Consider the following 57,671-nt stretch of genomic DNA (forward strand, 5'->3'; position numbering starts at 1 on the left):
GCCCTCATCTGCCGGCGGAAGGCAGCTCTTGTAGGTCGAAACCTATACCCGCGTGCCGTATGCGCGCGGTGCGGTTTCGACATCTGCGTACCACCGGTACCCCACCCAACGGGTGGGTTCTTCATTCCCCGCAGTCAAACCGCACTTTTCGTGCTGTCGGGCGACTCTGCCCGACAGACGTTCCTGCGAGGGGCATCTCGATCCCACCCAAAGGGTGGGCACCGAGGACATCTTCATGCGAGAATTATCTCCCTCCCACCGCAAGCGGTGGGGCACCCGAGGTTATCTTCATGGGAGAATCATCTCCATCCCACCCACAAGCGGGTGGGCTACCTGGATTCGTGTAGCGTGGGGGACGTGGTGAACGAGGACGTCCACCACGCACAGGTCACGGTCTTCGATCGGCAGGGTTCCATCCCTGCCGCGTCGTCCGGCGGCAGGCACGGAGGCTTGCTGTTCAGGATAAGCGTCAGCCCTCGATCATCTCCACATTGGCGCGCGGAATGATCGCCTCCTCGCCGCTTTCAAACCTAACCCCGAGTATTCTCGCTTTGGATTCCGATTCGAGTTTGTGCAGCGGCGAAGGCAGATCGACTACCATGCCGAGCCGTCCAAAATGAGGGTGGCGAATAACTCTGATAGGGGAACCAACCGACAGTCCCGCTACGTCCTGATCCACGGCGTCGGTGCGGATGGCTGCCTTTGGTGTCGGTATGACAACCTCAGGCCGGATTACTCCGGCGCGAATCTGCGTGGCGCCGTTAATACAGGCCACCTCGCCCTCGTGGCGCCTGAGCAGTTCAAACGTCTTTGCGGCCATGTTGATCTGGCCGAAGCCTTCGGTCACGACCAAAGTCGTCGCCGTATCTTCCGAACCAGTGATCGCGACTCCGATATCATAACCCAGGAAGTCGCGGAGATCTTTGTCATCGAACCCGCCAACCACAATTCCCCGCACGTTAAGTTGAATCGCCTTGCGCAGCGCCGCCGCGGTCACAAGTGAGCCGCCGACTATGACCTTGCCGGTCATTGAATCGTTTATCAGATCCTGGTCGAGGACGACAGTGGGGTCCGTTACGGCAACGTGGATGGGGCCGTTCTTCTCGCCCCCGATTCCGAAAATCCCCTGTACGAAACTGGCCATGCACTGGACCTCGACACCCTCTCTCGGATATACTTGCGTGATCTGTCCGTGCACGTACGCTTTCACCTCGACCGGGCTGGGCAGGCCGCGTTGGAGCACCTGGCCGGTGATCGAGGAAATCGACTCTATGCTGCCGTCGATTGTGGCATGGCATGGGTTCTTGAAGATAAACAGTGTTTTCGAGAGCGCGATCAACTCGCCGCTCTTGATCGGATCGCCCACTTTCTTAAGCATCACCATCTCGATATCTTCCGGCGGGATGCCGAGCTTGTTGGCGACATTTATAGGCACCACATTGCCGGGTAGCTCGGTGCGGGCCACGACATCGTCGGGGCCGACTTTGTCGCCCACCTTGACGAGCACGTCGCCCTTCAGCGGCAGGATGCGCTGTTTCTTTACCAGCAGTTCTTCTTTGACTTTGAGTCCGGGAGTATATGCGTGGCCCATGAATGACTCTCTGATTTACAATTTTCGCTGTGCCTTCTTTTTTCTCAGGCGGACGATCACTATCACAAAGATTATGAACAGCGGGCCGCCGAAATACAGCCCGTAGTTGCGCGCCTTCTTTCCGTCGGTTCCGATATCAGCTACTTTGACTGGTTCGGCCGATACCGCGGGTGGTGTCTCACCTATCGACAATGACATTACCATATGACGCAAAATCGGGAGGCCGCCCGCGTATTCCGCCGACGGCGCGTAGAAATAGAAATTGGCGATACCATGTTCGTAGAACTTCATCGCCAGGAGATTGGTCCGGGGGCCGGAGCGATCGCCCGGCACCTCCGACTCAATAGAGACACGTCCGCCCTCACGATCAAACACGATCGAGTCGCGGCAGGGAGCCGCCAGGAAGGCGTCCGGCGTGACCTCTTTGATCGGTCGCCGGAACTCCCTGGTCAGCGTGTTTACAACAGAATCGATCTGTTCCGGCAAGAGTTGCCCGACCGTGTCAACAGTAAGAATCAGATACAAACCCTGAAAGAGAGCGTAGGTTTTCGTTTCCGAAAAGACCGCCTCGAAATCGACCTCTTTCTCCGGGTCTCCTCGGGTCAGGTAAACCTCGGCAGTCGTGTAATCGACCTGGATCCAGGACTCCGGATAAACGAAATGGAATTTCCCGTTGTAACTGACAAACGTCCCCGCACCTGCCGGAACATACGACCCCACAACTGCGAGGATGGTGCAGCCTATCACCAGAACAATGCGAACCGGATTCATCGTGAACATTTCTCAAATCCTAAAGTGACTTTTCCAGCGCTTCTGCCGGGTATATATCCAGGTCGGTCATCCACTTCTTGAGGAAGGCGACCCGGTCCTTATCCGCCAGCGACGAAAGATCGAACGGTCGCCCTCTGCCGTCCAGAATGATCCCCACCACGCCGCCGTGGAGGTCGCGCTCGACCTTGTTGCCCGGACCGGCGCCAATATCGAACCCACGCTCCGGCTCCAGCACGGCGCGCGCAGTTTGCGGAAGGCCGTTCTCCTGAAGGCCCAGCCTGAACAGCTTCATCTCGAGATAATCGAGCGTGCCGCTGACCGCGCCGTCGGGCAGGGCGATGTGATATTTCAGGATCGGGCCCGGTTTCTTGGCGACACCCACCGGCGCCACACAAGTACCCAGATGGATAAGGCAGTCCTTTTCGAAAACTTCGGTGGCGGCGCGCGGCTGAACTTCCGTGAGCACGCCCAGCTGCGGCATCATGAAGATCGAATCGACCGCCAGCCGCGTAACGCCCTCGGGCAGGAACGCGTCAATCAGCATCAGTCCGGCCTGCTGGCGGCGCGGCGCGTGCGAGAGCACCCCCCCCGACCCGATCAGCATGTCGAGAGTCATCATGTTCACGATAGTCTGTCCGGATGTGGACTGCTCAAACGCATCGGCGATCGTACGCTGCTGCTGCACGCCTTTCAGAACGGTCGCGAAATTCTTGTGCTGGATGAACGCCAGCCGCAGGGCCTCTTTGGCAATCGCCTGCTCGAAAATCAGCTCCTGCATCGATTGTGGGATGGTCGTGGGGCGGATCATCTTGTTCTTGACCCGGTTGCGCAGGTCGCGCTCGTTCATTTCGAACGGCACCCAACGCATGACCATCGGCAAAGTCGCCTCCGCGAACACATTTGAAATCGAGTAGGACATGCCCAGGTTGGCGGAGACTGTCCGGTTGAAAATGCCGGTCTTGCCGTCGGGGCGGAAAACCGAAAAGACGTCGGTCGTGGCGCCGCCAATATCGACTCCGACCGCCTCGATATTGTACTGGTCGGCTATCGTCTTGATAATCAGCCCGACCGCGCCGGGTGTGGGCATGATAGGGGCATCAGTCCACTCCATCAATTTGCGGTAGCCCGGAGCTTGCGCCATAACATGCTCCATGAAGAGCTCATGGATTTCCTCGCGAGCGGGGCCGAGGTTTTCCGTTTCCAGTACCGGACGCAGATTCGCAACTGTACGAAGGTCCACCTTGCTTGAGAGCGTCTTTTGTACCGCATCGGTGGCGTCTCTATTGCCTGCATAAATGATAGGCAGCTTATAACCGGTACCAAGACGCGGTCTCGGATCGGCGGCGGAGACCAGCTCTGCAATCTCAACCACATGGGTGGTTGTGCCACCGTCGATCCCGCCCGAAAGCAGGATCATATCCGGGCGCAAGTGCCGGATGCGTTCGATCTGCTGGTGGGGGAGACGCTTGTCGTTGGAGGCGATTACGTCCATGACAATCGCGCCCGCGCCAAGCGCCGCACGCTCGGCCGATTCGGCGGTCATGGACCGCACCACTCCGGCGACCATCATTTGAAGTCCGCCGCCGGCCGACGATGTCGATATGTAGACGTCGGTGCCGACCCCACCCTGGGCCGGAGAAATAAACCGGTTGTTCTCGTCCAGCAGTTTCCGGCCGGACAACTCCTCGAGCTCGGCCACCGCATTCAGAACGCCCATAGTGACATCCTCGAAAGGGGCCTCGACCGTCGTGGGCGCTTCCCCCCGCGAAAGGAGGCGGTACTCGCCGTTCACATATTCTATCAGAATCGCCTTGGTGGTGGTGGAGCCGCAGTCGGTGGCGACGATTACCTTGATATCATCGGGGTTTTCGAATCTGGCCATCTTCTACTCAAAAACTCTTTCCGCATTTCGGCGTTTCCAGTGCGACATCTCCCATGCGGGTAGCATTGTTGCCCAGGCCACTGGAGGGCGCCTGTCAAGTCAAGTCGACTACTATACAACCCGGTCTCCTGGTTGTAAAGGTCGATTTTGGTTTCGGAATCGCACTGGCGCCCAGTTACTCAACTGGCTCACCGTTCCTTTTCGCTTGACTTGGCTTATTGGCCCGGATAGATTGCCGCCTTTGAAGTTCCGCAGCCTTGCCCAGACCCTCCCGAACGAACCGGGCCGCCGCGGCTGCAAGGCAGTGTTTGACAAGCGCGGGGTTCGTTCGTCGTGCTTCTGTAAGCCCGGCACCAAAAAACTTAGCAGACCGTGGGCTGAAGAAAGAGATTGGATTTGCCAGGATTGACCGACCGTTACCGACCGCTCCTGACCCCGCCGGTAGCTCTCTTTCTCTTTGCCCTGGCCATATCGCCCGCAACTTTCGCCCAAAATCCGGAACCGAATCCGTCTGACTCCGCTCTGATCTCGGCGGTCGGCTCCTCGCTCATGACCGGGCCGCGTCCTGCCGTGATCCTGTCCGGCGGCGACCGCGACAACGATGACGGAGGCGAAATCCGCCTCACCTGGCAGCTTTCGCCCGATGACATCAAAGGCGGCATCGTTACCGGCTACAAAGTGCTCAAGGCCTCGGAGCCGGGCGGCCCGTTTGTAGAGGTCGGCGATATGGCGCCCGGCACAAGTCAGCTCGAGGGTGGGGAAACCGACGACGGTCGGCCGTATTACTTCAAAGTGATCACGCTGTCGATGGTTCCGTCGGGCAACGGTGCTCTGGTCGAGGTTTCGAGCGAATCAGAGATCTACGGTCCGATCGTCTCATCGGCGCAATGGTTCCACATGGGGCGGCTGAACGTCTTTGTCGGTAGTGTCCTGGTCGTCTTTCTCATTCTCTTTATGATCCGGAAGGCCAGATCCGGCCGCGAGCTCTACGTCCGCAAGATCGCCGGTCTGGATGCGGTCGACGAGGCCATCGGGCGCGCCACCGAGATGGGCAAGAAAGTCATCTATGTACCGGGGATCGACGACATGGACAACGTGATGACCATCGCGTCGATGATCATCCTCGGCTATGTTGCCGAGATGACCGCTACATATGATACCTATCTCGAGGTGCCGGTATCCAAGTCCATGGTGATGGTTACGGCAAAAGAAGTGGTCAAGGAGGCCTATACCAAAGTCGGGCGCGCCGACTCGTACAAGATGGACCAGGTGCATTATCTCACCGATGATCAATTTGGGTATGCGGCGGCAATCGACGGTATCGTGGTGCGTGAAAAGCCCGCGACCATGTTCTACATCGGTTCGTTCTTCGCTGAATCTCTCATTCTTGCTGAAATTGGAAACGCGGCCGGAGCTATTCAGATTGCCGGTACGGCTCAGCCGACCCAGTTGCCGTTCTTCGTGACCGCGTGTGACTATACGCTGCTCGGCGAGGAGATGTTCGCGGCCTCGGCGTATCTCTCGAAAGAGCCCAGACTGCTCGGTTCGCTTAAGGGACAGGATTACGTTAAGGCGGTAATCCTCGTCCTCGTGGTCATCGGCATTATACTCGAAACTTTCGGTGTCTGGGACTTCTCCCGACTCTTCACGGTGGTATAGCCATGCGCAGAACTGTCCCACTGTTGATTACCGGAATTGTAGGCGTCGTGTTTGTCGTCTCGTATTTCATTCCCCATAAGCCGTTCAGTAATCTCAATGACTGGTTTTCTGACTGGTTTTCGATCGTGGCCGCCTGTGCGATTGTGCTAGGCTCGCTTAATCTGATTCTGATTTCTTCGCAGAAAGTCGCCCGTCGCAAGGAAGACTGGGGCTACGCAGTAGTAATAATCGTTTGCTTTCTTATAACGGTGATCGCCGGGATCGCCGGCGGGCGCGGCTACCAGAACACCGGTACGGCGTTCGAGTGGTTGTACCGCTACCTGTACGTTTCGTTGTCTTCTACGATGTATGCGATTCTGGCGTTTTATGTAGCGTCGGCGTCGTATCGCGCCTTCCGGGCGCGGAATATCGAGGCCACCATGCTGCTGGTGGCGGCTTTTCTCGTCATGTTGGGGCGAGTGCCGATCGGCGATGTCATTACCCAGTTTCTGCCCGAGGGCGCCCGCATATCCGACTTTCAGCAGTGGATCATGGACTTTCCGCAGACCGCCGGACAGCGTGCTATCATGATCGGCATCGCGCTCGGCCTGACCTCGACCTCGCTGCGGGTGATTCTCGGTATCGAGCGTTCGCATCTCGGGGGAGGCGACTGAGCCATGTCGCGTCGGACCATTGAAATCGCGCTTGTGGTGGTCGGTCTCGCATTGTGCACGCTGGCTTACCTGGGGAAGAAGAACGTGCAGGGTTGGCACAGCGGTTTTGAGTTCTCCCCAACTACATCCCAGATCGTGATAGGATTAATCGGCCTGTCCCTGGTCTGGATCTTAGTTCGCACACTTCAGGACAAGGCGGTCGGCCGGCGAACGGTGTTTTTGTACGTGGGAATCGCTATTGCGCTTCCTCTATTCATGTCGATCGATCAGGATATCGTTATCTCGGAAAACACCCGCCATGTATATGAATCGCTCGGGGAACTGCCGCCCGGTTCTAAAGTGCTGGTATCATTCGATTACGATCCGGCCTCCTCGCCGGAGCTCCAGCCGATGGCCGAGGCGTTTCTGGCCGAGTGCTTCCGGCGCGATCTGAAAGTCATTATGGTCGCGCTTTGGGCCCCGGGCGCAATTCAGGCCAATATCGCTCTTGACACCGTTCGGGCGCGATTGGGATTGGACACTACCGAGCTCGTCTACGGCGAGGACTACTGCAATCTCGGATACCAGGCGGGACGGGAGTTTGTCATCCAGCGTATGGGCACCAGTTTCGAGGCCATGTTCGGCACCGATGTGCGTGGCACGCCGTATCGACAGATTCCGCTGGTCAGAAACGTCAGGAACTTCTCTGACATCAACTATGCCTTCAATATTTCCGCCGGTTTCCCCGGCACGGTGGAATGGGTACAGGTGGCAGTTAGCCGGTTCGGTTTGAAACTGGGCGCGGGCAACACGGCAGTACAGGCGCCACAAGTGTATCCCTATTTGCGGGCAGGACAACTGCAGGGGCTCCTGGCCGGTATCAACGGGGCGGCGGAATTCGAGAAGTTGATTGGCCTCAAGGCAGTCGCCACGACATACATGCTGGCTCAGACGTTTGCTCACTTGATTGTGATCGCATTCATCATAATCGGCAACATTGCCTATTTCCGAGGTGAGCGCGAAACGAAACTCCGCGGGAGGACACAGTAGGCGTATGGATCACCTCGGACTCTGGCTGGCGGGATTGCTGACACTAGGCATCTACTCGTTTCTCTACCGTGACAATCCCTGGTACAAAGTCAGCGAGGCGATATTCGTGGGCGTGTCAGCCGGCTACTGGGTGGTGTACGAGTACTGGCAGAATTTCGTGGGCAAATTCTGGGATCAGAAAGGGGATCAGCCCTGGCTCTGGATCGGCGCGGCGCTGGGCCTGATGATGCTCATGCGCCTGATACCAAAAATCGGATGGATCTCGCGCTGGCCGCTTTCGTTTATCATCGGCGCAACATCCGGTCTGTGGCTAATGCTCTACCTGACGACCAATTGTATCGCTCAGGTCGAGGCGACGATCTTCCCCCTTTTCGGCGCCGACTTTGACGCCTCCGCAATCGCCATCTTCAGCAACTTTGTGCTGGTCGCCGGGACGATCTGCGGTGTCGTCTACTTCTTCTTTTCCAAAGCGCACACTGGCGCTTTCGGCGCGACCGCGCGGGTGGGCATCTGGACGATTATGATTACGTTCGGGGCGATGTTCGCGCTGACCATCATGAACCGGATGTCGCTTCTGATCGGGCGCACGTCGTTCATCTTCGGCGAATGGCTGGGGTTACTCAGGTAATGATCGCCCGCCGCTCGACACCCGATTCGGGGACCTGCGGCTCACTCAGGATATCCACATTCTGTCTATTCCTGCTGCTCGGAGTGGCTGCACAATTGTCGGCCCAGGAGGGGGCTGTGGATACAACGACCAGATCGAATCCGCAGATCCCGCCCGCACCGGTGACTTCGCTTATCGCAGAGGATTTCAACTACGACGATGGCGAGAACATCATGCTCACCTGGGTGCCGTCGATTGATGACCAGCCCGCGATCGGTGGTGTAACCGGTTACCAGGTCTTCCAGATCAGGAATGATGGCGTTCCGGAGAAGCTGGCGGATCTCCTGCCCGGAGCCAACAGCTTCCGCGCACAGGACCTCCAAATTGACAGTACCTACCGGTTCTATGTTGTGGCATTGGCTGACGGGGTGTCGTCGGAGTCAATTCGCACCGCGCCGATACGCACTGAGCGGGAGTGGATCGACTGGAACCTGTGGAACCTGATGCTGATCACGCTGATAATCGGCGGCGCCATAATCGTTTTCATCGAGACCGCCAAGCGGGGGAAGAAGCTGTTTGTGCGGAAGATCGCCGGCCTGGAGGCGGTTGATGAGGCCATCGGCCGCGCCACCGAAATGGGTCGGCCGATTTTGTATATTCCCGGCATTCAGGACATGGACGACGTTCAGACGCTGGCGGCGCTGACCATCCTGGGACGGGTGGCCGAACATGTCGCTACCTATGACATAAAAATCCGAATGCCGGTTTCGCGTTCTCTGGTGATGACCGCAGCACGCGAAACTATCAAAGCCAGCTACCAAGCGGCCGGTCGACCCGACGCCTACAGCGAGGATATGGTGTCTTACGTGACCGACGAGCAATTCGGTTATGTGGCGGCGGTCAGCGGCATTATGGTGCGCGAGAAACCGGCTACCGTGTTTCTGCTTGGCGCGTTCATGGCGGAGTCACTGATACTTGCTGAAACCGGAAACTCGGTGGGGGCGATTCAAATCGCGGGTACGGCGCGCCCGGCGCAATTGCCTTTCTTTGTTGCCGCCTGCGATTTCACTTTGATTGGAGAAGAGCTGTTCGCCGCTTCCGCCTATCTCTCGGGCGAGCCCAGAGCGCTGGGTTCGCTCAAAGGACAAGACGTGGGCAAAGCGATAGCTATGGTTGCGGTGGTGCTTGGCATGGCGGCCGTAACTCTTTACAGCCTGACCGAGGGCGGCGCATTCAAATCGGTCGCCGACTGGCTGCATACTATGTTCACCATCGCATCGGACTAGACGATGAGACGCGAGATCCCGCTTGGCATAACGATATTCGTGGGCTTCCTGGCGATAGTCTCGTTCTTTAGTCCGCCGCTTGAAGCGCTGGGCGAGGACTTTACGCTCTTTTTCGACATAATTGCAGTGTTTGCGTTTTTCCTTGGTGGCGGCAACCTGGTGCGCATCCATGCCAACAAGCTGATCAAGAAGAAGCCTGATTGGATCTATTCGATTGTGGCGTTGCTGGGCTTCTTCGTCATGCTGGCCGCGGGGCTGTTTAAGATTGGCAATCCGGGGGATATATCCACGTCGGTTACCGCCCCCGGTTCGCTCTTCGCTATGCTTTACTACAATCTCAACCTGCCGCTCGGCTCCACCATGTATGCACTGCTGGCGTTCTATGTGGCCTCGGCGTCATATAGGGCGTTCCGCGCGAAGAATCGCGAGGCGACCGTCCTGCTTCTAGCCGCGTTTGTAATTCTCCTTGGGAGTACCCCGTTCGGGACGGTGCTTACTTCATGGATTCCCGACTCGTTCGATTTCCTGGAAATCCCTAACCTGGCCGTCTGGATCATGAGTTCCCCCAATCTCGCCGGGCAGCGGGCGATCCTGATCGGTATCGGCCTTGGTGTGGTGTCAATGTCACTGCGGCTGATTCTCGGTATTGAGCGTACCTACCTGGGAGAGGATCGTGGGTAATATCGGGGTCATAATCGTCTTATTGCTGATCGGCGGAGGACTGGTCTGGCTTTTCGTGCGGGCGCTGCGGGGCAAGGAAGTGGACCGCAGGGTGGTTTTCGCGTTCATCCTTATCTCGGTGGCCGCGCCGCTGCTGCTCACGATCACGTTTGAGATGAAGCCGACCCACATCGTGCAGGAGTTGTATGACAAGATCGACAATCTGCCTGCGGGGTCGAGGATATTGTTGTCGTTTGATTTCGATCCGCCGATGGCACCGGAAGTGCAGCCGATGGCCGACGTGGTTTCGCGGCACGTTCTGACCAGAGGACACAAGGCAGTTTTCATGACCCTGTGGGCCACCGGCCAGGCGCAGTTCAACATTACGCTTGAAGATGTCATTCGCAGGCAGTTCCCCAACGCTGTATACGGTGAGCATTACGTGGATCTCGGCTACAAGGCCGGAAATGAGGGTGTGCTGAATGTCATCCGCACTGACTTCAAAAAGATGTTTCCGACTGATGTCAACACCGTCCCCTGGGACAGCCTGCCCATACTCGAGGGCATACGATCGTGCTCTGACTTCGACTTGATTATCTCTCTGGGAGGAGGCAAACCCGGAGTTAAAGAGTGGGTGCTTTTTGTCGGCGACCCGACCGGCGTGCCTGTCGCCGGCGGCGTAGCGGCCGTCGTGGCGCCCATGCTCTACCCGTACTTTCCGAGCCAGATGTGCGGACTCCTGGGCGGAATCAAAGGCGCGGCCGAGTACGAGAATTACTTTCGCGATAATCACCCTGACCATACCGATATGGAAACACCGGCGATGATCATGATGGGGCCGCAGACTGTCGCCCACGTGGTTATCCTGGCGTTTATCGTCATCGGCAACGTGCTGTTCTTCGTCAATCGCCGCAAAGAGGTGAAGCGATGAGCCGGCTGGCGGTGGTTGTGTTCGTGATTGTCTGCGCCGCTTTTGCACTGAGCTGGGTGCTTCGAGCGGGCGCCACCGAGGGCGACCACGCCGTGCGCGACGCATTCCTGGTAACGCTGTCAGCCTTTATGACGCTGGCGATCATGTCGTTTATGTACCGCGACAATCCCTACTACAAATTCGCGGAGCACCTGTTTGTCGGAATTTCCGCGGCCTACTGGATGTGTGTCGGGTTTTGGTCTACAATTGTCGGCAACCTGGTGCCGCGCATTTCGGAGGGCCTGTCTGATTTCTTCAAGGTGCCGTATTCGGGAGGCGGGCTCGATTTCGATCTGTTCTTCCTGCCTTACCGAGTCTTCTACCTGATACCGATTATCCTGGGCATACTCCTTCTGATGCGCCTCATTCCGAAAACGGGCTGGATTTCGCGCTGGCCGCTGGCGTTTATCGTCGGCACATTCGCGGGGCTCAATCTAATTCGCTACCTTCAGTCCGACTTCATTATTCAGATCTCCGCAACGTTCGTGCCGCTGTTTGTCGAGTGGCAGGGCTTCGGAGATTTCGTCAGTCGGCTGTCGTTGGCGGCGGACGGACAGTTCATTGCCATGCTCAGCAATCTCGTGATTTTTCTTGGCGTTTTCTGTGGCCTGGTGTATTTCTTCTTTTCCAAGGAACATACCGGCTGGTTCGGAGGCGCGTCGCGGCTCGGCATCTGGATTCTGATGATCACCTTCGGCGCATCCTTCGGCTATACCGTAATGGGACGAATTTCACTTCTGGTCGGGCGGCTGACGTTCCTGTTTCGTGACTGGTTAGGAATCATAAGTTCATAATAGTTCATTGGTGAAAGGTCGCCATGTGAGACACAAACTGAAACTTGCTGTCGTCCTGATGCTGGGCATCAGTGGTGCAGCGGCAGCGCAGGGCGATACGGTTACGCCGGATACTTCCGCGGCCGCGGTGTCGATCTCGCCGCCGGGGCCGGTTTCGAACCTCCGCGCTGCGGACGCTAAGAACGATCACGGCCACGCCATATCGTTGACCTGGGACAAGTCGCCCGATGATGGCGCCGGGCGGAACTCCGTCATAGCCTATGAGATATTCCGCTGGTTTCCCCACCAGATGAACGAGGCCGACTCGCTTCGTCGGGAGCTATCCACGGCTCGAGAGGCTATCAGGGCTTTCCGCTCCGACCTGCCGCGTGCGGAGCACGCCCTTATCGAGTTGAAGGAAGACCAGACCAGGTTGAGGACGATCCGCTTCAGTGTAGCTCGCCCCGATGATCCGACATTCCAGTTGACAGTCGATTTCGCCATGCGCGCCCTTGAGGACACGATTGCTTACATGATCGAGCATGGCCCGGCTTTCAAGCGCAGCATCAAGCCCCTCCAGCGAGAGCTCGAGCAGGTGCTGGACCAGCTTCCCCAGGCGCACGCGCAGTACCCGGAAGGCGGGGAGTGGCGGTCGCTCGGCAAGGCGATAGCGGGAAGTGTCTCCTATGACAACACCGGCTCCAAGGAGGCAACTCAGTCGGATTTCTTTCCGGACCACACCGACCTGTACTACCGGGTGGAGGCGGTTACCGCCGACGAAACCATCAGGTCGGTAGCCGTCACAGCCGGTCCGGTTCAGAGCCATGGCCAGTGGTTTCACACCGGCAAGATCCCGGTGTTCGGATTCATCATGGTGTTCTTTGTTTTGACCGTTGTCTTCGTGCACTTTGCCAGGCGGGGAGCGGCGCTCTATGTCCGGCCTCTGTCCGGGATTGAAGCCGTGGACGACGCCATCGGCCGCGCCACGGAGATGGGCCGCCCGATTCTGTATGTCCTCGGTCTGGGCACCGCGACCGAGGTTTCGACAATAGCTTCGTTCTCCGTCCTGGGCCGCGTGGCCAAGCGGGTGGCTGAGTACCAGACGCCGATTATCGTGCCGTGCTACGACGCGATCGTTATGGCAGTAGCCCAGGAAGTGGTCAAGTCGTCGTATCTCGACGCCGGTCGCCCCGATGACTACAAAGAAGACTCGGTCTTCTTCGTAACCAATTATCAGTTTGCCTACGTTGCGGCGGTCAACGGTATCATGCTTCGCGAACGCCCGGCCACCAACGTCTATATGGGCAAGTTCTTCGCCGAGTCTCTGATACTCGCCGAAACCGGCACGCTGGCCGGTTCCATTCAGATCGCAGGCACTGACGAAACCAACCAGATTCCGTTCTTCATCGTATCATGCGACTTTACGCTGATCGGCGAAGAACTCTACGCGGCGTCGGCGTATCTCAGCCGCGAACCGATTCTGCTCGGTTCACTCAAGGCCCAGGACTGGGCCAAGCTGGCGGTGATGGTGATTGCCCTGATTGGCATGATTTGCACCACCCTGGGCTATCCGGAATTCGCGCAACTCTTCCACGTGGCAGGGTAGGAGGTAACAAAGATGAAACAACAGATGCCGCGACTTATCGTACTGGTGTTCGGCGCATTCCTGCTCTTTCAGTTCTTCGTTCCCCACGAATCCTCGGAGCGCGCCTACGAGTTCCTGCTCGACTGGATTCTCATCATCGGCGTTTTCGCCCTCGCCGTAGGAATATGGTCGCTCTTCCACGTGCATGTCGACAAGATCAGAACCCGCAAGGTCGGCTGGAAATACTCCTATGTCACTCTGGTCGGCTTTGTCAGCATGATCATGTTCGGCTTGACGGCTCAGAACGGCCAGGAGTGGGGCTGGTTCTTCCCGTTTCTGGTGTCGGTAATTCTGACGGTCCTGATGGTGGTGCAGGCTCTGTCTTCAAAAGGGCGCGCTCCGACCTATCTGGGCCTGGCCGGACTATTCACGCTGGTCGCAATTCTGATCGCCAACTTTGATAACGATTGGAGCTTCTATTTCCAGACCGCCGTGCCGCTGCGGGCATACCTGTTTCGAAGTACATTCGATAATGTGCTGGTCTCGCTGCACGCTACCATGTTCTCGCTGCTTGCGTTCTTTATAGCCTCGGCGGCCTATCGCGCGTTCCGGGCGCGCAACGTGATGGCCACGCTGCTTTTGCTGGCGGCGTTGATTGTCATGTCGCGCTTTAATCCGTACCTGGCGCCTGTTTTCGGCGAGTACGTGGCCAAGCTGTCCAACTGGCTGATGAATGTCCCCAACATGGCCGCCCAGCGGGCGATCATAATGGGAGTCGGACTGGGAATGGTGGCGACCGCGCTCAAAGTGATTCTTGGCATCGAACGCAACTATATGGGCAGAGGGTAGGGAGATCAATCATGAACATATTTGATCGTCTGATGTTGATCGACCGCCGCTGGGTCTTCCTCTTCCTGGTAATCGTCTCGGTATTTGCCTACGTGGCGGATTTCCAGGTGCCCATCATGGTAGAGCCGGAAGTGCGCAATATCTACAGGTTCATTGATACGCTGCCCATAGGTTCGGTGGTCTTTCTTCCCCTGGATTATGATCCCGGCTCCATGGCCGAGCTGCATCCGATGACCTTCGCTATTGTAGAGCAATGCTGGCGCAAGGAGCTCAAGGTGCTGATTACGGCGCTGTCCCAGAACGGTCCGGGGATGGCCGACGAAGCCCTGCGTAAGCTCGTTGACTCCATGAAAGTGCCGAGGACCTACCACGGCATAACCTACCCGGCTCGCGAAATCGTCAACGGCGTAGATTACGTTTTTCTCGGATACAAGCCCTATCCGGCGATGGTGATACTCGGCATGGGACAGAACTTCCGGCTGCCGTTCCCGCTCGATTATTATGGTACGCCGCTGGATTCGCTACCGATGATGCGCGGGCTTTTCAATTATGATGATATTGCCTGCGCCATCAATATTTCAGGCACCAACGCTACGGACTTCTGGATTTCGTACGGCCAGGGGCGCTACGGTTTTCCGCTGGCGATCGGCGTAACCGGGGTATCCACCGCACAGTACTACCCCTACTACGGTTCCGGACAGCTTTTCGGAATCATGGGCGGAATGCTCGGAGCGGCGCAATATGAAGAGCTGGCCGACAATGCCGGCAATGCTAAAGGGGCCATGCGGGTGCAACTATCCGCGCACCTGGTGATAATCGCCTTTGTCATCATGGGCAATATCGGCTTTTTCGCCACTATGCGAAAACGCAAACGCGAAAAGATAGAAGGAAGGAGGTAGCGTCATGGATTTCACGACCTTTCTATGGACCACATTCGGGGCATTCCTGACGCTCTGCATTTTCTCGTTCCTTTACAAAGACAACCCCTTCTACAAGTTTGCCGAGCACTTATTCGTCGGGCTTTCAGCCGGCTATTTCGCCATGATCCTCTGGCACAACGGGCTGATTCCCAAGCTGATGTTCGAGCGTCTGGATGATGGTAACTGGTATTTCCTCTGGGTGGACTCCTCCAAGTGGTGGTATCTGGTTCCGGCGCTGCTGGGGATCCTGATGTGGACCCGCTTCTCCAAAAAATACCAGTGGGTGTCGCGCTGGCCGCTGGCCATGTACATCGGCATCGGCGCCGGTACCGCAATCCCCGCTGAGATGCGTGCCAGAGTCAATGAACAGCTTTCGGCGATGATGCGCGAAATCAACTGGTCGCATTTCTTCGGGACGGACGGTGTCAATCTTCTGGATACCGCCTCGGGGTTGTCCCAGTTGATTGTATTTGTCGGGGCGCTCTGCGCGCTAATCTACTTCTTCTTCTCGAAAGCGCACACCGGCGTGATCGGCGGCATGGCCAAGTTCGGAATCTGGATTCTAATGATAGGTTTTGGCGCGTCGTTCGGCTTCACGGTCATGGCGCGAATATCGCTGTTCATTAACCGAATGCAGTTTCTCGATCAGCAGTGGATCACCACGGCGCACAACACCGCGCAGACCCCCAACCCCAATTATCATTGGGGCTACCCGGCGCTGTTCTATTCCCTGTTGGTACTGGCGCTGGCGTACATCCTGTGGGAACTCATCTCGTTCCTGCGGCGCCGCGCGGGATCGGAGACTAAACAGGCCATGTAGACAACCACACCGCAGCTTGCGGCTGTTGCGCCAGGTTCGGCTCCGCGCCCGACTCGCTCCTCGGGTCAGGCCGGAAGAGGGCCTGGCGCCGCTTTTTCCAGTACGCAATGCGCCGACAGCGTTCTTTCGGGCGACCCTGCCCGATAGCTTCAGTCGTCCGTCTATGCAACGGCCCCAGGGGATTTGAGGTTTTTCTTCAGGCGCCGGAATTTCCCTTGACGAAAAACGAGGATCGTGCGTATAATAAGTCGGAACCAGGGGCTGCCTCCTCACTTTACAGCTGTGATTTTCAATGAGTTGGTGAAAATCTACCGTAGAGGACATTTTTGTCCGCCCGAACTTTCAGCGGGCCAAGGGGTTGAAATTTGTCAAGAATGACGTCAATCTTAACCCGTTACTGAACAGGCGGATACTCGAAAAAAAATCGGGCGACGCCGAAGATTTCACTTGACATACAGGCAAATCTTTCCTAAGGTGGCCCAGGTGGATCAAAAAGGCGCACGCGCCAAGGAAATGCTATAGGGTAGTAGAACTTACACAGGGAAAGTGAGGTGGCTCGATGGCTCGGACTAATGCCCAAGCCCCAGCCGGAAACACCAGGGAAGTTGCCGAGAAGAAGGAGGATCATGACAGGGCGAGAGCCAAACTGTCAACCGCGGAAGCCCGCCGCGAGTACCAGCGCCGTTACTACCAGATGCACAAGGAGAAGGCTAAGGAGTACCAGCGCCAGTACAACCTCACCCACAAGAAGAAGGCCCGGGTGGGGCGCGGAAAATCCAACATGTTGGCGTCGCGCGAGGTAGTCCGGTCGACGTTCAACACGGCCGACATTATGCACTCGCCGGTCGAGAAGACACTTAAAATTCTCGAGAAGATTATTCGCGGTGAGCGTATGTTTACCATGTAGTTAGGAGCAATCGCAGAGACATTGGGCGGCGTCTGGGAGCTTTGGCTCCGGCCGCCCTTTTTTATTGCGCGACGGTCGTCTCGACCTTTATATAGCTGGGCTAAATGATGATTATAGCATGAGTTACTGATGAATACCGAGGGCCAGATGACAGCACCTAAAATGACAGCGACTAAAGAGAAAACCAACCGAAAAACGAAATCCGAAAACGCCGCCAAAGAAAAAGGCGGGACCCCGGCCTCTGGCAAGAAATACTACTACTTCTTCGGTGGAGGAAAAGCCGAAGGGAACGCCCAGATGCGGGATACGCTCGGCGGCAAGGGAGCCGGTTTGGCCGAGATGACCAACGCCGGCATCCCGGTTCCGCCCGGATTTACCATTACTACCAATGTCTGCGGACTATTTTATGACCATGGCATGACCGTGCCCAAAGAGGTCGACGCCGAGATGAAGGCGTATCTGGCAAAGGTCGAGGCGTCTACCGGCAAGAAATTCGGGGACCCGTCCAATCCGCTCCTCGTATCGGTGCGCTCCGGCGCGAAATTCTCAATGCCAGGCATGATGGATACAATCCTGAATCTCGGCTTGAACGAGGAAACGGTCGAGGGCCTGGCGCGCAAGACCGGCAACGAGCGCTTCGCCCTGGACAACTACCGCCGCTTCATCCAGATGTTCGGCCACGTGGTGCTCGGAATCGACAAAGACCTGTTCGAAGAGGTTATCGAGAAGAAAAAGAAAGATAAGCGCATCCGCCAGGATAGCTCGCTCCAGCCGGCCGACCTGAGGGATATCATCAGAAAGTACAAGGCGATCGTGAAGCGCAAATCGGGTGAGTCGTTCCCTGATGATCCCCACAAGCAACTGCGCATGGCCCGGGATGCCGTCTTTCGCTCCTGGAATAACCCGCGGGCCATCACTTATCGCCGGCTGCACGGCATTCCGGCCAATCTCGGCACGGCGGTCAACGTGCAGGCGATGGTTTTCGGCAACATGGGAAAGGACTCCGGAACCGGAGTAGGTTTCACGCGTAACCCCGCGACCGGGGCGAAGGAATTCTACGGGGAGTTTTTGATCAACGCCCAAGGAGAGGATGTAGTCGCCGGGGTGCGCACCCCCCAGCCGATCGCCGAGCTCAAAAACGAGATGCCCAAGGTCTACAAGCAGCTCCGCGAGATCACCGACCGCCTCGAAAAGCATTATCGCGATATTCAGGACTTTGAGTTCACTATCGAAGACGGCACCCTGTACATGCTTCAGACCCGCACGGGGAAGCGGACCGCCCAGGCGGCGATCAAAGCGGCCGTGGACATGGTCAAGGAGAAGCTGATCACCAAGGAAGAGGCGCTGATGCGGATCGAGCCGAACCAGCTCGATCACCTGCTTCATCCGCGTCTCGACCCCAATGCCAAGTACGAAGTGATCGCCACCGGCCTGGCGGCGTCGCCGGGCGCCTGCTCCGGCCATGTCGTGTTCTCGGCCGAGGATGCAGTCCGGCTCGGCGCCAAGCAGGCGACTATTCTTGTGCGGCAGGAAACCAGCCCGGATGATATTGAGGGCATGAATGTCGCGGTTGGGATTCTCACCTCGCGGGGCGGGATGACCTCCCACGCTGCGGTCGTGGCTCGGGGCATGGGCAAGTGTTGTGTCAGCGGAGCAGAGGCGCTGCGGGTCAATGCCGCCAAGAAGGTCTTCCACGTCGGCCGTCTCACTATCAAAGAGGGTGAGGTTATCACGCTCAACGGTTCTACCGGAGAGGTCATCATTGGTAAGGTCGACACCATCGAACCGGAGCTCTCGGGCGAATTTGCCGAGCTGATGCAGTGGGCCGATGAAATTCGCACGTTGGGCGTGCGCGCCAACGCTGACATCCCGCGCGACGCTCGTCAGGCGGTCAAGTTCGGCGCCGAGGGGATTGGTCTGTGCCGCACCGAGCACATGTTTTTCGCGGAGGACCGCATCCCGGTCGTCCAGCAGATGATCCTTGCTGACAGTACCGAGGAACGCCAGGAGGCGCTCTCCCGACTGCTTCCGTTCCAGAAGAAGGATTTCAAGGGATTGTTCGAGGCGATGGAAGGTCTGCCGGTGACGATCCGCACGCTGGATCCGCCGCTGCATGAATTCCTTCCCAAACGCGAAGAAATCGAACAGAAGAAAGCGGCTCTTGACGACAAGGACGACGATTACGAAGAGAAGCTGGCGGCTCTGGAGAAGACGCTGCATCGAATCGATGAGCTGACCGAGCTGAATCCGATGCTGGGGCATCGGGGCTGCCGCCTGGGTATCGTCTTCCCGGAGATAACCGAGATGCAGGCGCGCGCGATTCTCGAGGCCGCTTGTGAACTTCAGAAGCAGAAGAAAAGGGTGTTGCCCGAGATCATGGTCCCGCTGGTGGGGCATGTCAACGAACTGAAGCACCAGAGGGAAACCATCGACCGGATCGCCCGCGAGGTGATGGCCCGCAAGCGCGTCAAGGACCTGACCTATATGGTGGGCACGATGATCGAAGTTCCGCGTGCGGCGCTGACTGCCGATCAGATCGCGCAGGAGGCCGATTTCTTCAGTTTCGGCACCAATGACCTGACCCAGATGACCATGGGCTTTTCGCGCGATGACGCCGGTCGGTTCCTCGGTCATTACGTTGAAAAAGGTATTTTGCCCAAGGACCCGTTTGTGTCTCTGGACACTGAAGGGGTCGGTCAGCTCGTCAAACTGGGCAAGGAAAAGGGGCGCGCCGTGAAGGCTGATTTGAAGGTCGGTATTTGCGGCGAGCATGGCGGCGACCCGGTGTCAATAGACTTCTGTCACCGCATCGGGCTCAACTATGTCTCCTGTTCGCCGTTCCGGGTGCCGATTGCCCGCCTGGCGGCGGCGCAGGCCACGATCAGGCAGCGGCTGGAAGAGGGCGCCGACAAGAAAGGTAAGCCGACCGGCGGCAAGAACGCCAAGATGGCGCCGCCTGACCTCGGTACTGCATGAGACACGAACTGGACGCCATTTTCAAGCCGCGGTCGGTAGCCATAATCGGGGCGACCCCCAAGAACGGCACGATCGGGCGCGAAACTCTCCGCAATGCGTTTTCGGCGGAGTTCCGGGGTAAGATCTTTCCGGTCAATCCGAACTACGAGGTCATCCACTCGGTCAAGTGCTATTCGACCATTCTGGATGTTCCCGACGCGGTTGACCTGGGGGTCATCATTGTTCCCAAACAGGGCGTAAAAGAAGTTGTCCGCCAGTGTGGGGAGAAAGGAGTCAAAGGGCTGGTCGTTATCTCGGCCGGTTTCTCGGAGGTCGGCCCCGAGGGCAAAGCGCGCGAGCTCGAGGTGCTCGAGGTCGTGCGCGACTACGGCATGCGCATGATCGGGCCCAATTGTTTCGGCGTGGTCAACGCTGATCCCAATGTCAACCTGAATGTCACTTTCGGCAAGACGTATCCCAAGCATGGCAATGTCGGTTTTATCACTCAGTCCGGGGCGATGGGCGAGGCAGTGATGAACCAGGCTGCGGAGCTGGGGATTGGCTTCTCCAAGATCGCATCGATCGGAAACAAGGCAGATATCTCCTCGAATGACATCCTGACCTATTTCCGCGATGACGAACAGACGCAGATCATCCTGCTCTATCTCGAGAACTTCGGTAACCCGCTCAACTTCACGCGTATTGCCACCGAGGTCTCGCGTATCAAGCCGATCGTGGCGGTGAAATCCGGCCGCACCAAGCTGGGCGCCAAGGCGGCGTCGTCGCACACCGGCGCACTGGCCGGACTCGATGTCGGTGTGGATGCCCTGTTCGAGCAGACCGGTATCATGCGCGTCGACACGACCGAAGAGCTGTTCGATGTTGCCGCGCTGCTCTCGCGCCAGCCGATTCCCAGGGGGAACCGGGTGGTTGTGGTTACCAATGCCGGCGGGCCCGGAATTCTCGCCACCGATACGCTGATCGCCAACGGTCTGGATATGCCCGACCTGGCGGCGGACACGATCAAAGAACTCAAAAAGTTTATCTCGGCGGATGCGTCGTACTCCAATCCGATGGACATGGTGGCCGGCGCCGGACCGAACGAGTATCTCAAAACTCTCAACGTAGTTAAGAAAGACAAGCGTTACGATACGATATTGACCATCTTCCTCGCCCCCGTAACGATCAACGAGATGGAAGTAGCCCACGCCATACATGAGGCCCTCAAGGATTCGGACAAGACGCTCATGGCTTGCCTCATGGGGGCGGGAGAACGCCGCTCGGGTATCGACTACCTCAACGCCAACGGTATCCCGACTTACATCTTCCCTGAAGCAGCCGCCAAGGCGCTGGCGACGGTCGACGGTTACCGTCAGTGGCTGGGTCGCCCGATCGGCAAACCGAAGGCGTTTAAGGTCGACAGTGAGCGGGTGCGGGAGATCCTCAATCGAAATCTCGGGGGCGGTAACACCGCGATCATCGGCGAGGACGCCATGGAGATTCTCAAAGCCTACGGCATTCAGGCGGCCGGGTACAAATATGCCTTCAGCCCGAAAGAAGCTGTGGTGGCAGCCAAACAACTCGGCTACCCGGTAGTGCTGAAGATCAACACTCCGCCAATCCTGCATAAGACCGAAGTCGGCGGCGTAATGGTGGACATTCGTTCCGATGCCGAAGTCAAAAAAGGTTTCGCCGAACTTCGTTCTCGCGTGGGCGAAATCAAGCGGGGCGAAAAGTTTTCCGTGGTCGTGCAACAAATGGTCACCGGTTCGGTCGAGACCGTGATCGGCATGACTACCGATCTGTCGTTCGGACCGCTGATCATGTTCGGCCTGGGCGGCATCTATGTCGAGGTCATGAAGGATGTCGCGTTCAGAATTAACCCGCTTACGCCCCAAAAAGTGCGCCGGATGATCAAATCGCTCAAGTCATATCCGCTGCTGACCGGTTTTCGGGGCGCGCCGCCAGTCGATCTTGACACAGTCGAGGAAACCCTGCTTCGCGTCTCACAACTAGTCCGGGATTTCGATTGTTTTTCTGAGATCGATATAAACCCGTTTATTGTGTCGGCCGAGCGACAGAAGTGCAAGGCGGTAGACGCCCGCTTTATCGTGCGCAATGGCGCTTCGATCGGACGGAGCTGATGCCGAAGTCGCAGTGTCCGGACGGTCGCGTGGACCCAGGGATAACCTATAGTGTGAGGAGCGAGGTCCGATGAGGTACGAGCTGAAGTCGATAGGTATATGGTCGTTTGTCCGGGTCTCGTTCTTCGTGCACCTGGGCTTCGGCTTTGTCATCGGCCTGTTTTATGCGGCCATGCTGATGATGGTATTCATGGCGGCGTCGACCGCCCCGCTCGACGAGTTCTCTGAGCTCCCGTTTGATATCCGCACGCTCGGCCCGATAATGATGATCATTCTGCCCTTCGTGTTTGCCGTCGGCGGGGCTGTGATGGGCACCCTGTTTGGGCTGGTCGCCGTGGGGTTTTACAATCTGGTTGGCCGCTGGATGGGCGGACTCGAGTTCGAGTTCAGGGAAGTCGGTTTAGTCGAGCTTGCGCGGGCTCTGCCGGGCGCGCCGGGCGTGGATAACAGGCCGGTGTTCGCGCCGCCGCCTCCGCCGCCGGCCGGCAGCACGTACACACCGCCTCCGCCATCGCAACCGGCGTGGAATCCACCGCCGCCGCCGACCAAACCTCCACCTGGAAACCCGCCGGGGAACCAATGAGCGACCAACCGGTCAGGGTGCGCATTGCCCCGTCGCCGACCGGCTATCTTCACGTAGGCACTGCGCGGTCGGCTCTGTTCAATTATCTCTTCGCGCGCCACACCGGCGGGAAGTTTCTGGTCCGTATCGAGGATACCGACAAGGAACGCTCCAAACCGGAATACCTGGAGCCGATTCTCGACGGCCTCCGATGGCTGCGGCTCAACTGGGATGAGGCGATTGTGTATCAATCCCAGCGCTCCGACTTGTATGCCGAGTATCTCAAACGCAGCCTGGACACCGGCGAGGTTTACTACTGTTTCTGCTCGCCGCAAGATCTTCAGACCGAGCGGGACAAGGCGATGGCTGAAAAGCGGGACCCCAAGTACAACCGAAAGTGCCTTGGCCTGACCAAGGCCGAAGTCGAGCGCCGTCTCCGCGCGGGGGAGAGACCGGCCGTGCGTGTTCGCATTCCTGACGGCTCGGTCGAATACGACGATCTGATCGCCGGGCACCTGAGCCGCAGCAGCGACGATATCGAGGATTTCGTTATCGCCCGTTCCGACGGCAGCGTAACTTACAACTTCGCCGTCGTAGTTGATGACCACGAGATGGGCATCAGCCATGTCATCCGAGGAAATGATCATATCACCAACACTTTCAAGCAGGTGGTTCTCTATCGCGCCCTGAAACTGCCTGAGCCGAAATTCTGCCACGTGCCGCTGATACTCCGCCCCGACAAACGCAAGGTCTCGAAGAGGCTCGGAGACAAGGACGTGGGCGAGTATCGCACGCTCGGCATTCTGCCGGAGGCGATGGTCAATTACCTCTCGCTGCTCGGCTGGTCACCAAAAACCGACAACGAAATCTACTCGATAACCGAATTAGCAGGTTTATTCGAATTGGAGAACCTGAACGCCTCCAATGCGGTCTTTGACGAGGAGAAGCTATTTGCCTTCAACCGGGCGCATATCCAGAGAAAGAGCGATCATGAGCTGGCGGTGATTGTTGCGCCGCTGCTTATAGAATCCGGACTCACCACCAGGTACTGGTTGGAGACGCGCTGGGAGTATCTGCGGCAAGTAATCAGCCTGCTCAAACCGAGGGTTCAATTCCTCCCGGATTTTGTCACGCTGGGGGGGTACTTCTTCAGTTTCACCGGCGAATACGAACCGGAGGCGGAGGCGAAAAATTTCAATTCGGAGAGCGCTAATCTGCTGGAGGCTCTCGCTGAGCGATTCGAATCATTGCCCGTTTTCACCCACGAGTCGACCGAGCAGGCGCTGAATCAGCTGGCCGAGGAGCAAGGTGTAGGGAAAGCGAAGATCATCCATCCGGCCCGACTGGCGGTATCAGGAATGTCGCGCGGGCCCGGGCTGTATGAGATGCTGGCAGCCCTGGGGCAGCCCATTGTTGTCGAAAGGCTGCGCAGAGCCGTAGATCATATGCGCGGCCGGGGCTAGGACACGAAAGCAGGTCGGATAATGAGTGCAGAGAGCAGAGAGGTTCCCAGAGTCGGCGACCCCGCGCCCGATTTCACACTCCGGACACACAACGAGGGCGATCTCAATCTCGCCTGGTATCAGGGCCGAAAGAACGTAATCCTGGCGTTCTACCCAGGCGACTGGACATCGGTCTGTTCGACTCAGATCCCCGGCTTCCGCCCCCTCATGGATTTTCTCGAAGATCATGAATGCCAATTGCTTGGCATCTCGGTCGATTCCATTGCCTCCCATCTTGCCTGGGCCAGATCGCTGGGCGGACTGCCGTTTCCGCTCATGTCCGATTACTATCCGCACGGGGCGGTCGCACAGAAATACGGCGTCCTGGCCGAGAAGGGGTACGCCGAGCGGGCTGTATTCCTGATCGACAAGCAGGGTATCATCCGGTATTTCGAGCAGGTGCCGCCGGCCAACATTCCCGATAACGGCAAGCTGCAAGCAGCGATCGAAGCCCTGACAACCGGCTAGTGGGTCGGGCACGTTTGGGGCCTGTTTGCGGTTTTACAGTCGAATCGGATGTCAGGGAACGGCACCGGCGCTTTGAAGATAAAGGCGACTGCAAGTGTATTTTTCGTTGCCCAAAGAGTATCGCGAAGCTGCGACTGACGAACTAAAGGACCGCATCCGGGCCTCGCGCGCGAGGTTAGGCCGCAGGCTGTGTGTGCTCGTGCACCATTACCAGCGGATGGAGGTCGTACAGTTCGGCGACTTCGTGGGCGACAGCTACGACCTCTCCAAGACGGCCGCAGCCCAGAAAAAGGCGGGGATCATCGTATTCTGCGGCGTGCATTTTATGGCCGAATCGGCCGACATCCTGACCGGTTCGCACCAAAACGTCTACCTCGCCAACCCGCTGGCGGGCTGTCCGATGGCCGATATGGCTGAGATGGCCGATGTGCTCGAAGCATGGGAGTATCTTAAGCCGTTCGGCGGCGCGGAACGAATCATGCCGGTGTCGTACATGAACACCACTGCCGGCCTCAAGGCTTTTACCGGCCGTAACGGCGGCACAATATGTACGTCGTCCAACGCGGCGGCCGCACTGCAGTACGCCTTCGAGCGGCGTGAGAAAGCGTTTTTCTTCCCCGATGAGAATCTCGGCATGAACACCGGCCGCAGGATGGGGCTCAAGTCGGAGGAGATGATCATCTGGGATTTCTCGCGTGAGTCCGGCGGCCTGACCGAGGAGCAAATCGACCGGGCCAAACTGATCCTCTGGAAGGGGCACTGCCATGTACATACCAACTTCACGCCTGCCCATGTGGCTAACATGCGCTCAACGTATCCCAATGTGCAGATTATCGTGCATCCCGAGTGTGTCCCGGAAGTTGTCGATCTTGCCGACGGTGTCGGTTCGACCAAGTACCTGGTCAAGTATTGCGAGGCGGCTCCTTCGGGGTCGGTGATTGCTATAGGCACCGAGGTTAACCTGATCCACCGGATGTCGGAGCTCTATCCAGATAAGACCATCATGCAGCTTTCCGGCGACATCTGCCCGGTCTGCGCCAATATGTACCGGACAACGCTGAACGACCTGGCCTACTGCCTCGATCACCACGATGATATAAAACCGGTGGTAGTCACCGATCCTGACCGGAGCGACGCGCTGCTCGCTCTCGAGCGGATGCTTGAAATTGGGCGGTAGGTCGCGCGGGCTTGGGCACCAAGCTTCAGGTGAGCCGGGGACTTCACAAATGGGCCAATGCGGAGTGTAGGAAGACGGCCACCACGCACGGAAAGAGTTCGACTCGTGTAGGAGTGCCCTACGAATTCCCCGCCGAGTTGTGCTTTCGCACACTCACTACATAGACGGCCAGTCCGCCCAAGAACAGTGACCAGGAAACAACCTGGTTCCATGTCGGATGCATCCCCCACAATGAGAAATGCATCTCGCTTTCATAGTATCGAACGTATTCGATGGCATAGCGGAACACCGCTTCGACCATCAGGAAGATCGCGGTCACCTGTCCTGTAAAGCGTCGGTGTTTTACCAGGTGGTGCAATGCCACGAACAGGCCCAGTCCGTAGAGCGACGAGTAGATTTGCGACGGATGCAGATGCTGTGAGCCGAAAATCATGTAGGGAATCGAGTCGGGCGGAAACTCCACTCCCCAGGGAAGATGGGTGGGTGTGCCGAAACAGCAGCCGTTGAGAAAGCAACCGATACGGCTGATACCGATTCCGAGTCCGATGGTCGGCGCGAAATAGTCGAATACGTCGAGTACCGGCACGTACTTCAAGCGGGCATAGATGATTGACCCGGCCATGCCGAACAGAATGCCGCCGTAGAGATTCAGCCCGGCAATTCCGAACTGGCCGGACTGAAACGGATTGAAGATGTCCAACAGGTTGTTGGCGAAATCGGACCAGTGGAGGGCCGCATACGAAAGCCGCGCACCGAGAATTCCGCCGAAAATCATGATGTACGCGAACATCAGGTAGGTATCGAACGGCTTGCGATCCCTCAGAGCCACTCGCTGGATGTAGTACACGCCTGCGAGGAACGAAAGCGCCAGCATCAGACCAAAGGCTCGAACCGGCACCGGGCCGATATGAAACAGCTCAGGGTACATTCTCTGTCCTCACAAGTTGTACATGCTCGGTCAGGGCGTCGCCTAACGCTGCCCGATTCAGCCCGGCCCGCACCAGCCAAACTGCTGCCGCGCCGATGACTGCTCCGACTACTACATCGCTGACATAGTGGAACCGTCCCCAGACAGTGCCGAGCGCAAGGCCGATTACGATCGGCAGCAGCCACCAGGCGGCCTTACGATAGTATCGGTAACAGAACATCAGCGTCACCAGGGCGACCCCGGTGTGCGATGACGGCATCGCGCCGCCGCGAACCGCCGCATTGTCAATTACATATGTCACCAGCTGCCGGAACAAGGGGCCGTCGACCGGGTTCACGTATTGCCCGGCGAGGTGCCATCGCGGCCCCTCCACCGGATACAGCCAGAAGATCAGATATGAAACAAAAAACGTCAGACTCGCCGCCGCCAGATACTCACGGATGATCTTGCTGTCTCCTCGTACGAACGCTGGAACCAGAAAACCCGGAACGATCAGGTAGTAGGTGAAATAGCAGAAAGAGAGAACCTCGGTGACCCACACGTTGAGCAGCTTCTGATCGATGTAGAGGGTCGGCTCGAGGCCGAAAAGCGAACTTTCAAGGGCGACAATGTGGGCGTCGAAGAGGCGATCAAATACGAGCTCCATCTGCCCGCCGGTCACGCGATAGAACAGCGTGAACAGCATCGCCGGATAAAGCAGCCGGACGAACCTGCGCCGGTTCCCCTGGGTCTCGTCGACAAAACGGACAATAAGTACCGTCAGGGCCGCGGTGCTGAGATAGAAAGCGAGTTCGTCGGCGTATCGCGCCAGCGGCCGTCCGAGCACGACTATGACCAGCGCCATTAGCAGACAATAGTTCAGCACGATCCAGTCGACCGGCCGGAACCGAGCAAAACCGGCACGGATGCGGTTAGGCATTCTCGTCCCCGCTCTTGTGTCTTTCTGTCCCCGCCACGACAAGGACAATTTCGCCCTTGATCGACTTTCCGGAGACGCGCGCGGTGATCTTACTCAGCGGGCCGCGAATATACTCTTCGAATTTCTTCGAGATCTCCCGCGCCAGGGAGGCCGGGCGGTCGCCGAGAACTTCCTGCATATCCGCCAGAGTCTTTTGCACTCGATGAGGGGACTCGTAGAAAACCAGCGTGTGCGGCAAATCGGCCAATTGCCCCAGGCGCTTTCTGCGGGCGGCGCTTTTGTTCGACAGAAAACCCTCAAAGAAGAACCGGTCGGTCGGCAGGCCTGACGCTGTCAAAGCCGGAATGATCGCGCATGGGCCGGGCAGAGCCACGACCGGCAGGCCGTTATCGATCGCCGCTCGCACCACCCGGTAGGCCGGGTCGGATATGCCGGGCGAGCCGCCGTCGGAAATCACCGCTATGCTCTGCCCCGTTCTAACGGCCTCGGCCAGACGATGCGCCCGCTCCCGCTCGTTGAACTCATGATAGCTGATAAGCCTCTTGGAGATCCCCAACTTCTTGAGCAGGTTGCCGCTGTTGCGGGTGTCCTCGCAGGCGATCATGTCAACGAGATTGAGCACCTCTATCGCCCGGGTCGTGATATCACCCATGTTGCCGATCGGTGTCGGTACCAGGTAGACCGTGCCGGGGGAGTCTGCCATCGATCAGTGTCGTTTCAGCTCAGTTTTATCCGGTCGGGGACCGGCCTGCGTCCCAGCGATGCCACCGGCGGCAGGGCGCGTTTGAAGGCATTACGGTTCAGCAGGGAGACAATTCGCTCGATCTGATCCCGCTTAAAACCCTCCTTTGTCAGAACCGCCAGTGAAGTTTCGCCGTCGTCGACTATGCGTCGCAGGATCGCGTCGATCTGCACATACGGTACGCCGATCTCGCCCTCATCGGTTTGTCCCTCCCACAGGTCGGCGGTGGGAATCTTGGCAATGATCGAGTCGGGGATGTTCAATCGGCGAGCCAGTATTCGGGCTTCGGTCTTGTACAGTTCCCCGACGGGGTTGAGCGAACAGGCGGAGTCGCCATAAAGCGTGGTGTAGCCGAGACAAATCTCGGTCCGGTTGCCGGTGCCCAGCACCAGCCGGTTGGTGGCGTGGGCGATATCAAAGAGAACCGCCATTCGTTCTCGGGCCATTTTGTTTCCGGCGCGAATCTTCACAGAGGCGTCGATCTCCGCAAAGTAAGCGTCGATCATTGGCGTGATGTCGACTTCCCGATGTTCTATGCCCAATTGTCCCACCAACTTGAGCGCGTCGTTTTTTGAAGAAGGGGACGACAGGCGATACGGCATGATCACGCCCAGCACCCTCCCCGGGCCTACCGCTCCGACCGCCAGGCTGGCGCTCAGCGCCGAATCCAGCCCGCCTGACACCCCGACCACGTACCCGTCCAACCCGCTGGCAGCCAACTTGTCGGCCAGAAAAGACTGGATTAATGTGATTGCTTTTTGTGGGTCGAATGTATTACTCATCGGGCGAGCTCCCATAGTGGGCAGAATATCAAAACCGTCTGAGGGTTTCAAGTGAAATATCCCGGCCTTGACCGGCCCGGCATGCTGGATTATAATGAACCAACCTTATCTGATGGAGGTATGGGGTTATGAGTGTGAACAAAGCGATCTTAATCGGAAATCTTGGTCGTGACCCTGAGTTGAAGTACACGCCCGGAGGTCAGGCAGTGGCGAATTTCTCCCTGGCAACCACCGACCGCTGGACGGGTCAGGACGGACAGAAAAACGAGCGAACGGTCTGGCACAACATTGTCGCCTGGGGAAAGCAGGCCGAGCTGGCCAAAGAGTACCTGCATAAGGGAAGACAGGTGTACATCGAGGGCCGGATTGACAATCGGAGTTATGACAAAAAGGATGGCTCCGGGAAGGGATACATCTCGGAGATAGTCGTCCAGAACATTCAGTTTCTCGGATCGAGGAGCGATGCCAACGCCGCTCCGCCGCCGGCCGACGCTCCCTCGGGTCCGCCGCCGGAGGCTGCTGCCGGCGACGATGACGATCTTCCGTTCTGATTTATCGCTGCACAAATCCGTGCTAAAGGCTGTGGCAACAGAGCCTTTTTCATGTTCCGCTTTTGCTCACCAAATGTCGGAAATCGGACTAAGACCGTAGGGTAAAAGGCCCGAATCTGGGGGTGATGACCGGGCCATCGGCTGACTCGTTGTGGACTTCGGCCCGCGACTTTTAGAGGAAATTCTGTTATGTCTACTTCGCTGGTCTCGGCCCAGAACGTATTGGACAAGTCGCGCCTGTATCGCAAGGCGGCGTTTATCGGACTGACTGCCGTGCTGGCGTCGGCTGCCATAATCAGCTACTACAATGAAAACGTCGCCACACTTTGGTCGGCGACCGATAGAGTCGGCTTTGAATTGGCTATAATGACCCTGATGCCATACATGATCTCGGCCGTCATCGGCGTGATAGCCGCGATCGGCGTGACGACCATACTGCCCACTGCCCGTGTAGCCGCTCCGGCGGAGCAGATAGTGCACAAGCTGAGGGAGATCTCCGACGGTGATCTCACCGCGCGCGTCCGGCTCAGCGGTAGCGACCCGCTCAAGGAAGTTGGAACTGCGTTCAACACCGCAGCGACCAATCTCTCCGACCGGATCGCCCATTGGAAAGTGGTCAACCGTCAGCAGTGGGGTGTGCTCTGTCGCATTCGCCAGGCGATCGAGGAAGGTGACCGCGAAAGCGCCCTCCGGCATGTTTCCGAAATGGAGCAGAACTGGGATCGAATAGCTGAGATCGAACAGCAATTAGTCTGCTGAGTCGTCGCCCAGCTTCTTCTCGATCTTCCGCACCCGCTTAAGCAGATCAGGCAGCCTGATCAGGGCTGCCTCGATTCTTTTGGTCTCCATGATCTCCCGGGCCGGGTAACCGAACACGGTCTTGCCCGGGGGAATAGAATTCGGTATCCCGGATTTGGCCCCCACCCGGACGCCATCGCCGATCTCGATATGCCCCACGATCCCTACCTGGCCGGCCAGGATGACCCCGTTGCCCAGCTTCGTGGATCCGGAGATGCCCGTCTGCGCTACTATAATACAGTGCTTTCCGATCTCGACATTGTGGGCGATCTGAACGAGATTATCGATCTTGGTGCCGGCGCCGATGCGAGTCGGCCCGATCGCGCCGCGGTCCACCGTGGTGTTCGCGCCGATCTCGACATCATCATCGATCTCTACCCATCCGACCTGTTTGATCTTCTTCAGCCCCTGGTCTGATTCCGCGAAGCCGAATCCATCGGAGCCGATAACTACCCCCGGATGGAGTATGACTCGGCTGCCGATCCGGCAACTGTCCATGATTGTCACGCCGGGGTAGAAAAGGCAATCGTCGCCGATCGAGACTTCATCGCCTACAAACACCGATGAGAGCAGTCGGCAGTTTCGCCCCACTACCGTTCCCCGACCGATATGGCAGAGCGGTCCAAGTCGCGCCGTAGAATCCACCCTCGCCTCAGAGTGGACAATTGCGGAGCGGTCTATGCCGGACTCGCTCTGCGGCTCATCCGGGTAGAGGAGATCAACTGCTAACGCGAACGCATAGTACGGCTTTGGGTGCCTTATCACCGGCACCCTGCTACACGCAGCAGCCGGTGCGAGGATCAGCGCACCGGCCTGGGTGGATTCAATGAACTTGTTGTATTTTTCGTTGGCGACAAAGCTGATCTGATCCGGGCCCGCGCTCTCGATAGGAGCCGCCGAGCGAATAACCACCCGGCCGTCACCCTCGACCGTGCCGCCGATCCTGGCCGCCAAATCCGATAGAGTGAAGCTGGGGCTATTCTTCGATCTTCTCAAGCTTCTCCAGCACCTTGTCGGTGATATCGTAGATCGGCTTGATATAACCCAACGCGGACTGCAGCGTGAATACCACGTCGTAGCCGCCCTCTTCGGCGACCAGTTGGATAGCCGTGTTCACTTTGTCGAGGAGCGGCTTAATCAACTCCATCTGCTTATTCTCAGCGGAACCGCCGGGTCCGTAAATCTGCCGGGTGTACGCGTCGAGCGCATCGCGCTTGGCTCGAATCGCCGCCTCACGCTCTTTCTTTTTCTCGTCAGAGAGAATCAGCTTCTGCTTCTCGTACTCCTGCTGGAGTTCCTGCAGTTCGGACTGCTTGGCGGTGGCCTCGTCGTCCCAGGCCTTCATCTCGACATCCATCTGTTCCTGAGCGCGCGCCCATTCGGGATAGGCTGTCTTGATCTTCTCATCATTGATAAAGCCGATCTTAAGACCCTGCGCCTGGGCGGTGCCGCCTACGGTCATGAGCAGTGGCGCGATAGACATCAGCAAGAGCGCCAGGTTAAAGAGAACTCGCATTCAAATCACTCCTTATTAGTTCGTTCAATCATCGAATTGTACTGCCAATCTGGAAATGCGGTTTCCAGCCTCGACCGCTACCGTCGGGAGGATCGTCGAACGGCTTGGCAAAGTCAAAACCAATGGTGCCGATTCCCGGCACGACAATTCTGAAACCGAGACCCGCGCCCTTGTAAAGCCCGGTCAGCGGCTTCATGTCATCAAGATGCAGCCAGGAATTGCCGGCATCAAGAAAAAGTAAGCCGTAGATCTGGTTCTCGACAATCGGGAGCTGGATTTCGGCATTTCCGACAAGCATGTGTTTGCCGCGTACTCTCGTCTTGAAACTCGGGCTGACCGTGACTGAGTCCGGTTCGTCCACGTTGGGGTCGATCGTCTCGGGGTCGGCAAAATAATAGAGCGATGTATCCGTTCCGTACACCAGCGAATCAGGTGTCAGGATTCCGTCATCGTAGCCGCGAATGGTGCCGTCATAAGCCGTGCCGCCGGGATTGAAGCGGTCAGATACGAGAATGCGCAGATCACGGGGGTCGTCGGAGCCCCCCACCACGACCCCGTACTCGACTTTGGCCGCGAGTGCGAATTTCCAGAACAGCGGGATAAATTTGGCCAGCTCAAACCGGTGTACTTGGTACTTCCAGAATCCGCCCAGGATTCCGGTCTTCTCCCAGGTGTACGACATGATCGAGCCTTTGGTGGCGAATTCCGGAAGGTTCCGCGAATCGCGGACCAGCGTGAAAGCCAGCCGCGACGCCGTATTCCATTTCTCGTTATATGCCACCAGGGAGCCGGGGAGCGGCTCGCCGACTATGGTCTCGTCTTTGCTCCGGTGCTCCACCGTGGAACTGTCGGTAATCTCGGTCCAGCGGTAGCGATACGTCGTGCTGCTGGAGTTCTGGGCTTCGAAGGTGTCGTCGTAGTCGTAGAAGCGGTTGCGTTCGAGGCGATAGGACGTATACAGCCGGAAGTAGTTGTCGGGCCAGCGGAGTCTGCGCCCCACGCGGACCGACCCGCCGCGGCGCGCCTCGGTGTAGTCATCAAACCACCTGCGGCTCATGGCGAATAAGTCAACTCCCAGGAGAGTCGGGCGGCCGAACAGCCATGGTTCCGTGAACGAGATGGAGAATGAGTTGCGGCGGCTGCCGAAATCGACGGAGAAAGTCAGGTTCTGGCCGTTGCCCCTGAAATTAGGTATGCCCATGCCGACCGAGCCGACTACCTTGTCCTGGCTGTTGTAGCCAGCTCCCGCCGAAATCTGGCCGGTTTGTTTCTCGACTACTTTGAACTCAAGATCGACATCGCCGTTGGGCAGACTGATCGGCATCGGCTCGACATTGGTAAAGAAATTGAGCGCCATCACCTCGCGCACCGAGCGGATCAGCAAGGAGCGATTGAATACTTGCCCCGGTCTCACCGGTATTTCGCGGCGGATCACTTTCTCCTTGGTGCGCGTGTTGCCGGTAATATGAATCAGATTGATATGCGCCGGGAGACCCTCGGAGATTATGTACTTGATATCGATGATAGAATCGGCCCGCGTGGCGCGTTCGTCGGCCATTCGCACATGCAGGTGGCCGATTTCCTGATATGCCGAGTACAACTCGCCGATTGACTCGTCGTACTTCTCCGTGTTGAAAACCTGGCCGGCCTTGTGTTTCAGCACTCTGCTCAGAATTGGGGCTTTGAGAACTTCGTTGCCCTCGAAAGTCGATTCGCCGAAATAATACCGGGGTCCCTCGTAGACGTTCAGGTAGATCGTCATCAGGTTGACCGCGGTATCGATATGGATTGAGTCCAATATCAGATATGCGTCGATATACCCCTTCTTGTGATACTCCTCTATAACCTTCTCTTTGTCTTCCTCGTATTTCTCCTGCGCAAAATCGGAACTTCGGAGGAAGCCGCGCTTGCGGTTGCGCATTTTGCCGATCAGGTCGTCGGTTTTCACCCGGACGTTGCCGGTCATAATTACACTGGCGACTTTGACCTTGGACTTCTCCTTGATTTCGTATTTGAGCGATGCCTCGGTCGAATCGGCGTTATAGGTAAGAACCCCTTCGACCTCGGCCTGGAAATACCCCTTTTCGGCATAATTGTCGAGAATCGTCTGCCGTTTTTCGTGAATCAGGTAGGGTGAAATATACCCGCCGACTCCGAGCCCCAGGTCTTTCTTGAGATCGTCGGACTTGATCTTCTTATTGCCGTTGAACTCCAGCCCGACCAGCTTGGGCAGCTCCTTGACGACTATCAGGACTTTCAGACCTCCCGGAACTTCAAGCGCGTCGATCCGCACATCTTTGAAAATCCCCAGGCCGTATAGGCGGTGGATGGTGTTTTGGATAATGGTCGGAGTGAGCGGCGAGCCTTTGGCGATCGATGAAACCCCGAAAATCAGCGAATTGGTGGCGATCTTATTGCCGACCACTTCAATCTCGACCACCGTGTAATTGCCCTGCGCGCCGGCCGTTGTGGCCAGCAGGGCAACCATACACACGATGACAAGAGCCGTCCCTGCTCGGGGTGTCATGAACCAGCCTGCCGCCTCAGTGAGGCGCCACGATTTTCTTGATCTTGATCTCCGAATAGTCCTGCCGGTGCCCGCGGGTGCGGCGATACTTGGTCCGGCGCTTGAACTTATAAACGATCACCTTGTCGCCTCTGCCGTTGGCCAGCAGTTCAGCCTCGATATGCGCCCCGGCAACTGTCGGCGTGCCGATCAGAGCAGTCTCTTTGTCTTTCACCAGTAGCACATGGTCGATCTCAAAGGCCTGACCGACCTCGACTTTCTGGCGCGGGACCCGCAGAGTGTCGCCTTCCTGCGCGCTGAACTGAAAACCGGATAATTGAAAAACAGCCTGCATAGGCATCCTTTCAAAGTACTCAATACGTACGTTTTCGAAATTAGCCCGTCAAACTAACCCAATCGGCGACCAAGTCAAGCTCAATCTTGGCATTGTCATCGCAACGTCTTGCCGTGTCTTCTCTTACACGTCCGAGGTCGGCCCAGGTTCCATTTAGACTGAACTCTGCCCGCCGCCCAGATGGTGAAAGCGCGGAGATGGCCCGCGTTGCTGCCCACGGGAGAATCTATCGTTAGTACTTATGTCCGGGGTAGCATGGACCTTCACCATGTATTATGTGTTGCAGGGAAGTTGGCGGCAGGTCATTGTCCGCCTGCCGAAGGCAGGCGGTGCTGAGGCCCGCCGAATGGCCGCTAGGGCAATAGTGATTCCACCGGCGTCTCTTTGGCCGTATATTAGAAAGTCAGGTTTGGAGCTAAGCATAATCGTGGCAGAGTCAATTCGAAGATCGATATTGGAGATGCCGGATAAATTCCGTCTCAAGGCGCCCTACCCGCCGAGCGGCGACCAGCCGGGCGCGATTGCGGAGCTTCTGGACGGCCTCCGGTCCGGGCGGCCCCACCAGACCCTGCTCGGCGTGACCGGTTCCGGCAAGACCTTTACGATTGCCAATGTCATCGCCCAGTACGGTAAGCCGGCTCTGGTAATCTCGCACAACAAGACGCTGGCGGCGCAGCTTTACGGGGAACTGAAAGCGTTCTTCCCTCATAATGCGGTCGAATTCTTTATCAGTTACTATGATTATTATCAGCCCGAAGCCTACCTTCCGACCACCGATACCTATATCGAGAAGGACACTCATCTCAACGAGGACATAGATCGCCTCCGCCTTCGAGCGACCGCATCGCTGCTCCAGAGGCGGGATGTGATTATCGTTGCCTCGGTGTCCTGCATCTACGGCATCGGCTCGCCCGAGGAATACAAGCGCCAAATGTTTTCCCTCCAGGTTGGAGTGGAAACCGACCGGGACGCGGTCATCAGGCAGCTCATAGCCGTGCACTATAATCGGAACGATGTCGATTTCAGCAGGGGAAATTTCCGCGTTCGGGGTGACACCATCGAACTGATTCCCGCTTACCACGAAAACGCCCTGAGGCTGGAGTTCTTCGGCGACGAACTGGAGCGAATAACCGAGATCGATCCGCTCACCGGCGAGATTCTGAGCGAGCGACCCAGAGTGGCGGTTTACCCGGCCAAGCATTTTGTGACATCTCGTGAAACACTGGACTATGCTATCCGCCAGATCGAGTCCGAGCTGAAAGAGCGGCTCGAGGTGTTCCGTCGCGAGGATAAGCTGCTCGAGGCTCAGCGGCTGGAGATGCGCACCAAGTACGATCTCGAAATGCTGAAGGAAATCGGGTACTGTTCGGGTATCGAAAACTACTCGCGCTACCTGACCGGCCGCCAGGCGGGCGAGCGCCCCAAGTGCCTTATTGATTTTTTCGAAGGGGATTTCATCACCATAATCGACGAATCCCACCAGACCATCCCCCAGGTGCGGGCCATGTTCGCCGGAGACCGGAGCCGCAAGGAAGTGCTGGTGGCGCATGGGTTCCGGCTGCCGTCGGCGCTGGACAATCGCCCGCTCTATTTCGAGGAGTTCGAGGCGCTGCAAAAACAGGTGATCTATGTCTCCGCCACCCCGGCCGATTACGAACTGGCCAAATGCGAAGGTGTCGTGGTCGAGCAGGTGATCCGGCCGACCGGGTTGCTCGATCCGCTGGTGACGGTGAAGCCGCTGGGTACGCAGGTGGACGATTTGCTCGAGCAGGTCCGCATCCGCGCCCTTCGGGGTGAGCGTGTCCTCGTGACCACATTGACCAAGCGGATGAGCGAAGATCTAACCGAGTACCTGGGCCGTCTTGGCGTGCGGGTGCGGTATCTCCACAGCGAAGTGCATTCAATCGAACGAACCGAGCTCATCCGTGACCTGCGCCTGCACAATTTCGACGTGCTGGTTGGCGTGAACCTCCTGCGTGAGGGGCTGGACCTGCCGGAAGTGTCGCTGGTAGCGATCCTGGACGCCGATAAAGAAGGGTTTCTTCGCTCGGAGCGGTCGCTGATTCAGACCGCCGGACGTGCGGCCCGCAATCAGAACGGCGAGGTGATCTTCTACGCCGACAAGGTGACCGATTCGATGCGCAAGGCGATGGATGAGACCAACCGTCGCCGCATAAAACAGCAGGCCTACAACGAAGAGCACGGTATCGATCCGCAGACTCTGTTCAAGACCCGCGATGAAATCCTGCAGTCCACCCAGTTTGCCGATATCCGCACGGTCGAGGCCCCCACGTTCGAGAAACCCCGGAATTTCGAGCTTATGTCGGCCGAGGACCAGCTGGCGTTTCTGGTGCGCACCATGAAAAATGCCGCCGAGAATCTCGATTTTGAAACGGCGATTTTGATTCGCGACGAAATCGACGAGCTGCAGAACCGTCTGAAAAAGGGTAAAACAAAACGGGCCGGCCGCAGTCATTAAGTGTAGGAATGAAGATGAATAGGACCAGCATTATAATGCTCATAATCGCCGGTGCCGTTATTCTGGCCGCAGTTACGACTCAACTGGGGTGCAGCGAGAAGGAAGTGCCGTTTATTATCGACGAGGACGAAATCGCCCGTTACCTGAGCGAGGTAAGCATCGCGCGGGAACTGTTTCGCACCACCGGCCTGATCAACTCGACTCCTTACACTCTGCCCTTTGACAGCGCGGTAATCACTGACGTGGTGCTCAGCCGTAAGAGGAGCCTGGACATATCTCTCGTGCCGCTGAAAATCGCCCAGCCGGGCGGCGACAGCGTGCCGAATTATCCGGATACGATCTACGTTGATCATGGATACCTTGGCCGTTTGCGGGAAAGCCTCGTGGAAGTCAACGACCGCTTTACTATCGAGGTGACAAAGGCCTATTCCACCGATACGGTTGTCGACACCGTACAGCTCGACCTGACTCGGTATGCCTTCTTCCTGAAGTTGGGTGACGATACCCGGCCTTATGTGGGTTGGATACTCTGGGGTTTCAGCGGGATCGGCAGTACGCCGACGCCGCTGAGTGTGGTTGTTAAAGGTTCTGATGGGGCGGATTTCAGGGGGGATCTTGGACTTTACGCTGATGAGCCGCTGTCGTCCATCAGATACATCCCCAAAGTGCCATACATCCGATTAACGGCCATGGATACGGTCGATCAAGGCAGCCGGCTTCTCATCACCACTACTAAAACATCGACCGGCCTGCCTACCAATCCCGTCATCTCGGATTACGAGGAGGGTGGTACCTTCGCGAGGGCGATGGTGCGCTATGATCCGGCCAACTATGTCGACAGCCTATCGTACCAGACGCCCACGAACAATCCTCGGCTCTATAATCAGTTCATGATTCAGATGTTCACCGAGGCGGCGTTCCCTCATCGGACCGCGTTCGTCGTGCCGTACCGGAGCGAATAGAATTCAGTCTCCGGTCGCAGAGATTGCGCTTACGGAACTCGAATCCCCGAAAAAAGTCGCGAATTCTCGAATAACTCCGGGGGCCGGTTTCCGGTCCGGCTAAAACCTGCCTATCTTGTTGTCCGAAAAGGGAGTACGTTGTTTACAACGACTCATCAGCGATACTACGCTGCATTCTATCTGGCGAGCCCATCGAACGAGTCTTAGGTCCGATCACTGCATGTTTGCAAAGGGGACAAGTGAGGTCTTGTAGGCAATGCAGCGACTACTAATGGACAATCCAGTTCACATCTAATAGAGGAACCGATTTGTAAGCCGTTGGAGCAGTCGGGGCGGGGCGTAATTCCGACTTGGCGTGATTCTTGCAGCAAAGGGCGTAAACTGGCCCTATGCCTTGACTTTCGGGCCGAAAGAGCTATATTGGGACGCTTGTAGGAATTGACGGATTTACTACCCAAGCCTTACTGCCCATAGGTCCCACAAGAAGCTCTTGGCCGCTGGAATTAAGACAGAGTCTTCTGCATGAGGTCCGCTGGCTTTTTGGGATTGCCGTACCGTCCCGATTCGTGGGGGATCGGTTTGCCGGTTCGCAATCGCACCTTGGAGGAAAGATGACGAAGCGAGGGTTGCTCCTCTACCTGACAACCTTTTTTTGCCTGGCCCTAACGGCAGCGCACTCGTCGGCCCAGATTACCGGCGATCCATCGTGGGCGCCGGTTGTGACCCTGCCCGATGACGCCACCGTGACCTGGTGCCAGGCGGATTCTATTTGCTACGATATCACGGCTGTAGATCCGGACGCCACTGATTCGATCTGGATGTCGCTCGTGAGCGGGCCGATCGAATACACGCCTACGCGCTTCGGTCACGAGTTTACGACCACGATTTGTTTCCGTCCCGAGGGATCAGGGGACTACCGGTTTGTCTGGCAGTTTGTCGATCGCCAGAATCATGTCGTAACGGATTCGGTAACCTATACGGTCGAGCTCGGCACCCCACCGAGCCTGGAAGATCAACAGTTCTCCGGCATACTCTGTGATCTGCAGGCGCCCCGCCAGCTCAATCTCGTTTACACCGCAAACGGACGCGAGCCGACTTTCCAGCTGCTGTCTGGACCGGGAAGTATCGACCCCTCGGGCGGCCGGATCACCTACGAGCCGGACACCTCCGGCGTTTTCGAGTTTCTGGTAGCGCTTGAAACCGACTGTGGCGCCGACACGGCGACCGTTACTGACAATCTCGCCCTAAACCTGCCGCCGTATTGCATCGGATTCGACACTACAGTCTACCTCTGCGATACGCGACAGATCTGTTTTGATATCGTGGCCCGCGACCCCGAGGGCGATCCAATCACAATCACGATGCCCGAAGGACTTGGGACATTTGTCCAGACGTCGGATTCCACCGGCCGGACCTGTTTCACGCCGCGCGAGGCTGATTCGAGCCGGTACATCTTCATCTTTCGCGCCGCCGATAGCTGCGTGCTGGCGGCCACCGAAAAAGCCGGAGAACCGTACTGCTGTTATGATACAGTTATAGTCGATGTGGTCATAACGCTGCCGGGCGAACTGACCTGTCACAGCGATACCACGATTCACCTGTGCGTGCCGCCGGAACAGTTGCCGGTGGATATCTGCCTGGATGGCTTCTCCAGCACCTGGAAGAACAGCACGATTTCGTTTGGGACCCTCGAGGGAGATTCGCTCTGCTTCGAGGTGGATACGCTCGGTATCTACACGATCACTTATGCCGCCTCCGACACCTGCGGCCATGTCGATACCTGCATCACCAGGGTGACTATCATGGGCAACAACGTGCCGTATGTCACCTTGGCCCGCGATCAGTCTATCGATCTCTGCGTCCCCGAGACTGTCTGTATACCGGCGGCGGCCGACGATCTGGATTTCGACCTCTACCGCGTGACCACAAACTATGGCCAGTTCAGCCGGTCATCAGGGACGATATGCTTCCTCGCGGATACGTCTGGAGCGTACACGATAATCCTGACTGCCGAAGACCTGTGCGGTTCATGGGATGCTGATACTGCGGTTGTGACTGTCGATCTCCATGCTCCGCCGATGGTCGTGCTTGGCGACGACGCCGAGATTGCGCTCTGCGATCTGCAGGAAGTTTGTATTGATGCCACAGTAACCGGCGAGAACATTCAATACTTCGCCACTTCCACCGGCGCGCACTACAACGAGCAGACCAGCGAGGTATGCTTCACTCCGAAGGCGTCGGGAACGTATGAAGTGTTTCTGCAGGCCATAGATGACTGTGACCGGGTTGTGGCTGACACAGTTGTGATCGAGGTCTCCATCGGCAGCGCGCCCGCCATCTCGAACTTCCGCGACACCACCGTCTATCTCTGCTATCCGCGCCAGATCTGTCTTGACCTGAATATAAGCGATTCGGACAACGATATCGCCGGCGTGGCTGTCAATCGCGGTCAATATGCAAACAACCAAGTCTGTTTCGTACCGTACAGCATGGGCATCTACAAGCTGATCGTGACCGCTACTGACAGCTGCGGGCACGTCGAAGTCGATACGGCCGAAGTGACCGTGAAGACCGATCAGGGGATAAGTTTAGTCACACCCGGTGACACCACGATTTTCCTCTGCGAACCGGACACGCTCTGTTTCCCGATTGGAGGGATACCTGAAGGGGCTCAGGTGTCGGTGAGTGGTATTGCAACTTATTGGGATGCCGTTACCAATTCTATTTGCTTCTATTCTGACTGCTGTCTCGAGAACAAGTTGACTGTTTCGGTTACGACTGAGTGCGGGACATATTCGAAGTCGTTCACGGTCGACGTGCAGACCAACAGCCGCCCGGTGGTATTCCTGCCTAAAGACACGACGTTACTCCTGTGCGAGCCGGAGACTGTCTGTCTTCCCGTGGCGATAAGCGATATAGACGGTAATGTGGCGAGTGTCGCCGTAACGGGCGGAACCTATAATGCTTACGACCGCACGGTCTGCTTTGAAGCTCTCGAGGAGGGCGTGCACCAGATTGACGTCACCGTGACCGATTCGTGCGGCGCGGTGGCGACTGACAGGATGACGGTGACGGTGACGCTCAACGAAGCTCCGTGGGTTAGGTCAACACTGGCGGATTCGGTATTTCGCCAGTGTGAGCTCTCCGAGGTGTGCATCCCGATAGAATTTGCCGACCCTGACGGTCAGCAGGTTACCATCACGGTTTCGGGTGGCTACTTGCAGGAACCGCCATCGGGCAACACCGCAAACGTCTGCTTTGTACCGTCTTCCTACGGTGATAACTGTATCGATATTTATGTAATCGACCCTTGTGGTGAGTCGGACACCGCTCATGGATGTGTGGCGATAGCCGAGCCGTCAACGATTGCTATTGACTGCCCTGTGACCATAGCCAACACGCAGTGTGGCCCCGGACAGTACTGCGTGGATATTCCAATTACCGGCGAATACCAGACGGTTACTACGAATATCGGTACCTGGTCAAACGGCACCTGGTGTGTAGATGTGAGCGAGCCAATCGTTGGCAATCTGGAAATCATCGCGGTCGGTGAATGTAATGTCGATTCATGTATCGTTCCACTGAACCTGATTCCGGTCGAACCGCCACTGCTTGTCTGCCCCACGGATGTGGATACGCTGTTGTGCGGGCCGAGTATCATCGTATTTGACGTGCCACTCTTGTCGGCAGCTGGACCGGACGAGTCTGTCACGGCCAACGCACCTGCCACTGTTGAGATCATCGGGCGAACTGCGCGGCTAAGCGTCCCGATTAGTGAGCCGGGACAGCAGGTCATCACGCTGACCCATTTCAACCCGCCGTGCGAGCCATATGTGTGTAGTTTCATAGTGAACGCCCGCTTCAACACTCCGCCGGTGCTGGCAGTCGAGGGAACGACCGTTGAAAGCTGCACTTTGCAGGAAATCTGTGTACCGTTCAGCTACTTTGACAGCGAAAACAACGTGGTGAGCATCCGCAGCGACGCGGGCCCCGTGACCTGGGCAAACGGCGTCGGTCAGGTATGCTTTACTCCAGCTTCCTTCGGCATTCATGAGTTGACTCTTACGGCAGTTGACACCTGCGACGCAATGTACGAAGTGCCGTTTTCGGTGACCATCAACCAACTGCCGTCTGTGGCTATCGAGTGCCCCAGCTTTGTCACTCCCCCGACTTACTGCGGTTTCGAGCTGCACTGTCTCGATCTCCCGATCGGTGGTCAAGTCGACTCGGTAGTGACCAATTACGGTGCCTGGGCGAACGGGCAGCTGTGTTTCGACATTAATGAGCCTGGCACCTATGACCTGCTGACGATTGCCTACGGCCCGTGCAATGTTGACAGTTGCATATTCCCGGTAGTCTACCTCGAACCGGTAAACGTCATGTGCAGCGTGGTCGACAGCACCGTGGTCCTGTGCGAAGAGATACCTACTACTGTCAGCATTCCGGTGGCGATAACAGGAGACGACGTTCAGTACGAAATCCGCCCGAACACGTATCCGTACGCAAACGGCGCCGTCGACGTCAGCTTCAGCCGCGCAGGCCAGTATCCGGTCACCGTGGTAGCCTGGAACGACTGCAGTCGCGACAGTTGCGACTTTGTTGTCATTGCCGAGGTGAACGCCCCGCCGGTGGTCACGCTTCCCGCCGATTATCAGGTCATCCAGTGCACGTTCGCTGAACTCTGTGTACCGATAACGGTTGTCGATCCGGATAATGACCTGGTCGTGATTCGTACCTCGCTGGGCGTCATCAATGGCAGCCAGGTCTGCTTTACGCCCAATGCCTACGGCGAGTACGAGATTGTAGTGACCGCGACCGATGATTGCGGCGGAGTCGGAGTCGGTGCGATCACGATTACAGTGGTCGAGGGAACAACTGTTGCCCTCACCTGTCCCGATGGTCCTATCTCCGTTGACATTGACTTGCCGGGCGACGTGCGGATACCCGTTGGTGTGCAGCCGCCCGGTTTCGACGTTACCGTTAGCCCGTCAGGCACGTACGATCACGCTACCGGCGAGGTCGTGGTTCAGATAGAGTCCGAGGGCTTGTACCAGTTCCTGGTCAAGTCAGTGGCGGATTGTAACACCGATAGCTGCAAGATTACGCTCGAGGTCGGCCAGTACATACCGCCGTTTGTCGAGTGTGTTGCTGAGTCCGATACGCTGCTGTGTCTTTCCCAGGCGCGCCAGGTATGTCTGCCGGTGACGGTTTATGGAACCGACGTACTGGTTGAGGTTACGCCGCCCGCATTGTTCACCGGCGACGCCGTCTGCCTGGATGTCACCGCGCCGGGCGACTATGTGATCGATATCAAGGCCTACACAGATCGCGATACCGTCACCTGCCAGTCTGTTCTTCATGTGACCGGCGGCAACCCGCCGCTGCTGACCATGCCGCAGACTCTGGACTATACTCTTTGCGGCGTGGGCGAAGTCTGCTTTGACGTAACGATGGAGGACGCCGAGTTTGATATCACGAGTATAGTGGTCAACCACGGCTCGTATGACATCAACCGAGGGCAGATCTGCTTCCTGGCGGATACGGCGGGTACGTATGTCATTGAAATGACAGTAGCTGATTCCTGCGGGAATGCAACGACTCGTAGCACCGCCGCCACCATCGACTTCAACCAGCCGCCGCAGGTCAGCCTGGGAGACGACAGGCGCGTGTTCGCCTGCACCTTGGGCGAAGTCTGTGTCGATGTCTCGATTGTCACTGATGATCCGGTGACAGTGACGACATCGCTCGGTCACTACGATCCCGAAGCGGGTCAGGTCTGCTTCCTACCTGAGCAGCCCGGGCTGTACGAATTAACGGTCGAAGTTACCGATCAGTGCGGTCAAAAAGCGTCTGACATAGTTATTGTAGAAGTAGATGCCAATGATCCTCCGCAGATCACGCCGCTCAGAGATACGACGATCTATCTTTGCTATCCGCGTGTTATCTGCCTGGACGCCCTGGTTAGTGATCCCGATGGCAACCTGGCCTCGGTAACCACGTCGCGAGGCAAGTATGAGAACGGCACGGTGTGTTTCGCCCCGTACAGCATGGGTGAGTATAGAGTCGTCGTGACCGCCACCGACGAGTGTGGCGCAACCGTTACGGATGAGGCTATAGTTACGGTCCGCACTGATCAGGGCATTAACCTCGTTTGTCCCGAGGATCAGACCGTCTTCCTCTGCGAGCCGGACACGCTCTGCTTCCCGATAGGGGGTGTTCCCGATGGCGCCACGGTAACGGTTCAGGGTATCGCCGCCTGGTGGGATCCGGCCACCCAGTCGGTCTGCTTCTATTCCGACTGTTGCCTCGAAAACAAGCTGACGGTTTCGGTAACGACCCCTTGCGGCACGTACTCGTGCAGCTTTACGGTCAGTGTTCAGACTAACAGCCGTCCTATCGTTCTGCTACCACGTGACACCACTGTTATACAGTGCCAGCTCGAACGCATCTGCCTTCCGGTAGGAATCAGCGATATCGACGGCAACATCCGCAATGTCCAGGTTACCGGCGCAAGTTATGATGCCTACTCACGCACTGTGTGTTTCACTCCGCCAGCGCCGGGCAGATACACAATCGATGTCGCCGTCACCGACTCGTGCGGGGCAGTGGGAACCGACCGGATGGTAGTCGACGTGAACCTCAATCAGCCGCCGGTTATAGTCTACACGCCCAAAGATACTGTCTACAAGCAGTGCCAACCGGAGGAGATTTGCCTGCCGGTAGGCGTAAGTGATCCGGACAATAACATAGCCGACGTGACAGTCACCGGCGGCTACTACGACGCCCAGACCGGCAAGGTTTGTATCCTGCCGCAGGGTGTTGGTACTTTCTGCGCCCAGATCACAATTACCGACAAGTGCGGCCTGAGCGCGACTCAGGAGGTGTGTGTTGAGGTTTCCGATGGCGACCGCGTGGATATCCAGTGCCAATCCCCGGAACCGCTGACTCTGTGCGAACCCCAGACTGTGTGCGTGGCCGTGCCCGTAGTGGGCACAGATTACACCGTAACTACCAGCTACGGCTCCTGGAGCAATAACGAGCTCTGTTTTGTCGCGGATACGTCGGGCAGTTACCGAATCAGGCTGATCGCTACCGCCCAGTGCAACGCGGATACCTGTTTTGTCACCGTGCCGGTGACGATCCTGCCGACACTAAGCGTGACATGCCCCGCCAATGACTCTCAGTTCCTCTGCGGAGCAGATACCCTCTGCTACCCGTTCAGCTTCACCCCAGCGAACGCCACAGTCACAGTCAGCGCTCCGGCGTACCTGAGCGGCGGGCAGGTCTGTGTGCCGGTCCTTCAGCCGGGGACACAGACAATTCGCCTGACGGTATCGAACCAGTGCGGAACGGTCGAGTGCTCGTTCACGGTGACGACCACATTTAACGGTGCGCCGGTAGTTTTGGCGGGAACAGATCGCAACTACGTCGAATGTAATCTGCACGAAGTCTGCTTCCCGATCAGCATCTCCGATCCGAATAGTAATATCACCGAGCGTACCACGTCGGCGGGTCGCCTTGTCGGCGATGCCCAGCTTTGTTTCACGCCGCCGAGCTATGGCACGCACCAGATCATCATCCGGGTGGTCGATGCCTGCGGCTTATCTGACGCCGACACTGTTTTGGTGGACTACACGCTGGGTGCGAGCGCCTCGATACAGTGTCCCGATGGCACGCAGTACGCTTCGGTGTGCGGTGTCGACACCATTTGCATTCTCGCGCCGATCACACCCGCCAACGCCACGGTGACTATTCGACCGTCCGGAATCTACAAACCCCAGACCGGCGAAGTCTGCATCCCGGTCAGCCAGGGCGGGACAATCCCGGTGGAGATCATCGCGGCCGCACAGTGTGGCGCCGATACCTGTCGCTTCAATTTGGAAGTCGATATGGGCGTCAAGCCGGTCGTGCAGTGTCCGGGCAGAATCGATACGCTGCTCTGTCTCGTCACTCCCGATACACTAAGAGTGCCGATCACGGCCAGCGGGACCGGGCTCCAGGTAAATGTCAATCCGACGGGTTATTATGCCGCCGGCTATGTCAATCTGCCGATCACTCAGGCCGGGCAACACAACTTCGAGGTGATTGCCTTTGGCCGCTGTGGCGCCGACACCTGTGAGATCGAAGTAAATGTGACGGCCGACCAGGCGCCATTGCTCACCGTACCCACCCAAATGACTTTCGAACGCTGCCCCGATGATATCGATGACATATGCATAGGCGGCATATTTGCGACGGATGCCGAGTCCGACGTGACCATCACCAAAGTCTGTGGCCCCGGTTCATTTGTCTCGCAATCAGGCGACAGCGGAGCGGTCTGTTTCGTTCCCGCGTCGTTCGGACAGGTGCAGTTCTGTTTCGAGGCCACCGATGGCTGCCATGTGGTGCAGAAGACGTTCTTGGTGAACGTGACTGTCAAGCCTGACTGCGACGTGTGTGTGCGGTTGTCTATCGACGGCGGTGCTGATTCGCCGGTTGGTTTGCGGAAGAAAGTGGCCGTCAACGTAGAAACTAACGATCCCATCGGGGGATTCGATATTCTCATCGGCTACGACAAGTCGGCGCTCATCTTCCAGTTGGGTTCGATGGCGGGCGGTGACGCGGAGGCGTGGGAGTACTTCACCTGGGCGTCCGACGTAGGATCATGTAGTGGCTGCCCCACAGGGGTCGTTCGATTTGTCGGAATAGCAGATCGCAACAACGGCGCGGCGCATCCGCCGGACTCGGCCTACCGGCCGAACGGCAAGCTGTTCGATATCGAATATCTGATTGTCAATGACCAGAACCTCGGCAACCAGTTCGTGCCGATATCATTCGTCTGGAACGACTGCAGCGATAATGCCCTCTCGGATACCACCGGCACGATTCTGTATATCGACAGCCGCGTCTACAACCCCGAAGGGCAGGTCATCTGGGATGAGTTTGACGACGCCAATTATCCGGAATCGGCCCGCCAGAGTGGTTTGGGGGCGCCGGATACCTGTATTGTCGAGGGCGCCAAGTCTCAGGCGGTGCGGTGTGTGGAGTTCCACAACGGCGGCATTAAGATTATCAGTCCTGAGGACATTGACGACCGCGGTGATATCAACCTGAATATGATAGCCTATGAAATCGCCGACGCGGTCGTTTTCACGAACTACTTCATCCGCGGGCTTGCGGCGTTCACCATAAATGTGGCAGGCCAGATCGCGGCCACCGACGTTAACGCCGATGGTTTGACGCTGACAGTGGCTGACTTGTCGCTGCTCATTCGTGTCATTATCGGTGACGCCAACCCTATTCCGAAGGTGACACCGTACGCGGAGCGGGCGGAAGTGATTACGACGCTTGACGGCGGCGCGATGCGTATCGGAGTCGAAACGGCGCACGGAATCGGCGCGGCGTATCTCGTGTATGACATCGCGCCGGGAACGGAAGTGGGCGAGCCTTACCTGCTGCCGGCAGCCGCGGATTTCGATCTGCGCTCGGGCATCCTTGATGGCCAGCTGCGACTGCTCCTCTATGACATCGGCACTGCGGAAGTCGACGCCGGATTACAGGAACTTATCGAGATTCCTGTTTTGGGCGAAGGTGTGCTCACCCTGGCGCACGCGGAAATAGTCGACTACCAGAGCCGGCCGTACCTGGCCGCCGCGGCATCGTTGCTGCCGGACGAGTACGAGCTGAGGCAGAATTACCCCAACCCGTTTAACCCGTCGACCACGATCAGCTTCGCGCTTCCCGTGTCCACCGGCTGGAGCCTGAAGGTTTACAACATCGCCGGCGCCATGGTCTGGGAGCAGGGCGGCAATAGCGCGGGCGGAGTGGTGGATGTTGTGTGGGACGGTCGCAGTTCGGACGGCGATCTGGTGGCATCGGGCGTGTACCTGTACCGTCTCGACGCGAACACTTATTCAAACACTCGGAAGATGATTCTTCTGAAGTAGTAGTATCTTCTCATCTTTCCTCTCGAGGCGTTCGTGTCCCGGCAGTGACGCGGACGCCTCGTTTATTTGTGGTAGTCGGTCCCCCGGAGAATTGAATAGGCGCGGTACAACTGTTCGAGCAGTATGAGCCGCACCAGTTGGTGAGAGAACGTCAGACTGGAGAGCGACCAAACCTCGTTGGCGTGTTCCAGCAATCGCTTGTCGAGACCCCAGGCGCCGCCTATTACGAAAACCACCGTGCCGCGTGAATCAACCTCGACTTGCTGAAGCCGTTTGGCCAGCGCGGGGGAGTCATATGCCCGGCCACGATCATGCAGAGCTATGTAGTACTCATGGCCGATCGCCCCGGCGAGTTTCCCGCTCTCTTTGGCCTTTATTACTTCGGGGGAGAGCGACACAGTCGACTTCAGCGTGGGGAGGAATTTCAGTTCTACCCCTGCGAATCGGGACAACAGCTTGACATAATGATCGCAGCCGTCGCTAATCCAGCGATCTTTGTCCTTGCCTACAGTGATAATCCGGATGTTAAGCAAACCCGGCGACCTTGATGATGAGTTGGCGCGTCCTTGGACCGTCGAACTCGCAGAAGAAAACCCCCTGCCACTGGCCGAGTACTGGGCGCCCCTTTTCGATAAGCACCTGCACGGAGCTTCCCAGAAGTGACGCTTTGATGTGGGCGTCCGAATTCCCCTCGCCATGATGATACCCGTCCTCGCGCGGAATCTCCTTGCCAAGTTTGTGAAGAATGTCGCGGCGGACATCCGGATCGGCATTTTCGTTGATAGTTATTCCGGCTGTCGTGTGAGGGACAAAACAAACGGCTATGCCGTCATCAGCACCCGCCTGCCTCAGGGCCTGCATGAGAAGATTGGTTACATCAATCATCTCTTCCCGTCGAGAAGTTTTCACCGTGAAGGAGTAAATCACTGGAACAAGGCCTCGGCGAACTGGCGGGGGTCGAACCGTTGAAGGTCATCGACGGTCTCGCCAATGCCGATGAAGTCCACCGGAACTTTCAGTTCCTCGGCGATGGCAATGACTACACCCCCCTTGGCGGTGCCGTCGAGTTTGGTTATTATCAGTCCATCGCAGCCGACCGCCTCGGAGAAGATCCGCACCTGCGAGAGGGCGTTCTGGCCGGTGCTGCCGTCGATGATCAGTTTGCTCTGCACCCTGGCGTCCGGCGCAGCTTTACCGACCACACGCTTGATCTTCTTCAGTTCTTCCATGAGATTCGATTTGGTATGCAGCCGCCCGGCTGTATCCACTAACAGGAGATCAACTCCGCGCGCACGGGCCGCCGCGGCAGCGTCGAACGCCACCGCCGACGGATCGGCGCCTTCTTTCGAGCGGATGATCTCGACCCCGGCTCGCTGCGCCCAGATACTGATCTGATCTATGGCGGCGGCTCGAAACGTATCACACGCGGCTATCATGACTTTCTTATTGTCGGACGCGAAATAGGTGGCCAGCTTGCCGATCGTGGTGGTCTTGCCGACACCGTTCACTCCGGTAATGAGCCAGATCATGGGCCTGCCGCCGCCGGAGGGGAATAGATCATGCCAGTCCGCGGCAAGTATACCAGCGATCTCATCCTTAAGAAGGGCGATAACCGCTTCGCCCTGGGTGGCGCTCTGCTCGCGCGCCCGTGCGCGCAGGCGTTCGATCAGCCGTGTAGTTGCCTGCACGCCGACATCCGCCTCGATTAGTATCTCCTCGATTTCATCTATCAACTCATCGTCGATTCGACGAAGCGATACGACCTGTGAAATTCTCCCGAACAACTTGTCCTTTGTGCGGGAAAGAGAATCGCGCAGCTTTTCGAAAGGGCTGAACATGATGTGCGCACGCGCCCGGCGATCAGGCGTCGCCGTCCGGCTTGATGGTCACGGCGGGTGTGATCCGCTCGAGAATCGCTTCGGGCAGCGGCTCCTGGTCGGCAGTTTCAGACGCTGGTTCGGCGGCAGCCTCAACGGTGACCAGTTCATCGCTGCCGTCATCCTGCCGCGCAAACTTGACCGCCACCAGCTTGGATACGCCTGGCCGTTCCATGGTGATGCCGTAGAGGTTGTCCGATGCTTCCATAGTGATCTTGTTATGTGTGATCACAATGAACTGCGTCTGCAGGGAGAAATGCTTGATGATTTTCAAGAAGCGCTGGCAGTTGGCATCGTCCAGCGGGGCATCGATCTCGTCCAGGATGCAAAACGGCGACGGCTTCACGAGATAGAGCGAGAACAGCAGCGATATCGCGGTCAGGGCGCGTTCGCCGCCGGAGAGCATGGTGATGGGCAGGAGCTTCTTGCCGCCGGGTCGGGCGGTGATTTCGATATCGGACTCCAGCGGGTCTTCCGGATTCACCAGCGTGATTCGCGCCTCGCCGCCGGCAAACAGCTCCACGAACAGTTTGCTGAAATTCTCCTGCACTTTGTCAAATGTCGTCGTAAAGAGATCGCGCGCCGTCTTGTTGATCTTTGTGATGGTCGAGCGCAGGTCGTTCTTGGCAATCGTGAGATCGTTTAGCTGTGCCGAGAGGAACTTCTCTCGCTCGGCGGTCACCTCGTACTCTTCAAGGGCGACAAGATTGACCGCGCCGAAGTTCTTGAGCTTTTCTCTCAGATCGGAAATCAGCGCCGGCGCGTCCTCGTCGCTTATTTCCTCCTGCGGACGGCCGATCAGCATGGTTGAGATATCAGTGTCGTATTCCGCGCGAAGGCGATCAATTAGCGCCGTCACCGCAGAGCCTACCGCGGTCAGGCGCACCTCTGCTTTGTGCAGTTGGTCCGCGACAGCCTCCCGCTCCTGGCGCAACCTCTTCAGCGTGGCTTCTTTTTCCGCGGTACGATTCATTACCTCGGCCTGGCGAGCGCGAAGATCGAGCTGCACCTGCGCCAGGCGGTCGCGCTGCTCGAAAGCCGTTTTGAGCGCCTGCTCCATCGTGCCCAGAGCGGCTTCAGCGCATTCGATGTCCTGCCGGGCCTGCTCGACTTCTGTCGCGCAGTCGCCCCGATTCTGCTCGATCTCGGCGAGCAACTGATTGATATGGACGATCTGGTGCTCGGTCTGCTCGACCCGGCTGCGGGCCTCGATTGCCTCCACCTGCAGGCGTGACACCTCGGCGTTGGCTTCAACGGCCTGCTGTTCCAGATCGCGCAGCCGTAATGTGGCCTGTTCGATCTCGGCAAGAAGAGTGGTCTTCTCGCCGGCTAGTCCGTGGGCATCAAGACCCAGGGACTGCTGTCGGCCCCGCATGTTTACAATTCGCGCGGCGAGAGCATGCTTCTCACGATTCAGCCGCTCCAGTTCTGTCATCAGCGTGCGGCCGGCAAATTCAGCTTCGTTTAACTGCCGCTGCTGTTCCTCGATTTCCTGAACCATATCCTCGAGCCGCGAATTGAGCTGTTCCGACTCGGCCCGGAGCGCGCCCAGCCTGGCGGTACTGCGGTTCTTCTCGTTGGCGACAGCATCGATCTTCTGCTGAATGAGGGCGATCTCCCGATCCTGCTCGGCGATCCGTTCCCTGCGGCGAAACAGCGAGAAGACATCATCGGAGCCGCCTGATATCAGGTTCTTCTGATAAAGCACTCCCTCGGTGGACACCGCCCCGAAACCGTAGGGGAGACGCTCGAGAATGGCGTCCACGTCCGCGCCGGGACCAAACACGATCATGCGCGAGAGCACCGCTTCCTTGAGGGTGCGCAGGGACTCTTCGGTCGTCACCAGAGTATCGAGCCAGCCGATTACGCCGGGCATTTCCATCTCAGGACGCCTGACACCCGGGGTTATCGTGCCGCTCAGAGGAACAAGAATGCCCACCCGTCCCTTACCCTGGGAGCGCAGGTAGGCGATGATGCTCTCGGCCTGGACACGGTCCCGGCAGATCAGGTAGCGGGCCATTTCGCCCAGGGCGGCCTGCAGCACGGTCTCCATGCCCTCTCGAGGCACGAATTTGTCTGCGACCGTGCCCACCAGATCGGGCCAGCGATCCCGCGCGCTCATGGTGGTAACCACGCCGGACTCATAACCCTCATAGTGCAGCATCATGTCTTCGAGAAGGAGGCGGCGCGCCTCACACGCTTCCAGAGACGCCTTGAAATCGGATAGCTGCAGCGACAAGCCCTCGCCCTGCTCCATGCACTCCTCGATCGCCGCCACAACTTCCTTGCGGCGAGTTTCTGTGTCGGCGCGCGTGCGAACCATCTCCGTCAGGTCCTCGCGCAACCTTTCGGTTTGCTCAATCATCTCTTTCTGGCGCGGATTGTTGGCGGCGATAGCCTGCTCGAGCTGCGCGGCCATGGCCGTCAGCTCATCGGTCTGTTCGCGGAGAGCGCTTTCCTCGGTCACTCCCGACGACAGCCGCCCTTCCAGTTCGAGCAGCTTTCTGTTTTCGACCTCCTGTGCGGTTCGGGCCGCCAGGAGCGTCTGATCGACTTCCGCTTGTTTTGCCTGAGCTCTAGTCAGTTCGTCATTGCGAGCCTGCAACTGCTGTCGGGCGGTGGCGAGCCGGGCTTCGGTCTCGGCAAGTTCACGGTGAAGCTCCTCGGTGCGGGTGTCGAAACTCTGGAGATCGGATCGTCCTTTAGTGATCGTCAGGGCAGCGTTGGCCTTCTTTTCGTTCAGGACCGAAATCTCCCGCTCCACGCGGTGGGCTTCTTCCGAGACGGTGTAGATCTCGTTACCGATAGCGTTCAGCCGTTGCTCGATATCAACCTGGTCTCGGCGGTCGCTCTCCAACTGACCGGCTGCCAGATCCAGGACCGCACCACGGCTGGTCTTCTGATCGGTAAGCGAGTCGTACTCCGATTGTAGTTCACGCTTTTCCTGCTGCAATTGCCGCAGACGGCTCGCCCCCAGATACAATTCCCACGAGCGAATGCGCTCTTCGAGCTTCTTGTATCGCTCGGCTTTCTTGTGCTGGCGGTAGAGCGCGTTGACACGAGTCTTGACCTCCGCGTAGATGTCTTTCAGTCGCAGGAAGTCGTTTTCTGTGGCTTCGAGTTTGCGCAGGGCGGCCTTGCGGCGTTGTTTGTACTTGGTGATTCCGGCTGCTTCCTCGAACAGAAAGCGCCGTTCCTCGGCCTTGTCCGAAATCACTGAATCGATCATGTGCTGCTGAATGACCGAATAGGAGTGCGCGCCGAGACCGGTATCGACAAACATATCGATAATGTCTTTGAGGCGGCAGGGCACTTTATTAATCAGGTACTCGGATTCGCCACTCCGAAACAGGCGCCGCGTAATCTGCAACTCGTGATACTCGGTCGGCAGGATTCCGCTGTTGTTTACGATCGTGAGGGTGACTTCAGCCATGCCGAGCGGCTTGAGTTCGGCGGTGCCGTTGAAGATCACTTCTTCCATCTTGCCGCCGCGCAGGAGGGTCGGCTTTTGCTCACCCAGGACCCAACGGAGGGCGTCGAGCACGTTCGTCTTACCGCATCCGTTGGGGCCGACAATTGACGTCACCCCGGTGGCAAACTTGACAGTCGTCTTGGTGGGAAAGGACTTGAAACCGAGCAGCTCGATTTGCCTGAGATACACGAAACCTCCAGCGTTAGTAAGCGGTGACCGGGCTGAGCCCGTCAACCGGCTTCTTCATGATCGCAGCCAGCGTGGCCAGCAGCGAACGGTAGATGTTGCGCTCGTCCCGAAGATACTTGGTCTTGATTTCCAGGTTATAAAACGGGGTGCCAAGGTGATTGCCCCGGCCAATCCGTATTGCACCGGGGAATTTGAGCAGGACGGTTGACGTAAAAGTGGACGCCTCCAGATTCAGGTCGAGAATCGTATCGAACTTGTATTCGCACAGGGTTTGCAGGTAGCTCTTCTTGGGCAGCCCGGTCCAGGTGACCTGGTCAAGCGACGGTGTTAGAATCTGGAACCCTTTGCGCGGATAGATATCGTACACCTTGATGCCCGGCAGCGTCAGCAGCGTGATGTCGGCGGACTTGAATAGATGCGCAATGGTCGGCAGAAGCTGCTTTACCATGGTCAACTCGCGCAGTCCGCCCGGCAGACAGACCAGCAGATGTTTCGGCCGAAGCAGGTCTTCCGGGATAGACAACTGGCGTCCCTCGGCCTTGCCCTTCATGTAGCCGATCTGCGCCTTGGCTATGAAATCTCTAAATCCCATATATCCGCCTTTACTTGCCGCGGACGGCATCTCCGGGTCGAACCATTTCGCCTCGCCGGGTCACCGTAGCCTCACGCTGTCAACGGAGTCGATCGGGGCATAAAAGAGTTCGCGGTTTTGTTTATCGATCACAACCTGTGAGACCTGCCCGGTCTCCGGGTCGGCGAGCTGCGCCGGTCGGCCATCGAGAGTGACATCCACCAGCGTCGGCTTGCCCAGAGATACAATGAACTGCTCCGACGCCCGTCCCCGGTATTCTCTGTCGGGTGTGAGCATCTGCGAAAGCAGCGTGTCTCCGTCGGCGAGCACCGAGGCCCAACTTCCCACGCGCGCATAGAGAACGAGAACCATCGTATCTCCGGATACGTACGGTGCGGTATCCCTGGTGCTCTCGTATTCGAAGGTCGGCGATATGTCCGTCGTATTCTCGAGAATCGGTTCAACCGGGCTCGTTTCGGCTATCGCTTTTTTGAGCCACAGGAAGTAGATTGCCGCGCCGACCGCCAAGCCGATCACGAATATAATCGCCAGCACCACCCCGATTCTCCCTGGCTTTCTTGCTTGCGGCTCACTCGATGCTGATTGCGACACCGTTTCAGGTGCGCGTTTTGGGTTGCGGACTGCGGTGTTTTCGGGCGCGGCCGGCTCCAGGGATTCACCCAGCTCCTCGCGAATGGCCTCAATGGTTCTGGTGAAGTCTATGCCGAGAAGCTCCGCGTAAGACTTTGCGAACAGTCGGAAGTACAGCTCTCCCGGTAACGAGTCCACGTCGCCGTCTTCCACCCGCAGGAGCGTCTCAATAGGAATCTTCAGATCGCCCGAAACCGCCTCCAGCTTTATGCCCCGACGTTCCCGCTCGAGTCTGAGCAGGGTTCCAAACTTGACGTATGTTTCACTCATCGGAGGTTTGTACAATGTTATAGCAACAGCAACGCATCCCGCGCCAAACAAAAAAGCAATGTCCGAGGCAGGCCGACAACATTATCAAGATTGCCCTCTATCCTGTCAACCAAAAAACCCCCCATGCCCTGAATCCCGTAGGCGCCGGCCTTGTCCATCGGTTCTCCGCTGTCCACGTAGCGCTCTATCTCTGGCAGCGTGACCGCGTTGAAGTACACCTCAGTACGCTCATCCCCGGAACAGATCAACCCCTGACGTTCCGCCAGCGCGAGGGCGGTGCAGACCGTGTGGCGCTTGCCGGCCAGAAGCTGCAGGGTGCGCACCGCCTCGTCACGACTCTCCGGTTTGCCGAGGATGACCCCGTCCAGAACTACAATAGTGTCTCCACCAATGACTATATCCTCGAGATTAGACTGGCTCGCGACTACGATTGCCTTCTCTTCGGCCAGGCGAACGGCGTGGTCAAACGGGTCCTCGCCTGGCCAGACGGTCTCGTCGATCTCGGCCGTTGCCTGGCGAAACCTGACTCCCATCTCGCTGAGAAGCTGAATCCGCCTCGGAGAGCGGGAGCCGAGCACCAGCTGACGACGTTCGGCGAGGGCTGTGAGAGCGTCAACCGTCATGTTCAAGCAGTATTGTAACCGGCCCCATATTCGTGAATTTGATGTCCATTTTGGCGCCGAACACGCCCGTGCGCGTGACCAGGCCGTTGCCTGCGACAAGTTCGACAAATCGATTATAGAGACGCTCGGCCTCGGCCGGCTCCATGGCGTCGGAGAACCCGGGGCGGCGACCTTTGCGACAATCAGCGTACAGAGTAAACTGCGAGACAACCATGATCTCGGCGCCGATATCGAGCGCGGACAGGTTCATCTTGCCGTCGGGGCCCTCGAAGATGCGCAGGTTGATCGCCTTGTCGGCAAGCACGCCGCACGATTCGACTTTGTCACCGCTCCTGGTTCCGAACAGTATGAGCAAACCCATACTTGTCGAACTATGGCGCTTACCATCGATCCACACTTCTACTCTAGAGGTTCTCTGTAGCACCAATCGCACGGTCGTTCTCCTGAAGGGCGTAAATATACTCCGCGGCACAAGGGCGGCAAAGTGAAAGAAGAGGGCTTTTGACCCCTTTTCGCGTCCGGTGACAGACCCTTGTCACCGAATATGCTTGCGAGTAGACAAGCAAGAAATCCTGGGACCTGTCTCGTAAGGCGCGGGTGTTCAGCAAATCCGATGAAAATACCTCTTGACAGACTCCTCTCTCGCAAGTTGATTATTAGCGTAATCAACTGGGAAGCGCCACGCGGGTGTGAGTCCATGGGAAAGGCGCGGGCTGAGTTTTCTTCGATTTTCTGTGAAAAGCGGGTAGTAACCGACCGGGGTCGGGTCTGTCCTGCCGGCTTATGCCTGGCGTTGGTGGTCGTCCTTGTCCGCTGTTTGGGAATACCTGGTTCGGCCCTGGCGGCCGACTGTTTCTGCGCCGGGAAGGTCGGGAATATCAACTGTGATTCCCTTGATGAAGTGACTATCGGCGATGTGACCCTGCTGATCGATCATCTCTTCATTTCCGGGGTCGACGCGCCCGGTCTGGACGAAGCCAATATAGACGGAGACTCGGCCGGTGTGATCGATCTGGCCGACGTGATGCTGCTTATCGATATTTTGTTCATCACACACGCGGAGCTGCCCGATTGCCCGGAGCCGAAGGACTATGCAGTGTACTTTTGGGACAAAAGCAATGAGGGCTTGTATTTTGCTTACCACCCCAGCACCAACGGGTTGGATTCATTCTTCATACCCGGTCGGGGGCGAATGATTGTTTCGGCCGACGGTAAGCTCGGTTACCGCTCGACTAACCAATACGTACGCGTTGTCTCGCTCGATTCGCTTCAAGATGGAGATACTGTGCCGGTAATCGCTAACCTGTCCTCCGGAACAGTTCAGGCAGCCTCTCCCGACGGCAACTTCCTGATCGCTTACAACGGCGGCCTGAGTATTCTCAGGACGTCGGACTACGCGGAAATTCTTCACGACAGCACCCTGTCCGGCCAGATATTCTCTGTAGACAGCCGTCGCGTGTACGGCAGAACCGTGGGCACATACCATGCCTTCAGGCTGGACCTTGCCGACCCCCTTAATTCCGTCATGGTCAAGGATTTCGCGCCTTATTTGGTTTACCAGATTGTTCCCTCGCCCGATGGGTCCAAATGGTATCTTTATCAGGCCACCTACGGGCACCAGAGATTCGCTGTCTATGATGTTGCGGCTGATTCCATAATATTCTCGGAGATCTTATGGCCCGGCAGCGGAGACTTGGCCATAACGCCCGATGGGAAGTACGTATTCTACACTAATCCTGGGGACATGATTTGGGGCGCGGGGGATCCGTACGTTCACAGATACA

The 57,671-nt window shown here is 57.6% G+C and carries 44 protein-coding genes (1 of these 44 running past the window's edge); 25 read left to right on the forward strand and 19 right to left on the reverse strand.

The annotated features are described in order from the left end of the window. Nucleotides 1-469: 469 nt before the first annotated feature. From AB1772_03165 to AB1772_03175, 3 genes are read right to left on the reverse strand one after another with little or no spacing between them, the layout of a single operon-like run. The gene (locus AB1772_03165; GenBank protein MEW5795339.1) at nt 470-1,591 is read right to left on the reverse strand and encodes a hypothetical protein; all 1,122 of its coding nucleotides are present in this window, start codon (nt 1,589-1,591) and stop codon (nt 470-472) included. A 15-nt stretch (nt 1,592-1,606) separates the two neighbouring features. Next, nucleotides 1,607-2,371 carry a hypothetical protein gene (locus tag AB1772_03170; protein MEW5795340.1) on the reverse strand — a complete coding sequence of 255 codons (765 nt, stop codon included), beginning with the start codon at nt 2,369-2,371 and terminating at the stop codon, nt 1,607-1,609. 10 nt (nt 2,372-2,381) lie between these two features. Then, nucleotides 2,382-4,244 (reverse strand): glutamate mutase L, encoded by a 1,863-nt coding sequence (locus tag AB1772_03175; protein ID MEW5795341.1) that lies wholly within the window; start codon nt 4,242-4,244, stop codon nt 2,382-2,384. A gap of 405 nt (nt 4,245-4,649) precedes the next feature. On the opposite strand from AB1772_03175, the gene AB1772_03180 reads away from it, so the two are divergent. The 19 genes from AB1772_03180 (at nt 4,650) to nadA (ending at nt 25,770) form a co-directional block, all read left to right on the forward strand. Further along, the gene (locus AB1772_03180; protein ID MEW5795342.1) at nt 4,650-5,903 is read left to right on the forward strand and encodes a DUF6754 domain-containing protein; all 1,254 of its coding nucleotides are present in this window, start codon (nt 4,650-4,652) and stop codon (nt 5,901-5,903) included. 2 nt (nt 5,904-5,905) lie between these two features. Beyond that, the gene (locus AB1772_03185) at nt 5,906-6,556 is read left to right on the forward strand and encodes a hypothetical protein (protein ID MEW5795343.1); all 651 of its coding nucleotides are present in this window, start codon (nt 5,906-5,908) and stop codon (nt 6,554-6,556) included. 3 nt (nt 6,557-6,559) lie between these two features. Next, complete coding sequence (locus AB1772_03190; protein MEW5795344.1) at nt 6,560-7,585, forward strand: hypothetical protein; 1,026 nt, start codon at nt 6,560-6,562, stop codon at nt 7,583-7,585. 4 nt (nt 7,586-7,589) lie between these two features. Continuing rightward, on the forward strand, nt 7,590-8,213 hold the full coding sequence (locus AB1772_03195; GenBank protein MEW5795345.1) for a hypothetical protein: 624 nt from the start codon (nt 7,590-7,592) through the stop codon (nt 8,211-8,213). Continuing rightward, entirely contained in the window at nt 8,213-9,478 is a 1,266-nt protein-coding gene (locus tag AB1772_03200) for a fibronectin type III domain-containing protein (protein ID MEW5795346.1), read from the forward strand. The genes AB1772_03195 and AB1772_03200 overlap by 1 nt, the downstream gene beginning before the upstream one ends. 3 nt (nt 9,479-9,481) lie before the next feature. After that, on the forward strand, nt 9,482-10,159 hold the full coding sequence (locus AB1772_03205; GenBank protein ID MEW5795347.1) for a hypothetical protein: 678 nt from the start codon (nt 9,482-9,484) through the stop codon (nt 10,157-10,159). Then, nucleotides 10,125-11,069, forward strand: a complete 945-nt coding sequence (locus tag AB1772_03210) for a hypothetical protein (protein MEW5795348.1) — start codon at nt 10,125-10,127, stop codon at nt 11,067-11,069. The genes AB1772_03205 and AB1772_03210 overlap by 35 nt, the downstream gene beginning before the upstream one ends. Continuing rightward, complete coding sequence (locus AB1772_03215) at nt 11,066-11,902, forward strand: hypothetical protein (GenBank protein MEW5795349.1); 837 nt, start codon at nt 11,066-11,068, stop codon at nt 11,900-11,902. Before AB1772_03210 ends, AB1772_03215 begins: the two co-directional genes overlap by 4 nt. A 25-nt stretch (nt 11,903-11,927) precedes the next feature. Then, complete coding sequence (locus AB1772_03220) at nt 11,928-13,487, forward strand: DUF6754 domain-containing protein (protein MEW5795350.1); 1,560 nt, start codon at nt 11,928-11,930, stop codon at nt 13,485-13,487. Between the two features lie 12 nt (nt 13,488-13,499). Further along, on the forward strand, nt 13,500-14,315 hold the full coding sequence (locus AB1772_03225; GenBank protein MEW5795351.1) for a hypothetical protein: 816 nt from the start codon (nt 13,500-13,502) through the stop codon (nt 14,313-14,315). 11 nt (nt 14,316-14,326) lie between these two features. Then, nucleotides 14,327-15,214, forward strand: a complete 888-nt coding sequence (locus AB1772_03230) for a hypothetical protein (protein ID MEW5795352.1) — start codon at nt 14,327-14,329, stop codon at nt 15,212-15,214. A gap of 4 nt (nt 15,215-15,218) precedes the next feature. Continuing rightward, the gene (locus AB1772_03235) at nt 15,219-16,055 is read left to right on the forward strand and encodes a hypothetical protein (protein ID MEW5795353.1); all 837 of its coding nucleotides are present in this window, start codon (nt 15,219-15,221) and stop codon (nt 16,053-16,055) included. Between the two features lie 559 nt (nt 16,056-16,614). Then, entirely contained in the window at nt 16,615-16,962 is a 348-nt protein-coding gene (locus AB1772_03240; protein MEW5795354.1) for a hypothetical protein, read from the forward strand. A gap of 147 nt (nt 16,963-17,109) precedes the next feature. Further along, nucleotides 17,110-19,938: a pyruvate, phosphate dikinase gene (gene ppdK / locus AB1772_03245; protein MEW5795355.1), complete on the forward strand. Its 2,829-nt coding sequence runs from the start codon at nt 17,110-17,112 to the stop codon at nt 19,936-19,938. After that, nucleotides 19,935-22,061, forward strand: coding sequence for an acetate--CoA ligase family protein (locus tag AB1772_03250; GenBank protein MEW5795356.1), 2,127 nt, complete (start codon nt 19,935-19,937; stop codon nt 22,059-22,061). Before ppdK ends, AB1772_03250 begins: the two co-directional genes overlap by 4 nt. 70 nt (nt 22,062-22,131) lie before the next feature. After that, a complete protein-coding gene (locus tag AB1772_03255) occupies nt 22,132-22,644 on the forward strand; it encodes a hypothetical protein (GenBank protein ID MEW5795357.1) in 513 nt (170 codons plus the stop codon). After that, nucleotides 22,641-24,086, forward strand: a complete 1,446-nt coding sequence (gene gltX / locus AB1772_03260; protein ID MEW5795358.1) for a glutamate--tRNA ligase — start codon at nt 22,641-22,643, stop codon at nt 24,084-24,086. Before AB1772_03255 ends, gltX begins: the two co-directional genes overlap by 4 nt. Before the next feature lie 21 nt (nt 24,087-24,107). Beyond that, complete coding sequence (locus tag AB1772_03265; GenBank protein MEW5795359.1) at nt 24,108-24,593, forward strand: redoxin domain-containing protein; 486 nt, start codon at nt 24,108-24,110, stop codon at nt 24,591-24,593. 94 nt (nt 24,594-24,687) lie between these two features. Then, nucleotides 24,688-25,770 carry a quinolinate synthase NadA gene (nadA, locus tag AB1772_03270; GenBank protein ID MEW5795360.1) on the forward strand — a complete coding sequence of 361 codons (1,083 nt, stop codon included), beginning with the start codon at nt 24,688-24,690 and terminating at the stop codon, nt 25,768-25,770. 118 nt (nt 25,771-25,888) lie between these two features. Here the strand turns inward: nadA and lgt are convergent, their stop codons facing one another. The 4 genes from lgt to AB1772_03290 are packed head-to-tail and all read right to left on the reverse strand — an operon-like array spanning nt 25,889 to nt 29,141. Beyond that, nucleotides 25,889-26,698: a prolipoprotein diacylglyceryl transferase gene (gene lgt / locus AB1772_03275; GenBank protein ID MEW5795361.1), complete on the reverse strand. Its 810-nt coding sequence runs from the start codon at nt 26,696-26,698 to the stop codon at nt 25,889-25,891. Further along, complete coding sequence (locus AB1772_03280) at nt 26,688-27,617, reverse strand: phosphatase PAP2 family protein (protein MEW5795362.1); 930 nt, start codon at nt 27,615-27,617, stop codon at nt 26,688-26,690. Before AB1772_03280 ends, lgt begins: the two co-directional genes overlap by 11 nt. After that, nucleotides 27,610-28,320 carry a 16S rRNA (cytidine(1402)-2'-O)-methyltransferase gene (gene rsmI / locus AB1772_03285; GenBank protein MEW5795363.1) on the reverse strand — a complete coding sequence of 237 codons (711 nt, stop codon included), beginning with the start codon at nt 28,318-28,320 and terminating at the stop codon, nt 27,610-27,612. Before rsmI ends, AB1772_03280 begins: the two co-directional genes overlap by 8 nt. Before the next feature lie 14 nt (nt 28,321-28,334). Beyond that, nucleotides 28,335-29,141 (reverse strand): NAD+ synthase, encoded by an 807-nt coding sequence (locus tag AB1772_03290; GenBank protein MEW5795364.1) that lies wholly within the window; start codon nt 29,139-29,141, stop codon nt 28,335-28,337. 128 nt (nt 29,142-29,269) lie between these two features. On the opposite strand from AB1772_03290, the gene ssb reads away from it, so the two are divergent. After that, nucleotides 29,270-29,692: a single-stranded DNA-binding protein gene (ssb, locus tag AB1772_03295; GenBank protein MEW5795365.1), complete on the forward strand. Its 423-nt coding sequence runs from the start codon at nt 29,270-29,272 to the stop codon at nt 29,690-29,692. A 189-nt stretch (nt 29,693-29,881) separates the two neighbouring features. Then, nucleotides 29,882-30,451, forward strand: a complete 570-nt coding sequence (locus AB1772_03300) for a HAMP domain-containing protein (protein ID MEW5795366.1) — start codon at nt 29,882-29,884, stop codon at nt 30,449-30,451. Here AB1772_03300 and lpxD read toward each other — a convergent pair. From lpxD to rplU, 4 genes are read right to left on the reverse strand one after another with little or no spacing between them, the layout of a single operon-like run. Further along, entirely contained in the window at nt 30,440-31,486 is a 1,047-nt protein-coding gene (gene lpxD / locus AB1772_03305; protein ID MEW5795367.1) for a UDP-3-O-(3-hydroxymyristoyl)glucosamine N-acyltransferase, read from the reverse strand. The genes AB1772_03300 and lpxD overlap by 12 nt on opposite strands. After that, nucleotides 31,467-32,006 (reverse strand): OmpH family outer membrane protein, encoded by a 540-nt coding sequence (locus AB1772_03310; protein ID MEW5795368.1) that lies wholly within the window; start codon nt 32,004-32,006, stop codon nt 31,467-31,469. Before AB1772_03310 ends, lpxD begins: the two co-directional genes overlap by 20 nt. A 28-nt stretch (nt 32,007-32,034) precedes the next feature. Then, nucleotides 32,035-34,533 carry an outer membrane protein assembly factor BamA gene (bamA, locus tag AB1772_03315; protein ID MEW5795369.1) on the reverse strand — a complete coding sequence of 833 codons (2,499 nt, stop codon included), beginning with the start codon at nt 34,531-34,533 and terminating at the stop codon, nt 32,035-32,037. Between the two features lie 16 nt (nt 34,534-34,549). Continuing rightward, nucleotides 34,550-34,867 carry a 50S ribosomal protein L21 gene (gene rplU, locus AB1772_03320; GenBank protein MEW5795370.1) on the reverse strand — a complete coding sequence of 106 codons (318 nt, stop codon included), beginning with the start codon at nt 34,865-34,867 and terminating at the stop codon, nt 34,550-34,552. 460 nt (nt 34,868-35,327) lie between these two features. Here rplU and uvrB point away from each other — a divergent pair, with 460 nt between their 5' ends. The 3 genes from uvrB (at nt 35,328) to AB1772_03335 (ending at nt 48,234) form a co-directional block, all read left to right on the forward strand. Further along, nucleotides 35,328-37,346 (forward strand): excinuclease ABC subunit UvrB, encoded by a 2,019-nt coding sequence (uvrB, locus tag AB1772_03325; protein ID MEW5795371.1) that lies wholly within the window; start codon nt 35,328-35,330, stop codon nt 37,344-37,346. A gap of 14 nt (nt 37,347-37,360) precedes the next feature. Then, the gene (locus AB1772_03330) at nt 37,361-38,308 is read left to right on the forward strand and encodes a hypothetical protein (GenBank protein ID MEW5795372.1); all 948 of its coding nucleotides are present in this window, start codon (nt 37,361-37,363) and stop codon (nt 38,306-38,308) included. Between the two features lie 611 nt (nt 38,309-38,919). After that, nucleotides 38,920-48,234 carry a T9SS type A sorting domain-containing protein gene (locus tag AB1772_03335; protein ID MEW5795373.1) on the forward strand — a complete coding sequence of 3,105 codons (9,315 nt, stop codon included), beginning with the start codon at nt 38,920-38,922 and terminating at the stop codon, nt 48,232-48,234. A gap of 62 nt (nt 48,235-48,296) precedes the next feature. On the opposite strand, the gene AB1772_03340 is transcribed toward AB1772_03335, so the two are convergent. The 8 genes from AB1772_03340 to dtd are packed head-to-tail and all read right to left on the reverse strand — an operon-like array spanning nt 48,297 to nt 56,359. Beyond that, on the reverse strand, nt 48,297-48,767 hold the full coding sequence (locus tag AB1772_03340) for a 23S rRNA (pseudouridine(1915)-N(3))-methyltransferase RlmH (GenBank protein MEW5795374.1): 471 nt from the start codon (nt 48,765-48,767) through the stop codon (nt 48,297-48,299). After that, nucleotides 48,760-49,161: a secondary thiamine-phosphate synthase enzyme YjbQ gene (locus tag AB1772_03345; protein ID MEW5795375.1), complete on the reverse strand. Its 402-nt coding sequence runs from the start codon at nt 49,159-49,161 to the stop codon at nt 48,760-48,762. The genes AB1772_03340 and AB1772_03345 overlap by 8 nt, the downstream gene beginning before the upstream one ends. Continuing rightward, nucleotides 49,158-50,072, reverse strand: coding sequence for a signal recognition particle-docking protein FtsY (gene ftsY, locus AB1772_03350; GenBank protein MEW5795376.1), 915 nt, complete (start codon nt 50,070-50,072; stop codon nt 49,158-49,160). Before ftsY ends, AB1772_03345 begins: the two co-directional genes overlap by 4 nt. A 22-nt stretch (nt 50,073-50,094) precedes the next feature. After that, complete coding sequence (gene smc, locus AB1772_03355) at nt 50,095-53,772, reverse strand: chromosome segregation protein SMC (protein MEW5795377.1); 3,678 nt, start codon at nt 53,770-53,772, stop codon at nt 50,095-50,097. Nucleotides 53,773-53,785: 13 nt separating this feature from the next. Continuing rightward, a complete protein-coding gene (locus AB1772_03360; GenBank protein MEW5795378.1) occupies nt 53,786-54,364 on the reverse strand; it encodes a hypothetical protein in 579 nt (192 codons plus the stop codon). A 60-nt stretch (nt 54,365-54,424) separates the two neighbouring features. Then, nucleotides 54,425-55,264, reverse strand: a complete 840-nt coding sequence (locus AB1772_03365) for a RodZ domain-containing protein (protein ID MEW5795379.1) — start codon at nt 55,262-55,264, stop codon at nt 54,425-54,427. Nucleotides 55,265-55,281: 17 nt separating this feature from the next. Continuing rightward, on the reverse strand, nt 55,282-55,887 hold the full coding sequence (locus AB1772_03370; GenBank protein MEW5795380.1) for a Maf family protein: 606 nt from the start codon (nt 55,885-55,887) through the stop codon (nt 55,282-55,284). Further along, nucleotides 55,877-56,359 (reverse strand): D-aminoacyl-tRNA deacylase, encoded by a 483-nt coding sequence (dtd, locus tag AB1772_03375; GenBank protein ID MEW5795381.1) that lies wholly within the window; start codon nt 56,357-56,359, stop codon nt 55,877-55,879. Before dtd ends, AB1772_03370 begins: the two co-directional genes overlap by 11 nt. Before the next feature lie 141 nt (nt 56,360-56,500). Here dtd and AB1772_03380 point away from each other — a divergent pair, with 141 nt between their 5' ends. Then, nucleotides 56,501-57,671 carry the 5' portion of a hypothetical protein gene (locus AB1772_03380; protein MEW5795382.1) on the forward strand. 239 nt of this gene lie beyond the right edge of the window, so 1,171 of the gene's 1,410 nt are visible here — the first part of the coding sequence; the start codon lies at nt 56,501-56,503; its stop codon lies off the right edge, out of view.

The sequence above is a fragment of the Candidatus Zixiibacteriota bacterium genome, from assembly GCA_040752815.1.
GTDB lineage: Bacteria > Zixibacteria > MSB-5A5 > GN15 > FEB-12 > JAGGTI01.

Excerpts from the sequence above, each read along its gene's own strand:
- AB1772_03165 (MEW5795339.1), bottom strand. The coding sequence starts at position 1,591 with ATGGGCCACGCATATACTCCCGGACTCAAAGTCAAAGAAGAACTGCTG.
- AB1772_03170 (MEW5795340.1), bottom strand. The coding sequence starts at position 2,371 with ATGTTCACGATGAATCCGGTTCGCATTGTTCTGGTGATAGGCTGCACC.
- AB1772_03175 (MEW5795341.1), bottom strand. The coding sequence starts at position 4,244 with ATGGCCAGATTCGAAAACCCCGATGATATCAAGGTAATCGTCGCCACC.
- AB1772_03185 (MEW5795343.1), top strand. The coding sequence starts at position 5,906 with ATGCGCAGAACTGTCCCACTGTTGATTACCGGAATTGTAGGCGTCGTG.
- AB1772_03190 (MEW5795344.1), top strand. The coding sequence starts at position 6,560 with ATGTCGCGTCGGACCATTGAAATCGCGCTTGTGGTGGTCGGTCTCGCA.
- AB1772_03195 (MEW5795345.1), top strand. The coding sequence starts at position 7,590 with ATGGATCACCTCGGACTCTGGCTGGCGGGATTGCTGACACTAGGCATC.
- AB1772_03200 (MEW5795346.1), top strand. The coding sequence starts at position 8,213 with ATGATCGCCCGCCGCTCGACACCCGATTCGGGGACCTGCGGCTCACTC.
- AB1772_03205 (MEW5795347.1), top strand. The coding sequence starts at position 9,482 with ATGAGACGCGAGATCCCGCTTGGCATAACGATATTCGTGGGCTTCCTG.
- AB1772_03215 (MEW5795349.1), top strand. The coding sequence starts at position 11,066 with ATGAGCCGGCTGGCGGTGGTTGTGTTCGTGATTGTCTGCGCCGCTTTT.
- AB1772_03225 (MEW5795351.1), top strand. The coding sequence starts at position 13,500 with ATGAAACAACAGATGCCGCGACTTATCGTACTGGTGTTCGGCGCATTC.
- AB1772_03230 (MEW5795352.1), top strand. The coding sequence starts at position 14,327 with ATGAACATATTTGATCGTCTGATGTTGATCGACCGCCGCTGGGTCTTC.
- AB1772_03235 (MEW5795353.1), top strand. The coding sequence starts at position 15,219 with ATGGATTTCACGACCTTTCTATGGACCACATTCGGGGCATTCCTGACG.
- AB1772_03240 (MEW5795354.1), top strand. The coding sequence starts at position 16,615 with ATGGCTCGGACTAATGCCCAAGCCCCAGCCGGAAACACCAGGGAAGTT.
- ppdK (MEW5795355.1), top strand. The coding sequence starts at position 17,110 with ATGACAGCACCTAAAATGACAGCGACTAAAGAGAAAACCAACCGAAAA.
- AB1772_03250 (MEW5795356.1), top strand. The coding sequence starts at position 19,935 with ATGAGACACGAACTGGACGCCATTTTCAAGCCGCGGTCGGTAGCCATA.
- AB1772_03255 (MEW5795357.1), top strand. The coding sequence starts at position 22,132 with ATGAGGTACGAGCTGAAGTCGATAGGTATATGGTCGTTTGTCCGGGTC.
- gltX (MEW5795358.1), top strand. The coding sequence starts at position 22,641 with ATGAGCGACCAACCGGTCAGGGTGCGCATTGCCCCGTCGCCGACCGGC.
- AB1772_03265 (MEW5795359.1), top strand. The coding sequence starts at position 24,108 with ATGAGTGCAGAGAGCAGAGAGGTTCCCAGAGTCGGCGACCCCGCGCCC.
- lgt (MEW5795361.1), bottom strand. The coding sequence starts at position 26,698 with ATGTACCCTGAGCTGTTTCATATCGGCCCGGTGCCGGTTCGAGCCTTT.
- AB1772_03280 (MEW5795362.1), bottom strand. The coding sequence starts at position 27,617 with ATGCCTAACCGCATCCGTGCCGGTTTTGCTCGGTTCCGGCCGGTCGAC.
- rsmI (MEW5795363.1), bottom strand. The coding sequence starts at position 28,320 with ATGGCAGACTCCCCCGGCACGGTCTACCTGGTACCGACACCGATCGGC.
- AB1772_03290 (MEW5795364.1), bottom strand. The coding sequence starts at position 29,141 with ATGAGTAATACATTCGACCCACAAAAAGCAATCACATTAATCCAGTCT.
- ssb (MEW5795365.1), top strand. The coding sequence starts at position 29,270 with ATGAGTGTGAACAAAGCGATCTTAATCGGAAATCTTGGTCGTGACCCT.
- AB1772_03300 (MEW5795366.1), top strand. The coding sequence starts at position 29,882 with ATGTCTACTTCGCTGGTCTCGGCCCAGAACGTATTGGACAAGTCGCGC.
- AB1772_03310 (MEW5795368.1), bottom strand. The coding sequence starts at position 32,006 with ATGCGAGTTCTCTTTAACCTGGCGCTCTTGCTGATGTCTATCGCGCCA.
- bamA (MEW5795369.1), bottom strand. The coding sequence starts at position 34,533 with ATGACACCCCGAGCAGGGACGGCTCTTGTCATCGTGTGTATGGTTGCC.
- rplU (MEW5795370.1), bottom strand. The coding sequence starts at position 34,867 with ATGCAGGCTGTTTTTCAATTATCCGGTTTTCAGTTCAGCGCGCAGGAA.
- uvrB (MEW5795371.1), top strand. The coding sequence starts at position 35,328 with ATGCCGGATAAATTCCGTCTCAAGGCGCCCTACCCGCCGAGCGGCGAC.
- AB1772_03330 (MEW5795372.1), top strand. The coding sequence starts at position 37,361 with ATGAATAGGACCAGCATTATAATGCTCATAATCGCCGGTGCCGTTATT.
- AB1772_03335 (MEW5795373.1), top strand. The coding sequence starts at position 38,920 with ATGACGAAGCGAGGGTTGCTCCTCTACCTGACAACCTTTTTTTGCCTG.
- ftsY (MEW5795376.1), bottom strand. The coding sequence starts at position 50,072 with ATGTTCAGCCCTTTCGAAAAGCTGCGCGATTCTCTTTCCCGCACAAAG.
- AB1772_03360 (MEW5795378.1), bottom strand. The coding sequence starts at position 54,364 with ATGGGATTTAGAGATTTCATAGCCAAGGCGCAGATCGGCTACATGAAG.
- AB1772_03365 (MEW5795379.1), bottom strand. The coding sequence starts at position 55,264 with ATGAGTGAAACATACGTCAAGTTTGGAACCCTGCTCAGACTCGAGCGG.
- AB1772_03370 (MEW5795380.1), bottom strand. The coding sequence starts at position 55,887 with ATGACGGTTGACGCTCTCACAGCCCTCGCCGAACGTCGTCAGCTGGTG.